56 protein-coding genes (2 of these 56 only partly in view) are annotated in these 56504 nt (G+C 65.4%); 23 read left to right on the top strand and 33 right to left on the bottom strand.

Annotated elements, in window-relative coordinates; all coding sequences use genetic code 11:
• The 5 genes from ACQP2U_RS39170 to ACQP2U_RS39150 all read left to right on the top strand — a co-directional run.
• Positions 1-517: the 3' portion of an acyl-CoA carboxylase subunit beta gene (locus tag ACQP2U_RS39170; protein ID WP_397033826.1), read on the top strand. Its footprint begins 1082 nt before the window's first position; only the last 517 of its 1599 coding nucleotides appear in the window; its start codon lies beyond the left edge, outside the window; it ends in the stop codon at positions 515-517.
• Between the two features lie 8 nt (positions 518-525).
• On the top strand, positions 526-2598 hold the full coding sequence (locus ACQP2U_RS39165; RefSeq protein ID WP_433712205.1) for an acetyl/propionyl/methylcrotonyl-CoA carboxylase subunit alpha: 2073 nt from the start codon (positions 526-528) through the stop codon (positions 2596-2598).
• Positions 2595-3755: an acyl-CoA dehydrogenase family protein gene (locus tag ACQP2U_RS39160; RefSeq protein WP_433712204.1), complete on the top strand. Its 1161-nt coding sequence runs from the start codon at positions 2595-2597 to the stop codon at positions 3753-3755. The genes ACQP2U_RS39165 and ACQP2U_RS39160 overlap by 4 nt, the downstream gene beginning before the upstream one ends.
• Positions 3756-3822: 67 nt before the next feature.
• Positions 3823-4605, top strand: coding sequence for an enoyl-CoA hydratase family protein (locus tag ACQP2U_RS39155; RefSeq protein ID WP_433712203.1), 783 nt, complete (start codon positions 3823-3825; stop codon positions 4603-4605).
• Positions 4606-4665: 60 nt separating this feature from the next.
• Complete coding sequence (locus ACQP2U_RS39150; protein WP_433712202.1) at positions 4666-5283, top strand: TetR/AcrR family transcriptional regulator; 618 nt, start codon at positions 4666-4668, stop codon at positions 5281-5283.
• A 170-nt stretch (positions 5284-5453) separates the two neighbouring features.
• Here the strand turns inward: ACQP2U_RS39150 and ACQP2U_RS39145 are convergent, their stop codons facing one another.
• Positions 5454-6485: a hypothetical protein gene (locus ACQP2U_RS39145; RefSeq protein WP_433712201.1), complete on the bottom strand. Its 1032-nt coding sequence runs from the start codon at positions 6483-6485 to the stop codon at positions 5454-5456.
• Positions 6486-6705: 220 nt separating this feature from the next.
• A complete protein-coding gene (locus tag ACQP2U_RS39140; RefSeq protein ID WP_364353815.1) occupies positions 6706-7095 on the bottom strand; it encodes a hypothetical protein in 390 nt (129 codons plus the stop codon).
• 209 nt (positions 7096-7304) lie between these two features.
• Between ACQP2U_RS39140 and ACQP2U_RS39135 the strand changes: the two genes are divergently transcribed.
• Positions 7305-8075 carry an SDR family oxidoreductase gene (locus ACQP2U_RS39135; protein ID WP_433712200.1) on the top strand — a complete coding sequence of 257 codons (771 nt, stop codon included), beginning with the start codon at positions 7305-7307 and terminating at the stop codon, positions 8073-8075.
• Positions 8076-8176: 101 nt separating this feature from the next.
• On the opposite strand, the gene ACQP2U_RS39130 is transcribed toward ACQP2U_RS39135, so the two are convergent.
• From ACQP2U_RS39130 to ACQP2U_RS39120, 3 genes are all read right to left on the bottom strand, one after another.
• Positions 8177-10234, bottom strand: coding sequence for an ArnT family glycosyltransferase (locus tag ACQP2U_RS39130; protein ID WP_433712199.1), 2058 nt, complete (start codon positions 10232-10234; stop codon positions 8177-8179).
• On the bottom strand, positions 10231-11484 hold the full coding sequence (locus tag ACQP2U_RS39125) for a glycosyltransferase (protein WP_433712198.1): 1254 nt from the start codon (positions 11482-11484) through the stop codon (positions 10231-10233). Before ACQP2U_RS39125 ends, ACQP2U_RS39130 begins: the two co-directional genes overlap by 4 nt.
• 69 nt (positions 11485-11553) lie before the next feature.
• Positions 11554-12189, bottom strand: coding sequence for a class I SAM-dependent methyltransferase (locus ACQP2U_RS39120; protein ID WP_433712197.1), 636 nt, complete (start codon positions 12187-12189; stop codon positions 11554-11556).
• A gap of 213 nt (positions 12190-12402) precedes the next feature.
• Between ACQP2U_RS39120 and ACQP2U_RS39115 the strand changes: the two genes are divergently transcribed.
• Positions 12403-13047, top strand: a complete 645-nt coding sequence (locus ACQP2U_RS39115; RefSeq protein WP_433712196.1) for a TetR family transcriptional regulator — start codon at positions 12403-12405, stop codon at positions 13045-13047.
• Between the two features lie 266 nt (positions 13048-13313).
• On the opposite strand, the gene thiD is transcribed toward ACQP2U_RS39115, so the two are convergent.
• Positions 13314-14156: a bifunctional hydroxymethylpyrimidine kinase/phosphomethylpyrimidine kinase gene (gene thiD, locus ACQP2U_RS39110; protein ID WP_433712195.1), complete on the bottom strand. Its 843-nt coding sequence runs from the start codon at positions 14154-14156 to the stop codon at positions 13314-13316.
• Positions 14157-14217: 61 nt separating this feature from the next.
• Here thiD and ACQP2U_RS39105 point away from each other — a divergent pair, with 61 nt between their 5' ends.
• Positions 14218-15363: a GTP-binding protein gene (locus ACQP2U_RS39105; RefSeq protein ID WP_433712194.1), complete on the top strand. Its 1146-nt coding sequence runs from the start codon at positions 14218-14220 to the stop codon at positions 15361-15363.
• Positions 15364-15425: 62 nt separating this feature from the next.
• Here the strand turns inward: ACQP2U_RS39105 and ACQP2U_RS39100 are convergent, their stop codons facing one another.
• Both ACQP2U_RS39100 and ACQP2U_RS39095 read right to left on the bottom strand, forming a co-directional pair.
• Positions 15426-16049, bottom strand: a complete 624-nt coding sequence (locus ACQP2U_RS39100) for an NAD(P)-dependent oxidoreductase (RefSeq protein ID WP_433712192.1) — start codon at positions 16047-16049, stop codon at positions 15426-15428.
• A 247-nt stretch (positions 16050-16296) separates the two neighbouring features.
• Complete coding sequence (locus ACQP2U_RS39095) at positions 16297-17433, bottom strand: epoxide hydrolase family protein (RefSeq protein WP_433712191.1); 1137 nt, start codon at positions 17431-17433, stop codon at positions 16297-16299.
• An 85-nt stretch (positions 17434-17518) separates the two neighbouring features.
• On the opposite strand from ACQP2U_RS39095, the gene ACQP2U_RS39090 reads away from it, so the two are divergent.
• Positions 17519-18166, top strand: coding sequence for a TetR/AcrR family transcriptional regulator (locus ACQP2U_RS39090; RefSeq protein WP_433712190.1), 648 nt, complete (start codon positions 17519-17521; stop codon positions 18164-18166).
• 185 nt (positions 18167-18351) lie between these two features.
• On the opposite strand, the gene ACQP2U_RS39085 is transcribed toward ACQP2U_RS39090, so the two are convergent.
• The 4 genes from ACQP2U_RS39085 to ACQP2U_RS39070 all read right to left on the bottom strand — a co-directional run bounded on the left by ACQP2U_RS39085 (position 18352) and on the right by ACQP2U_RS39070 (position 22469).
• Complete coding sequence (locus ACQP2U_RS39085; protein ID WP_433712188.1) at positions 18352-19857, bottom strand: SH3 domain-containing protein; 1506 nt, start codon at positions 19855-19857, stop codon at positions 18352-18354.
• Entirely contained in the window at positions 19851-20087 is a 237-nt protein-coding gene (locus ACQP2U_RS39080; protein ID WP_433712187.1) for a hypothetical protein, read from the bottom strand. Before ACQP2U_RS39080 ends, ACQP2U_RS39085 begins: the two co-directional genes overlap by 7 nt.
• A 264-nt stretch (positions 20088-20351) precedes the next feature.
• Positions 20352-21143, bottom strand: coding sequence for a thioesterase family protein (locus tag ACQP2U_RS39075; RefSeq protein ID WP_433712186.1), 792 nt, complete (start codon positions 21141-21143; stop codon positions 20352-20354).
• An 81-nt stretch (positions 21144-21224) separates the two neighbouring features.
• Entirely contained in the window at positions 21225-22469 is a 1245-nt protein-coding gene (locus ACQP2U_RS39070; RefSeq protein WP_433712185.1) for a KasA/KasB family beta-ketoacyl-ACP synthase, read from the bottom strand.
• A 39-nt stretch (positions 22470-22508) separates the two neighbouring features.
• Here ACQP2U_RS39070 and ACQP2U_RS39065 point away from each other — a divergent pair, with 39 nt between their 5' ends.
• A complete protein-coding gene (locus ACQP2U_RS39065) occupies positions 22509-23066 on the top strand; it encodes a TetR/AcrR family transcriptional regulator (RefSeq protein WP_433712184.1) in 558 nt (185 codons plus the stop codon).
• 128 nt (positions 23067-23194) lie between these two features.
• Here ACQP2U_RS39065 and ACQP2U_RS39060 read toward each other — a convergent pair whose 3' ends face one another.
• The gene (locus ACQP2U_RS39060; RefSeq protein WP_433712183.1) at positions 23195-23671 is read right to left on the bottom strand and encodes a DUF1772 domain-containing protein; all 477 of its coding nucleotides are present in this window, start codon (positions 23669-23671) and stop codon (positions 23195-23197) included.
• 504 nt (positions 23672-24175) lie between these two features.
• Positions 24176-24745: a TetR/AcrR family transcriptional regulator gene (locus ACQP2U_RS39055; protein WP_433712182.1), complete on the bottom strand. Its 570-nt coding sequence runs from the start codon at positions 24743-24745 to the stop codon at positions 24176-24178.
• 128 nt (positions 24746-24873) lie between these two features.
• Between ACQP2U_RS39055 and ACQP2U_RS39050 the strand changes: the two genes are divergently transcribed.
• Positions 24874-26343: an MDR family MFS transporter gene (locus tag ACQP2U_RS39050; RefSeq protein ID WP_433712181.1), complete on the top strand. Its 1470-nt coding sequence runs from the start codon at positions 24874-24876 to the stop codon at positions 26341-26343.
• A 48-nt stretch (positions 26344-26391) separates the two neighbouring features.
• On the opposite strand, the gene ACQP2U_RS39045 is transcribed toward ACQP2U_RS39050, so the two are convergent.
• Positions 26392-26853, bottom strand: a complete 462-nt coding sequence (locus ACQP2U_RS39045) for a MarR family winged helix-turn-helix transcriptional regulator (protein WP_433712180.1) — start codon at positions 26851-26853, stop codon at positions 26392-26394.
• Positions 26854-26911: 58 nt separating this feature from the next.
• On the opposite strand from ACQP2U_RS39045, the gene ACQP2U_RS39040 reads away from it, so the two are divergent.
• The 4 genes from ACQP2U_RS39040 (at position 26912) to ACQP2U_RS39025 (ending at position 30590) form a co-directional block, all read left to right on the top strand.
• Complete coding sequence (locus ACQP2U_RS39040; RefSeq protein ID WP_433712179.1) at positions 26912-27319, top strand: VOC family protein; 408 nt, start codon at positions 26912-26914, stop codon at positions 27317-27319.
• A gap of 67 nt (positions 27320-27386) precedes the next feature.
• The gene (locus ACQP2U_RS39035; RefSeq protein ID WP_433712178.1) at positions 27387-27869 is read left to right on the top strand and encodes a VOC family protein; all 483 of its coding nucleotides are present in this window, start codon (positions 27387-27389) and stop codon (positions 27867-27869) included.
• A 218-nt stretch (positions 27870-28087) separates the two neighbouring features.
• Positions 28088-29713, top strand: a complete 1626-nt coding sequence (thiC, locus tag ACQP2U_RS39030) for a phosphomethylpyrimidine synthase ThiC (protein WP_433712176.1) — start codon at positions 28088-28090, stop codon at positions 29711-29713.
• 187 nt (positions 29714-29900) lie between these two features.
• Complete coding sequence (locus ACQP2U_RS39025; RefSeq protein WP_433712175.1) at positions 29901-30590, top strand: TetR/AcrR family transcriptional regulator; 690 nt, start codon at positions 29901-29903, stop codon at positions 30588-30590.
• Positions 30591-30683: 93 nt separating this feature from the next.
• Here ACQP2U_RS39025 and fahA read toward each other — a convergent pair whose 3' ends face one another.
• The 3 genes from fahA to ACQP2U_RS39010 all read right to left on the bottom strand — a co-directional run bounded on the left by fahA (position 30684) and on the right by ACQP2U_RS39010 (position 33869).
• Positions 30684-31856 carry a fumarylacetoacetase gene (gene fahA / locus ACQP2U_RS39020; protein ID WP_433712174.1) on the bottom strand — a complete coding sequence of 391 codons (1173 nt, stop codon included), beginning with the start codon at positions 31854-31856 and terminating at the stop codon, positions 30684-30686.
• Positions 31853-33106: a homogentisate 1,2-dioxygenase gene (locus ACQP2U_RS39015; protein WP_433712173.1), complete on the bottom strand. Its 1254-nt coding sequence runs from the start codon at positions 33104-33106 to the stop codon at positions 31853-31855. The genes fahA and ACQP2U_RS39015 overlap by 4 nt, the downstream gene beginning before the upstream one ends.
• A gap of 136 nt (positions 33107-33242) precedes the next feature.
• Entirely contained in the window at positions 33243-33869 is a 627-nt protein-coding gene (locus ACQP2U_RS39010) for a TetR/AcrR family transcriptional regulator (protein ID WP_397033771.1), read from the bottom strand.
• A 159-nt stretch (positions 33870-34028) separates the two neighbouring features.
• Here ACQP2U_RS39010 and ACQP2U_RS39005 point away from each other — a divergent pair, with 159 nt between their 5' ends.
• Entirely contained in the window at positions 34029-34301 is a 273-nt protein-coding gene (locus ACQP2U_RS39005) for a type II toxin-antitoxin system Phd/YefM family antitoxin (protein ID WP_433712172.1), read from the top strand.
• Positions 34298-34555 (top strand): Txe/YoeB family addiction module toxin, encoded by a 258-nt coding sequence (locus ACQP2U_RS39000; RefSeq protein WP_433712171.1) that lies wholly within the window; start codon positions 34298-34300, stop codon positions 34553-34555. The genes ACQP2U_RS39005 and ACQP2U_RS39000 overlap by 4 nt, the downstream gene beginning before the upstream one ends.
• 15 nt (positions 34556-34570) lie before the next feature.
• Here the strand turns inward: ACQP2U_RS39000 and ACQP2U_RS38995 are convergent, their stop codons facing one another.
• The 3 genes from ACQP2U_RS38995 to ACQP2U_RS38985 are packed head-to-tail and all read right to left on the bottom strand — an operon-like array spanning position 34571 to position 37014.
• Positions 34571-35386 (bottom strand): exodeoxyribonuclease III, encoded by an 816-nt coding sequence (locus tag ACQP2U_RS38995; RefSeq protein WP_433712170.1) that lies wholly within the window; start codon positions 35384-35386, stop codon positions 34571-34573.
• Positions 35387-35441: 55 nt separating this feature from the next.
• The gene (locus tag ACQP2U_RS38990; RefSeq protein ID WP_433712169.1) at positions 35442-36431 is read right to left on the bottom strand and encodes an N-acetylglutamate synthase, CG3035 family; all 990 of its coding nucleotides are present in this window, start codon (positions 36429-36431) and stop codon (positions 35442-35444) included.
• Positions 36424-37014 carry a peptide deformylase gene (locus tag ACQP2U_RS38985; protein WP_397033764.1) on the bottom strand — a complete coding sequence of 197 codons (591 nt, stop codon included), beginning with the start codon at positions 37012-37014 and terminating at the stop codon, positions 36424-36426. Before ACQP2U_RS38985 ends, ACQP2U_RS38990 begins: the two co-directional genes overlap by 8 nt.
• 186 nt (positions 37015-37200) lie before the next feature.
• On the opposite strand from ACQP2U_RS38985, the gene ACQP2U_RS38980 reads away from it, so the two are divergent.
• The 5 genes from ACQP2U_RS38980 (at position 37201) to ACQP2U_RS38960 (ending at position 41753) form a co-directional block, all read left to right on the top strand.
• Positions 37201-37560, top strand: coding sequence for a DUF3263 domain-containing protein (locus ACQP2U_RS38980; protein WP_433712167.1), 360 nt, complete (start codon positions 37201-37203; stop codon positions 37558-37560).
• A 147-nt stretch (positions 37561-37707) separates the two neighbouring features.
• Positions 37708-38265, top strand: a complete 558-nt coding sequence (locus ACQP2U_RS38975; protein WP_433712166.1) for a LytR C-terminal domain-containing protein — start codon at positions 37708-37710, stop codon at positions 38263-38265.
• Positions 38266-38396: 131 nt separating this feature from the next.
• Entirely contained in the window at positions 38397-39083 is a 687-nt protein-coding gene (sodC, locus tag ACQP2U_RS38970) for a superoxide dismutase[Cu-Zn] (RefSeq protein ID WP_433712164.1), read from the top strand.
• 13 nt (positions 39084-39096) lie between these two features.
• Positions 39097-40242, top strand: coding sequence for a glutamate--cysteine ligase (locus tag ACQP2U_RS38965; RefSeq protein ID WP_397033757.1), 1146 nt, complete (start codon positions 39097-39099; stop codon positions 40240-40242).
• 224 nt (positions 40243-40466) lie between these two features.
• A complete protein-coding gene (locus ACQP2U_RS38960; protein ID WP_433716731.1) occupies positions 40467-41753 on the top strand; it encodes a DUF5933 domain-containing protein in 1287 nt (428 codons plus the stop codon).
• A gap of 61 nt (positions 41754-41814) precedes the next feature.
• Here the strand turns inward: ACQP2U_RS38960 and mnhG are convergent, their stop codons facing one another.
• The 8 genes from mnhG to ACQP2U_RS38920 all read right to left on the bottom strand — a co-directional run bounded on the left by mnhG (position 41815) and on the right by ACQP2U_RS38920 (position 51816).
• Entirely contained in the window at positions 41815-42147 is a 333-nt protein-coding gene (gene mnhG, locus ACQP2U_RS38955; protein WP_433712163.1) for a monovalent cation/H(+) antiporter subunit G, read from the bottom strand.
• On the bottom strand, positions 42144-42404 hold the full coding sequence (locus ACQP2U_RS38950) for a monovalent cation/H+ antiporter complex subunit F (protein ID WP_433712161.1): 261 nt from the start codon (positions 42402-42404) through the stop codon (positions 42144-42146). The genes mnhG and ACQP2U_RS38950 overlap by 4 nt, the downstream gene beginning before the upstream one ends.
• 227 nt (positions 42405-42631) lie before the next feature.
• Positions 42632-43198 carry a Na+/H+ antiporter subunit E gene (locus ACQP2U_RS38945; protein WP_433712159.1) on the bottom strand — a complete coding sequence of 189 codons (567 nt, stop codon included), beginning with the start codon at positions 43196-43198 and terminating at the stop codon, positions 42632-42634.
• Positions 43195-44793 carry a Na+/H+ antiporter subunit D gene (locus ACQP2U_RS38940; protein WP_433712158.1) on the bottom strand — a complete coding sequence of 533 codons (1599 nt, stop codon included), beginning with the start codon at positions 44791-44793 and terminating at the stop codon, positions 43195-43197. The genes ACQP2U_RS38945 and ACQP2U_RS38940 overlap by 4 nt, the downstream gene beginning before the upstream one ends.
• Positions 44790-45161: a Na(+)/H(+) antiporter subunit C gene (locus tag ACQP2U_RS38935; protein ID WP_433712156.1), complete on the bottom strand. Its 372-nt coding sequence runs from the start codon at positions 45159-45161 to the stop codon at positions 44790-44792. Before ACQP2U_RS38935 ends, ACQP2U_RS38940 begins: the two co-directional genes overlap by 4 nt.
• Positions 45158-48019, bottom strand: coding sequence for a Na+/H+ antiporter subunit A (locus ACQP2U_RS38930; RefSeq protein WP_433712154.1), 2862 nt, complete (start codon positions 48017-48019; stop codon positions 45158-45160). The genes ACQP2U_RS38935 and ACQP2U_RS38930 overlap by 4 nt, the downstream gene beginning before the upstream one ends.
• A gap of 111 nt (positions 48020-48130) precedes the next feature.
• Positions 48131-49438 carry a hypothetical protein gene (locus tag ACQP2U_RS38925; protein ID WP_433712153.1) on the bottom strand — a complete coding sequence of 436 codons (1308 nt, stop codon included), beginning with the start codon at positions 49436-49438 and terminating at the stop codon, positions 48131-48133.
• A 119-nt stretch (positions 49439-49557) separates the two neighbouring features.
• A complete protein-coding gene (locus ACQP2U_RS38920) occupies positions 49558-51816 on the bottom strand; it encodes an AAA family ATPase (RefSeq protein ID WP_433712152.1) in 2259 nt (752 codons plus the stop codon).
• A gap of 552 nt (positions 51817-52368) precedes the next feature.
• Here ACQP2U_RS38920 and ACQP2U_RS38915 point away from each other — a divergent pair.
• Complete coding sequence (locus ACQP2U_RS38915) at positions 52369-52986, top strand: hypothetical protein (protein ID WP_433712151.1); 618 nt, start codon at positions 52369-52371, stop codon at positions 52984-52986.
• Between the two features lie 88 nt (positions 52987-53074).
• Here ACQP2U_RS38915 and ACQP2U_RS38910 read toward each other — a convergent pair whose 3' ends face one another.
• The 4 genes from ACQP2U_RS38910 to ACQP2U_RS38895 all read right to left on the bottom strand — a co-directional run.
• On the bottom strand, positions 53075-53518 hold the full coding sequence (locus tag ACQP2U_RS38910; protein ID WP_433712150.1) for a hypothetical protein: 444 nt from the start codon (positions 53516-53518) through the stop codon (positions 53075-53077).
• Between the two features lie 133 nt (positions 53519-53651).
• The gene (locus tag ACQP2U_RS38905; protein ID WP_433712149.1) at positions 53652-54005 is read right to left on the bottom strand and encodes a UBP-type zinc finger domain-containing protein; all 354 of its coding nucleotides are present in this window, start codon (positions 54003-54005) and stop codon (positions 53652-53654) included.
• A complete protein-coding gene (locus ACQP2U_RS38900) occupies positions 54005-55507 on the bottom strand; it encodes an ATP-binding protein (protein WP_433712148.1) in 1503 nt (500 codons plus the stop codon). The genes ACQP2U_RS38905 and ACQP2U_RS38900 overlap by 1 nt, the downstream gene beginning before the upstream one ends.
• Positions 55508-55521: 14 nt before the next feature.
• Positions 55522-56504, bottom strand: the 3' portion of a protein-coding gene (locus tag ACQP2U_RS38895) for an FAD-dependent oxidoreductase (RefSeq protein ID WP_433712147.1). The gene runs 685 nt beyond the window's last position; 983 of the gene's 1668 nt are visible here — the last part of the coding sequence; the start codon falls outside the window, past its right edge; it ends in the stop codon at positions 55522-55524.

The raw sequence follows: 56504 nt of genomic DNA, 5'->3' as shown, positions 1-56504 counted from the left end.
GTCGAATACGCCACTGCTGTTCCTGCACAACACCACCGGCTATATGGTCGGTAAGGAGTTCGAACAGAAGGGCATCATCAAGCACGGCGCGATGATGATCAATGCGGTCTCGAATTCGAAGGTGCCGCACATCTCGCTGTTGATGGGCGCGTCCTATGGTGCCGGTCATTACGGCATGTGTGGTCGCGCATATGACCCGCGGTTCGTCTTCGCTTGGCCCAGTGCGAAATCCGCTGTCATGGGCGGTGCGCAGCTCGCCGGTGTGATCTCGATCGTGGGTCGTGCGGCCGCGGAGGCCAAGGGCCTTCCGTTCGACGAGGAGGCCGATGCCGGGATGCGCGCGATGGTGGAGGCACAGATCGAGGCCGAATCGCTGCCGATGTTCATGTCGGGGCGGCTGTACGACGACGGTGTGATCGATCCCCGTGATACCCGCACGGTATTGGGAATGGCGTTGTCGGCCATCCACAATGCCCCAGTCAAGGGCGCCGATGGCTTCGGCGTCTTCCGGATGTGAGGGCCACGATGTCGTTGACGAATGTCCTGGTTGCCAATCGCGGTGAGATCGCCCGTCGGGTTTTCGCGACCTGTCGCCGCATGGGAATCGGTACGGTCGCGGTCTACTCCGATGCGGATGCCGCGGCACCGCATGTCGCCGAAGCCGATGCGGCGGTGCGTCTTCCGGGCAGTAGCCCGGCCGAGACCTACTTGCGCGGCGAGCTGATCATCGAGGCGGCCTTGGCCACCGGGGCCGATGCCATCCATCCCGGTTACGGATTCCTTTCCGAGAATGCGGAATTCGCGCAGGCCGTACTGGCAGCCGGACTGGTGTGGATCGGCCCGCCGGTCGAGGCCATCGAACAGATGGGTTCGAAGGTCGCTTCCAAGAAGTTGATGGATGCGGCCGGAGTGCCGGTACTGGCCGAACTCGATCCCGCTGAGGTCACCACAGCGCATCTGCCGGTGCTGATCAAGGCGTCCGCCGGTGGTGGCGGGCGCGGTATGCGCGTGGTGCGCGAACTCGCCGATCTGGAACCCCAGATCGCCGCAGCCCGCAGGGAAGCCGAGTCCGCGTTCGGCGATCCGACGGTGTTCTGCGAGCGGTATCTAGAGACCGGCCGACATATCGAAGTCCAGATCATGGCCGATACCCACGGCACCATCTGGGCCGTCGGCGAGCGGGAATGCTCGATTCAGCGCCGTCACCAGAAGGTGGTCGAGGAGGCGCCCTCGCCGCTGGTCCAGCGGATCGACGGCGGGCGCGGGTCAGGCCAGGAGGCGGCGGCGAAGCGTGATCACGAAGGGTCCCCGCTTACGACCAATGGACAGAGCATGCGCGCGCGACTGTTCGAGGCGGCCAAGCTCGCGGCCGGTGCGATCGGCTACACCGGTGCCGGGACCGTGGAATTCCTCGCCGACGAGACGGGGGAGTTCTACTTCCTGGAGATGAATACCCGGCTGCAGGTGGAGCATCCGGTGACCGAATGCACCACCGGACTTGATCTGGTGCGGACTCAGCTGGAGGTCGCGGCTGGCGGCGAGTTGGCGCTCGCGCCGCCGCCGCTGCGTGGGCATTCGATCGAGGTCCGGTTGTATGCCGAAGATCCGGCGCACGAATGGCAGCCACAGAGCGGGACGGTGCATCGGCTCGATATTTCCTCGGTGGCAAACGAATTCGATGTTCTCGACCGGCCCGGCGTACGCCTGGATACCGGCGTGGTGAACGGTTCGGTTGTCGGCGCGCATTACGACCCGATGCTGGCGAAGGTCATCTCTTACGCCGAGACTCGCGGTGCAGCGGCACGCCTGTTGGCAACGGCCTTGCAGCGCGCCAAGATTCACGGCCTGGTGACCAACCGCGATCTCCTGGTGCGCGTGCTACGCCATCCGGCATTCCTGGCTGGGGACACCGACACCGCATTCTTCGCAACGCACGGGTTGGATCCGCTCTCCGCGCCTTTGGTTTCCGAAGCCGATGAGGCACTGTCCATTGTCGCCGCCGCGCTCGCCGATGCCTCGGCGAACCGGCTGGCTGCCAGAGTCGGCGGCGGGCTGCCAGCGGGCTGGCGGAATCTACCGGCACAGTCACAGCGCAAGTCGTACGAAAGTCGGACCAGCGGAATACATGACATCGGATACCGATTCACCCGAACCGGTGTCGCGGTCGATGGTTACGACGGCCTCGAATTGGTAGCGGCGGGTCCCGAGCGTGTAGTCCTCGCGGTACCCGGCGAACGCGGCGTGGTGCGTAGGCAATTCGATATCGCCCGCTACGGCGAGCTGGTCTGCGTCGACTCGCCGCTCGGACCGGTTTCGGTGCGCAGACTGCCGCGTTTCAGCGACCCGGCCGATCAGGTCGCGCACGGTTCACTGCTCGCGCCCATGCCGGGCAGCGTGATTCGTATCGGCGCGGAGGTCGGCAGCGCCGTCGAACAGGGCCAGCCGATTCTGTGGCTGGAGGCGATGAAGATGGAGCACACCATCTCCGCACCCGCCGCGGGCGTGCTCAGCGTCCTCAATGTCACTGTCGGCCAGCAGGTCGATGTCGGCGCCGTGCTCGCCGTCGTCGATCCCACCGAATCCCAGGAGAACTCATGAGTTTCATCGAAACCGACGAGCAGAAGGCGCTGCGATCCGCGGTCGCCGCGCTCGCCGCTAAGTACGGCTTCCGCGATTATGTGCTGCCGAAGGCGCGCAAGAACGAGCCGCTCACCGAATTGTGGGATGAGGCAGGCAAGCTCGGCTTCCTCGGCGTGAATCTGCCGGAGGAATACGGCGGCGGTGGCGCGGGCATGTACGAGCTCGCGCTGGTGATGGAGGAGCTGTCCGCGCAAGGTGCGGGCCTGCTGCTGATGGTGGTTTCTCCGGCGATCTGCGGCACCATCATCACCAAATACGGCACCGACGAGCAGAAGCAGCTCTGGCTGCCCAAACTTGCCGACGGTACCGCCAAGATGGTCTTCGGTATCACCGAACCCGACGCCGGTTCGAACTCGCACCAGATCACCACCACCGCGCGTCGTGACGGTGACGACTGGATCCTCAACGGCCGCAAAATCTTCATCTCCGGTGTGGACCAGGCCGAGGCCGTGCTCATCGTGTCGCGCACCGAGGACCACAAGACCGGCAAGCTCAAGCCCGCGCTGTTCATCGTGCCCACCGATGCCCCCGGCTTCATCAAGACGCCGCAGGAAATGGACATCATCGAGCCGGACCACCAGTTCACGCTGTTCCTCGATGACGTGCGCCTGCCGTCGGATGCCCTGGTGGGCAAGGAAGATGCCGCGCTCATGCAGCTGTTCGCGGGTCTCAACCCCGAGCGCATCATGGGCGCGGCGATGGCCGTCGGCATGGGCCGCTACGCCATCGACCGTGCCGTCGAATACGCCAAGGAACGCACGGTGTGGAAGACGCCGATCGGTGCGCACCAAGGCATTTCGCATCCGCTCGCCGCGGTGAAGGTCGAGGTGGAACTGGCCAGGCTGATGATGCAGAAGGCCGCAACGCTCTACGACGCGGGCGATGAGATGGGCGCGGCCGAGGCCGCGAATATGGCGAAATACGCTGCGGCCGAAGCCAGTATCAAGGCACTCGATCAGGCCATCCAGACCCACGGCGGCGCGGGCCTCACCAAGGAGTACGGACTCGCCGCGATGCTCGCGGCCGCCCGCATCGGTCGCATCGCCCCGGTCAGCCGCGAGATGGTGCTGAATTTCGTCGCCCAGTACTCGCTGGGCCTGCCGAAGTCCTACTGATATCCCGCCCTCGTCTTCCGATGCCGGGGCGACGAGGGCGGGCTCGGATGCCACGACAGGAGGCTCGATGACCGAGACATCCACCGCGCCATATGTGCGTTACGAGGTCGGCAATGGATTCGCGACGCTGACATTCGACTCGCCGCACAACCGCAATGCGCTGTCCTCTCGGCTGGTCGCCGAGTTGATGCAGGGTCTCGACGATGCCGCAGCCGACCCCGCCGTGCGCGGCATCGTGCTCGCGCACACCGGCAATACCTTCTGCGCGGGCGCCGACCTGAGTGAGGCCAGCAATGCCGATCCGGCCGTTGCCGCCGATGAGCGCACCCGGGTGATGATCGGCGTACTGCGCCGGCTCGTCGAAACACCGAAGCCGATCATCGCCCAGATCGACGGCAATGTGCGCGCCGGTGGCATGGGCATCGTCGCGGCCTGTGACATCGTCGTCGCCGGTCCCGGCAGCAGTTTCGCACTCACCGAGGTGCGAATCGGATTGGCGCCGTTCATGATTTCGCTGACCCTGTTGCCGCGGCTGAGCCCGCGCGCGGCCAGTCGCTACTACCTCACCGGCGAGAAGTTCGGCGCGGATATCGCCGAGCGGATCGGTCTTGTCACCATTACCGCCGACGATCCGGCGGCCGAGGTGGCACGACTGGGCGCTGAGCTGCGCAAGGGTTCCCCGCAGGGCCTCGCCGAGGCCAAGCGTCTGGTCAACGCGGGCATCCTGGCCGAGTTCGACAGCTCCGCCGAGGAGCTGGCGAAACGTTCCGCGAGCTGCTTCGGCACGCCAGAGGTACAGGAGGGCATGATGGCCTTCTTGCAGCGCCGTCCACCGACCTGGGCAGAATAGCGCCGTGACATCGCCGACGACCAATGCCACCACGGCCGCCAGCCTGTTCGGAGTGAACTGATGGTGACACACCACGAACCCAAGCAGGACCGCAGCCGGATCACCCGGCAGCGCCTGCTCGAGGCGACCATCGACTGCCTGGCCGAAAAGGGTTGGGCGGCGGCGACGGTCTCGGTCGTCGCGGAACGGGCCGGGGTGTCACGGGGCGCCGCCCAGCATCACTTCCCGACCAGGGAAGACCTGATCACCGCCGCACTCGAGTACATGTTCGACACCCGCACCCAGCAGTCCAAGGATGAGGCGCTGGTGATGGCCGCACTGGCCGGCGGGGTCGAGCGCACCGAGGCGGTGGTGGCTGGTCTGGTCGACTCCTACACCAGCCCGCTGTTCAAAGCGGCGCTGCAGGTGTGGACGCATGCGGCGGCCGATCCGGCACTGCGGGAGCGAATTGTGCCGCTGGAGGCCAAATTTGGGCGTATTTCGCATCGCCGGGCCGTGGCGGCGCTCGGCGTGGACGATAATGATCCGGTTACCCATCACCTCGTTCAGGCGACACTCGATATGGCACGCGGGCTCGGTCTGGCCGATGTCCTGACCGACGACTCGGCGCGCCGCAAACAGATCGTCTCGCAATGGGCGGCCACGCTGCACGCCGCATTGCACCCCCCACCGCCCTGAGCCCGGCGCCCCAGCTGGGGCCGGGCTGAGTTGCCAGGCCGGAGCTGAGCCGCCGGGTGGAGCTGATTTCTGCTCGAGCCGATGCCGGGTAGAGCTGGCGGATTCGAGTACACGGGCGGCGCTGATCGTCTGAGGGAGCTGAGTCGCCGATTGGGCTAAGGCATCAGCCGCTACTCCTCGTTGGGACCTTTCGCCGGTGAGACACGCTCGAACCAGACGGCCGTTTCATCCGGGGTGAGCACCCGTTCCAGGGTAAGGTCGCCGACCATATTCGGGAAGAACCGTCCGGCCGGCCAACTGCGTTGGTACGGAGGCGGGTCCAGCACCAGCAGACGGGTGCCGTCGACGACCGGAATATCGGAGGGCGTGCCCTCGTTCCAGATCCAGCTGCCATCCGGCGCTACCAGATTGAACGATCCGGTGGTGTGCACCATGCCGGGCACATCGCGGCACATCGCGACCGCCTCCGCTGACGGCGCCTCACCCGGAATATGCCCGCTGCCGATGAGGGCGTCGGCGAGCAGGGTGTGCAATTGGAAGTTGTCGCCGATGCCGGTCATGCGCATGGCGTAGCCGGTGTTGGTCTCGCGGTGCAGCACGATGACCGGCTCGTCGTCCAGCACGCTCAACGCGTAGCCGAGGCATTTATCCCACCGGTCCGAGATTTCGCCGAGTGCGTCGTGCCGCTCGCGGATGATCTCGCGACCGGAGTGTCCGAAATCCTGTCGAACTTCCTTGTGCGACAGCATGGCCAGCGCAGCCCGATTCCAGTCGGCGAGCGTCCACCACGACAGTGTCGGGCCGAAGCCGAAGTATTCGAACAGTTCCGGGTCCAGCTCGACATGCTCCGGGTCGGGGGCTTCGCCGACATCGGCGGTCGCCCACTGCTGCGCGAATTCGGTTGCGCTGTCGAGGGATTCGGCGAGATTGGCAAGCACGCTCGGCGCGCATACCACCGGATCCGCGCCACCTTCGACGCACGCGCCGATCAGGACCGCGATATTGGCTCGCGGTCCCGGCGGTACATCTGTCAGCACATCGGCGAGCAGTTTTCCGCCCTGCGCCATTTCCTCCGGAGTCGCCGATTGGTAGAGGCGATGCAGCTCCATGTGGGCTTGTTGCTGTGCTTCTGGGTCCTGCGCGCGCACCGCGCGTTCGAAGTCGAATACAGCGTCTATGAATCGATCAGTGGCCGAGCTCATCCCCGTACGCTAACACCTTGCCCCCCAACCACTTTCCGCACAAGCGCGTCGTCCAATAGCTTGCCTCGGTAACAACATGCGCTCCCGCGCGCCTTTTGTCACGCCGCGCACGAAATCGCGGGGGAAACCATGCGTGGCGCGCGAATCGGTGCGCGGGAACAGTATTTGTTGGCCTACCGGGGCATCGGCGATTGCCGACGCAACGCTGTCGGGCGGGTGACTAGCACAAGCCTTGCTGCTGAAGGTGCCCTTCATCGACGGCGTAGGAGGTGGAACCGATGAGGACGCCGAGGAGTCCGCCGATGATCAATCCCGGAATCGCGCCGACGAAGAAGAGGGGCAGACCCGCGATGCCGCCGATAGTGGCGCCGAGCAGACCACCGACCAGCGTCCTGACCTCGATGGTGTCGCCGGGTGCCAGGCACTGGCCGATGAGGTCGGCTTGCGGGGTCGGTTCGGTTGCCGCGGCGATCGGCTGGGTCGCGACCGGTGCGGTCGGTTCCGGTGATTCACCCGGTGCGGCTGACGCGGTCGAGGCGAAGCCGACGGTGAGCGCGATGGCGACAAGCGCACCGATGACGGTCAGGACGAATCTCGAAATGCTTCTCACGGTTTTCCTGGTGGTTCGAAGGGTTGGCGCGACTGAATCATCATTCCCGGAGTTCGCGGCGTGCGAAAGGGTTTCGGATGAATGCCGCATTAAGAGGATTTCGAGGAAGTAGGTAAAGGAATCTCGAGGAATCGGATGTCACACTCGGTCGTCCTGCGTCGTCCTCCCTGTGAAAGCGGAACAACGCAGCGAAATCAGGAGCGGGAATCATGTCGAACATCAAGGTAGCGGTGGCCGGAGCGACCGGACGGCTGGGCCGCCACGTCGTGGATGTGCTGAACGAGCAGGGGCATGAGGTCGTCGCATTCTCCCGCGCCAACGGCGTGGATATCGAGACCGGCGTCGGACTTGTCGAGGCGCTCAACGGTGTGGATGTCGTCATCGATGCATCCAGCACGCCGTCCGCGGATCAGACCATCGCGACCGAATTCTTCCGAGCCGCGGCGCGCAACCTGCACGAGGCGGGGCAGAAGGCCGGTGTCGAGCGGCTGGTGGTGGTGTCCATCATCGGCATCGATGGCTCGCTCGCCGGATACAACGCCGCGAAGCTGGCGCATGAGGCCGCGCTGCTCGAAGGGCCGTTGCCGGTGCAGATTCTGCGCGCGGCCCAGTTCCACGAGTTGGTCGAGGTGATGATGCAGTGGGGGACCCAGGGCGACATCGCCTATCTGCCGAAGATGCGCACCCAGTTGGTGGCGGCGCGGGCGGTGGCCGAGGCGCTGGTGGAACTGGCGGTGAATCCGTTGCCGGAGTCGCTCGATGCGCCGTTCCCCGAGATCGCGGGACCGCAGCCGGAGACGATGGCGGGTGCGGCCGGTTTGCTCGCCGCCAAGCTCGGTGCGCCTGCCCAGGTGATCGAGTCGAGTGACGAGGCGAACCCGGATCGTGCGCAGTACGAGAACGGTGGGTTGCTGCCCGGGGCGCACGCCGAGTTGGCCGGTCCGACGTTCGCCGAATGGGTCGAAGCTACTTACGCCTGATACACAACGCGATTCGCCCGGTGCGTGCACCGGGCGAATCGCTGTGCCGGATCCGCGCCCGTCCCGTGAGCTCGGTGCGGATCCCGGCAGCAGGATGCCGATTAGTGGGCTGCGGTCAGGTCGTAGAGCGTGATGCCGTCGACTTCTGTCGCGGTGAAGTTCTCTTCCACCCACTTGCTGATCTCGCTGCTGGTGCCGGAGCGGCCGAATCCGGAACCGCCGTCCGCACCGCCGCGATTGCCACTGCCGATGAAGTAGTGGATCTTGCCATCGGCGACGTACTGCTTGAACTGATCCAATGTCGGCGACGGATCGCTGCCGTTGAAACCGCCGACCGGCATGACCGGCAGTTCGGTGGCCAGCTGGAATCCGGCGGCGCTGTTGGAGCCGGTGGCGGCGGCGACCCAGGTGTAGTCGGAGCCGTTGTTTTCCAGCAGTGCGATGACCGTCGCGCTCGGCCTGCTCGCGCCGAGCAGACCACCGGCGGGGCCGCCCATCATCGGATTGCCCGCTTCGTTGGTGCCTTGTTCTCTCGCCTGCGCGCCATTGCGGCCAGCACCATTCGTGTTGCGGCCGTCAGCATTTCGCGCACCGGGGATGCCGCCGCCGAAGCCGCCTTCGCCACCGGGACCACCGTTGCCTTCGGCCCACGGTGGAGGTCCGAACATCCCGAACCGCCCGACATTCGGTCCCGCCGAAGGGATCCCGCCCTCGTGTCCGGTCGAAATGGTCTGGGCGGAATACGCGACGGGCCCGGCCAATCCGGCGAATGCGGCGGCCAATGCCGCGATCAGGGCCACCTTCCGCGGTGTGGGCAGCAGCACCATGATGGTCGCGAGCACACCGACCACCAGCACCGCCCAGCGCAACCACGGCACAAAGCTCGAGCTGCGCGACAACAACATCCACGACGTCGCGGTGGTCAGGCCGACCGCAAGTCCGGCGAACAACCGGACCCACAGTCGATGCCGATCTCGCCACAGCTGCACCGCGCCGATACCAACCAATGCCGCGATCGCCGGAGCCAGCGCCACCGTGTAGTACTGGTGGAAAATGCCCGCCATGAAGCTGAAGGTCAGCCCGGTGACCAGCAGCCAGCCGCCCCACAGGATCAGCGCCGCGCGCCGTCCATCGGTGCGGGCAGCCTTGCCGCGCAGGAGAATTCCCGCAACAAGCGCGACCAGTGCGGCGGGGATGAGCCAGGCGATCTGACCGCCCTGCGCCGGTTCGAACATCCGAGTGATCCCGGTGTTGCCCCACATGCTGCGGCCGCCACCGGGCGGCATATCGCCACCACCACCGGGGATGACGCTACCGCGTTCGTTGCCGTTCAGTCGGCCGAGACCGTTGTAGCCGAGGGTGAGTTCGACGATCGAATTGTGTTGCGACCCACCGATCCACGGCCGTGAAGATTCCGGCCACAGTTCGACCGTGAGCAGCCACCAGCCCGCCGCGGCGATCATCGACAAACCCGCCGCGAGCAGCTGCAGGATCCGCTTGCCGAGTTTGGGCGGACCCGCGAACAAATAGGTCAGCGCCAGTGGCGGCACCACCAGCAGCACCTGCAATTGCTTGGTGAGGAACCCGAATCCGATGAAGACGCCGGTGAGTACCAACCAGCGGGTGCGCCCGTCCTCGACCGCCCTGGTCATCGCCCAGGCCGCCGCGATCATCAGGAATACCAGCAGCGCATCCGGGTTGTTGAATCGGAACATCAGTGCGGCAACGGGCGTCACCGCGAGTGCCAGTCCGGCGATGAGACCGGCCGCCGGGCCGAATGGCCTGCGTACCGTGGCCCACACCAGCGCCACCGAGGCGACGCCGAGCAGCACCTCCGGCACCAGGATGGTCCAGGAATTCAGTCCGAACGTCCGCACCGACAGTTCCATCAACCACAGCGAGGCCGGTGGCTTGTCGACGGTGATCGAGTTCGCCGCATCCGAGGAACCGAAGAAGAAGGCCTTCCAGGACTTCGAACCTGCCTGTACCGCGGCGGAATAGAAGGAATTCGACCACCCGCTGGCGCTGAGGTTGCACAGGTAGGCGATTGCGGTGCTGAGCAGCAGTACCGCCAATGCCGGGTATTCCCAGCGGCTCTCGCGTTCGGGGCGCGAGTGCGGCGGTACCGCTGTCGACGGTGGCGTGAGCGTAGCGGTCACTGGTGTCCGCCCTCGGTGACCATCGTGCGGATGGCGGTCGGGTTACGGAAGACCCAGCGCAGGCCGACGAATCGGATCAGCGTGGCAATGAGATTGGCAACCACGAGTACGAACAATTCCAGATGAACGGCGGCGTCGGGGGCCCATCGGTGCAAGGCGAACAACGAGCCGCTGGTGACCAATAAGCCGAAACCGAAGATCAAGAGACCTTGGAATTGATGTGACACAACGCCATTCGATCCACGCACCCCGAAGGTGAAGGCGCGGTTGGCGGCGGTATTGCCGACCGCGGTGATCAGCAGCGCGACGAAGTTCGCGACCTGCGCGCCGGTCATCGGCTGCAACACCAGGTACAGCAGCATATAGGCGAGCGTGGAGATGACGCCGACGATGGCGAACCGCACCACCTGCCCGACCATCCCCAACGGCACACCGGGCACCAGCGGTTCTCGTCCGACCGAGCGGCGCAGCTCGTCCAACGGCAGCGCACCGGTTGTCAGGCCGCGCAGCAGTCGCCACACGCCGAGCAGATCTTTGCGCGCGGTATCGATGATGTCGACCCGGCTGTCCGGATCGTCGATCCAGTCGACCGGCACCTCGTGGATGCGCAACCCGGCGCGCTCGGCGAGCACCAGGAGTTCGGTGTCGAAGAACCATTCCCCGTCTTGCACCAGCGGCAGCAGCCGCCGCGCCACATCGGTGCGCATCGCCTTGAAACCGCACTGCGCATCCGAAAAACGCGCCTGCAGTGAGGCTTTCAAGATCAGGTTGTAGCAACGGGAGATGAACTCGCGCTTGGGTCCGCGCACGACTCGCGACGCCGCGTCGAGCCGGGTGCCGATGGCCAGATCGGAGTGCCCCGAGATCAGCGGAGCGACCAAGGGCAGCAGCGCGTTGAGGTCGGTGGACAGATCCACGTCCATGTAGGCGACGACCTGGGCGTCGGAGTGCTCCCACACCGCGCGCAGCGCGCGGCCGCGGCCCTTGGCGTCGAGGTGCACGACGCGCACGTCATCGAGTTCGTCCGCGAGCAACTCGGCGACCTGCATGGTGTCATCGGTGCTCGCGTTGTCGGCTACGGTGATCCGCGCCGGGAACGGGAACCCGTCGCGCAGGTAGGCGTGCAGCCGCCGCACGCAGATGCCCAGATCGGCTTCTTCGTTGTAGACGGGGATCACGACGTCCAGCACGGGCGTGATCACCGTTTCGGTCATTTCCGCCCGGTGCGCGGCGGTCGTCGATTCGGTCATGCTGACTACCCTCGCGAACCGCGCTGGCCCCTAGCTGGGCCCTACCTGTGAGGTTCCTGGGGACCGTGGCTAGCGCATCCGCCGAATACGCAACACGGTGTCGGTACGCAGACCGACCTGTCCCTCCGGTCCCGTTATTTCCCGCTCGACCGCATCCTTGGTCTCCACGCTCCAGTCCGCCCCGAGCGCCAACCCGTCGAGCACTTCGTCCATCGTCGGAAAGTGCACGTCATGTCGGTCTTCGATAAACGAAGGCCACCCCGCATGCCCCGCGATCAACAAAACCCCACCGATCCCGACCGCCTCCGCGGCTCGCCGCAAAACCGTCGTCCGCTCGTCGTCCTGTGCGACCGGTGAATGAAAGAATTGCGCCGAGACCAAATCGAACTCCCCGTCCGGAAATGATTGCGCCAGATCATGTTCGGCAAACACGATGCGCTCGCCGACACCCGCCTGCTCGGCATGTACGGCCGCCCGGCGCAGCGCTGTCGACGACACATCGACGGCGGTAACCCGCCAGCCCAGCCCCGCCAGCCAAACAGCGTCCGCACCCTCACCACAGCCGAGGTCCAATGCGGTTCCCGGCGCGAGCGATGCGGCCTCGCGCACCAACAACGGATTCGGCTTCCCGGTCCAAATCTGATCCCGATCCTGATAGAACCCCTCCCAGAACTCCTCGGTGCCGGTTGTGGTGCCCTCGCTCATGCGCCGCTCTCCCATCGCGTATTTCGGCTGTTTTCGCATGATGTATGCCGCGCCCGCGAAAACGCCAACCTTCTTGCCGTTTCGGCAACAGCGTCCAGCGAGGTCGGGTGTAGGGATTGGTACGGTCGGATTGTGATGCGCAGTGGGCGGGGAGTGGATGCGGGGACGCCCAGGCGGGTCGATGCTCGGACCGAGCGGTGGCGGGAGCATCGGGTGAAGGTTCGGGCGGAGTTCGTGGATGCGGCGTTGCGGGCGCTGGACAAGTTCGGGCCCGAGGTGAGTATGGGAGATATCGCGAAGGAGGCCGGGGCGGCCAAGCCCAAGCTTTATCGGCACTTCGAGGATAAGACCGACCTGTACAACGCGATTGTCGACCGGGTTCGCGACATGCTGTGGGAGCGGATCGTTTCCAGTGCTGATCTGACGAATGATTCGGCGCGCGAGTTGATTCGGCGGGGCGCGGCCGAATATGTGCTCGTGGTGTCCGAGCATCCCAATGTTTTCCGGTTCATGCTGCACAGCCACTTCGCCCAGCGGGCCGATGAATCCGAGCGGGCACTGCAGTCGGCTCGGCAATCGGCCAAGCGGGCCGCGGATCTGTTCGCCGGACTGCTCGCGGATAAATCCGTCGAAGTATCCAGCGTCGAACTCGTCAACTATTCGGTATTCGGTGCGGTGGCCTCGGCCACCGACTGGTGGCTCGGCGCGAACCGGCTACAGGCACACACCATGCCGACCGAGAAATTCGTCGCCTACCTGGCCGAGATCATCTGCGCACTGGTCGAGGCGAACGCACGGCTCAACGGCATCCGCGTCAATGCGGATCTACCGCTGCACCTCGCCTTCGCCGGCGACTGACGTGTGGCACCGACCGCGAGCGCGCCATTAGCGGTCGGCTCCCGCAGCCACTTCGAACCACATCGTTCTCGCCAACCGCATCATCGAGGCCAACGGTGGCTGCGATGCCCACAGTATGCCCCGACCCACCGACAAGTTTCGGTACCCGTCGCGGCATTAGAAGCCGATGTAGTTTTTGTGCGGCACGGTCGGCTCGACGGTCTCGCGCAGCGTCATCGGCACGATCATGCTGTCGCCGGGATGGAGGTACACCCCACGCCAATCGGTCAGGAGTGGGACAGGCGCCAGAGCGGGGAGACGGGGCCGTGGCCTGCGCCGAGATCGTAGGAGGCGGCTAGGCAGCGGTAGGTCCATTCCTTGGCGAATTCGACGGCATCGGGAACCGAGTAACCGTTGGCGAGGGCGCATGCGATGGCCGCGGCCAGGGTGTCGCCGCCGCCGTGGTCGTTGCCGGTGGTGATTCGCGGTGCGGTGAATTCCAGAAAACGATCGCCGTCGAAGAGCAGATCGGTGCTCACCGCCGAGGAGCGCAGGTGCCCGCCCTTGACGATCGCCCACTGCGCGCCGAGCTTGTGCAGCGCCTGCGCCGCCCGCCGCGCCGAGGCGTCATCGATGACCTCGATTCCGGTGATCAACCGCACCTCGTCGAGATTCGGCGTCACCACCGTGGCGAGCGGAATCAGCGTGTGCCGCACCGCGTCCAGCGCCTCCGCGTGCAGCAATGGATCGCCGTGCATGGATGCCGCGACCGGATCGACCACCAATGGCGTCCGATCCCGTCCGATCCCGACTTCCTGACACACCTGTGCCACCGACTCGATGATCGCGGTCGAAGCCAGCATCCCGGTCTTTGCCGCGCCGACCCCGATATCTCCGACCACCGCACGCACCTGGTCGGCCACGACCTGCGGAGGAATCTCGTGGAACCCGCTCACTCCGACCGAGTTCTGCACCGTCACCGCCGCCACCGCCACGCATGCGTGCACCCCGCACAAGGCCATGGTTCGCGAATCGGCCTGAACACCAGCGCCGCCGCCGGAGTCGGTCCCGGCGATAGTGAGGACACGAACCGGGGTCTGCCCGTCGGGCACAAGCGGCAGGAATTTCACAACCCAGACCCTACTCAGCGTTGACCCAACGGAAATAAATGAAAACCATTATCATTAACGTGTGACCACCTCATCGACCCCTGACCTGCTGCCCGTTACCGTGCTCTCCGGCTTCCTCGGCGCTGGCAAGACGACCCTGCTCAACCACATCCTCGCCAATCGAGACGGTCGCCGTGTCGCGGTCATCGTCAACGACATGAGCGAGGTCAATATCGATGCCGCGCTCGTCGCCGGGCAGGGCCACCTCGACCGCACCGAGGAGAAGCTGGTCGAACTGACCAATGGCTGCATCTGCTGCACGCTGCGCGAGGATCTGATCGAGGCGGTCGGCAGGCTCGCCCGCGAAGGCCGCTTCGATCAGTTGGTCATCGAATCCACCGGCATCTCCGAGCCGATGCCGGTCGCCGCGACCTTCGACTGGGAATTCGAGGACGGCTTCGAACTCGGCGATATCGCTCGCCTCGACACCATGGTCACCGTGGTGGACGCCTCCACCTTCCTCGCCGAAATCGCTCGCGGGCAGGCCCTCGCGGAGCGGAATCTGGAAGCGGGCGAAGGCGATACGCGCACGATCGCCGACTTGCTCGTCGACCAGGTCGAATTCGCCGATGTCCTGCTGATCAATAAGACCGACCTGGTCAGCGACAATGCCGCCGGAACCGTGGAAGCCACTGTGCGACGGCTCAATCCGCGCGCGCATGTGCTGCGCACCGAGAAGGGAGCGGTAGATCTCGCGGAGGTCCTCGCGACCGGTCGCTACAACCCCGTCGTGGCCGCCGAATCCGATGGCTGGGCCGAGGAACTCGCGGGCGGCCACACCCCGGAAACCGAGGAATACGGCATCCGCAGCCTCACCTACACCGCCGAGCGACCCTTCCACCCCCACCGTCTCGGCGAGGTCCTCACCCAACTGCGAGGCATGTTGCGCAGCAAGGGTTTCTGCTGGCTCGCGACTCGCCCCGACCTCGCCGTAATCTGGTCCCAAGCCGGTCCGAACCTCACCTTCGAACCCGCCGCCTGGTGGTCCGCCCTCGAAGTCCCCGCGGGCCAAGAAATCGTCTTCATCGGCATAAAACTCGACGCCGCCCACATCCGTGCCCTCCTCGACGGCGCCCTGCTCACCGACGACGAATTCGACGCGGGCCCCACCACCTGGACCACCTATCCCGACCCATTCCCCACCTGGGGCGCTCTCCACCAGCACTGACCTGGACAACCGATCACCAGGCAAACGTCGAGAGCGCCCCACCACCGCCGCATTCTCGACCGCTAGTTGGAGATGCCGGGAGCCTGGTGAGTGTAGGTGGGATCGGTGAGTTGGGTGAGCATGAAGGCGGCGATGTCGGCTCGGGCGATTTTGAGCGACAGGCCCTTGGCGTCGGCGGGAAACCCTTGGCGGTAGGTGTCGGTGCGGGGGCCGTCGGTGAAGGCGCTTGGGCGGACGATGGTCCAGTCGAGGTTGCTGGCGCGGACGTACTCTTCCTGCTCGACGTGGTCGGCGTAGGCCTCGCGCAGCAGCATCCCGAACATGACGTACTTCCAGAGGAAGTTCAGGTTGCCGCGGCTGTCGCCGACGCCAAGGGTGGTCTGGCAGATCAGGCGTTTCACACCGGTCCGGTCCATCGCCTCGAGCACCGCGCGGGTGCCCTCGGCCCGGATGACGCCCTTGCGGCCCGCACCGAGCGAGATCAGCACCGCATCCTGCCCGACCACCGCCCGCTCCACTGAATTCGTATCGAGCACATCGCCCTCGACAATGTGCAGCCGCTCGTGCCGCTGCCGCACGTTCGCGGCATCGCGAGTGAATGCGGTGACCTCGTGCCCCTGTTCGAGCGCCTGCTCGACGACCAGCCGACCGACGGTGCTGGTGGCTCCGAATACTGCGATACGCATGATGTTCTCCTGTGTCGAATTTGCGGTGCGCCCGGGCCCTACGTGGTTACGCAGGCTGCCGCCTTCGGGCCGGACACTCGCACCGCGGGTGTTGGAAGCTGTTGAGCTGTTGGTGAATCCAGTACATCAACGGAGAACGAGACGAACCATGGCCGCGCGTCTCAGGACCATACGAGAGGGTCTACGCCGGAAACCGCGGAGCGGCTGGCGTCCGGAAGCGGGATGCCAGCCGTCGCGCAGCGTTCAGTCAGCCGAGCTTGGCGAAGAATTGCCGGATATCAGCGACGATCACCTGCGGTGCCTCATGTGCGGCGTAATGCCCGGCGGCATCGTTCGGGCCGCCTTGGGCGGAGCCGACGTTGTAGGAATTCCAGCTGACGATGTTGCTGTGATCGCGCTCGGCGAACCGGCGGATCGACTGGAAATCGCCCTTGAACATCGCCAAGCCGGTCGGCACCGTGGTCGGCCCACTCGGCTGCTGCGCGGTGTGCGCATTCTCGTAGTAGAACCGCAACGACGACCCGGCCGTACCGGTCAGCCAGTAGATGGCCACATTGCCGATCACGAATTCCTCGTCGAGGCTCTCGCCGAACAACTGCGCGTTCCAGCCGAGCAACCCGACCGGCGAATCGGCCAGCGCGAACGCCAGCGTCTGCGGCTGCTGGCTGTGCAAGGTATTGAAGGCCATCTTGTTCTCGTGGAACCACTGCAGGTGCTGCAGCGCCGCCATATCGTCCTCGGACAGCCCGTCGAACTCCGCTGGATCGCCGGATGGGAACGAAAAGAGCTGCGTCACATGGACTCCGACCACGTGATCGCAATCCAGCCGCCCGATCTCCGGTGACACCATCGAGCCACCGTCGTTGCCGATGGCGCCGTAGCGCTCGTAGCCCAAGCGGCTCATCAGCTCCGCCCAAGCCGCGGCGGTGCGGACTGTGCCCCATCCGGTGCTGCGGGTCGGACCGGAGAATCCGAATCCCGGCAGCGATGGGATGACCAGGTGGAAGGCGGGATCGTCGGCCGATTCCGGTTCGGTCAGTGGCGCGATGACATCGAGGTATTCGAGCACCGAACCCGGCCAGCCGTGGGTGAGGATCACTGGCAGCGCATCCGGCCGGGAGGACCTGACGTGCAGGAAGTGGATATCTTCGCCATCGATCTCGGTGGTGAACTGCGGGTAGGAGTTCAGCTTCGCCTCCAGAGTGCGCCAGTCGAAGTGTTCCAGCCAGTACGCGGCGAGATTGCGCACCCGCTCGTTCGGAACGCCATACGCGTCGCCGACGCCGGGCAACTCGTTCGGGTAGAGGGCTCGGGACAGCCGGTCGGTCAAGTCATCGAGCTGAGCTTGCGGAACGTCGATGGTGAAGGGGGTGATGGCGTTCATTTCGACTCCTTGTGAAACGGAATGCTTCGTTCTGTTTGAACAGTATCAGAACGGATCATTCCGTTTCAAGTGCTAATCTGAACTCATGCCGAAGACATCCGATGCCCCAGCTCAGAAGGGTCTGCCCGGGCGCAAGGCGCAGGCCGCCCGCAATGACGGGCTCATCCTCGAGGCCGCCCGCGCGGTCTTCCTCGCCGATGCCAATGCCCCCATCGCCGCCGTCGCCGAGCGCGCGGGAGTAGGGATCAGCGCCCTCTATCGCCGCTATCCGAGCAAGGAGGTGCTGCTGCGTACCCTCTGCCACCAGGGCCTGCGCCGCTACAACGCCGAAGCCGATGCCGCACTGGAGGATTCGGATGGCTGGCGTGGTCTGGTCGGATTCCTGGAGCGGGTAGTCGACGCGGATGTGCACTCACTGACCGTGCATCTGGCAGGCACGTTCACGCCGGACGATTCGATGCTGCCGGACGTCACGCATTCGGGTGAAGTCACCGAGGAACTGGTGCGGCGCGCACACGCCTCCGGTCGGCTGCGCGCGGATGCCAATGCCAACGACCTCGGTCTCGTGCTGGAATCCTGCGCGGCAATCGCCATGCCGGACCAAGTCCGAACCGCGGAACTGCGGAGGCGAGTGCTCGCCATGCTGATCGCGGGGCTCTCGGGAAAAGGTGAACTGCCGGGCCCGCCGCCCGAGTTGGGCGAATTCGCATGGCGGTGGAAACCGCGCAAGTAGGCCGATGCGTGGGGTCGTCGCGTGCGGTCCGCACAGTGATCGGTGCGAATCTCAGGCTTGTGACCGGCCCGCTCGCCAATGTCGGGTTCTGCTTCTTTACCGATCCGGGCGGCAATGGCGGGGCCATGCAAGAGATTTCGACGGCTCTGGTTCCCGAGAGCTATGCCATGCTCGTGACCGGGACCTCAGTCGCGCTTGTTGCCGGTGGATGTCCGGGCTGCGTCGGGCCGTGCGAGAGGTTGGATCGCGCGGCCGTCCACCCATGCGGTCCAGCCGTTATTGCAGGCGATATGCGCCCAGTCCCCGGCGCGGCCGAGGATCTGGAGTTCGACGCCCGGATCGATGCTGGTGAGCGGGCCGAGGCTCGGATCGGGCGCGGCCCACGCGTCCAATCCGCCGTCGGGTACCAGGTGGGTCGGATACCAGGGGGCGGCGAGAGGTTCGATGGCGCGGCCGTCGACCCATGCGGTCCAGCCGTTGTTGCAGGCGATATGCGCCCAGTCGCCGGAGCGCTCGAGGATCTGGAGTTCGACGCGCGGATCGATGCGGGCGACGGGCGGCCGGGTCGAGTCGGGAGTGGCCCATGCGGGCATGCCGTGGTCGGGTACCTGATGGGTCGGATGAAATGCCGGTGTGCCGCCGCGCTCGACCACCGGCACGACTTCCGTGGGTACGGCGGAGGCGTCTAATGCCGGTATGCCACCGGTGAATGGCTTGACCACGGCGGGATCCAGCACATCGCGCACCAGACGGAGCGCGACTTCCGTTGTGGTCTCGAACAATTCGGCACGTGGGTTGCGCGCCGTCAGCTCGCGCCAGCAGGCGAACCGGGTCGAGAACGTGGAACGGAACACCGTGAAATCGGCGAGTGCGTCCTGTTTCCTTGCCGCACCTGTCATTACGGCGATTCTTCCGGTCGTCAACAGTTGACCGAACGACCGCGCCGCCGCGGTCCCGGCGTCGGTGAATCGGTAGCTACCGAGCGCCGCCAGTCGAACAAGGCCCAGCGACGCCAGCCGTGCCAGTCCCTCCGGCATCCGACCGGCCGCCGCCGCGAGTGATACCGGTGTGGTGCGCTGGGCTGCGGACAAGGCCCACCGAGTGTCGCCGGCGGCCAGCCCCTTGGCGAGTTGCTCCTCCAGTTCGAGCGCCCGCAGCTCGAGCGGTCCGGGCGCGACGTTTCGACGCAGGACTCCGGCCAGGCGGGCCTCCTGTGCCGCATCGGCGGCGGCGAGCAGTGCGGCGAATGTGATGAGATCGAGGTCGATCGGCGGTGATGCGAATCCGGGGCCGTATGAGCTGAGATCGAGGAGTTGGTCGATCAGCATGGTGGCCTGGGTGAGCGTGGGCACGACGGTGAAATCGAAGCCCTCGTCGCCGCTCCCGGCCTGCATGACGAAGGTGTCGTCTTCATCCCCGCGCAGCACCAGCGCCGCTGTCCAGTCGTCCTGCCCGACGTGGTTGGCGGTGATGGCGGTGGTGTGGGCGGGATCGGCGGCGATCCGCAGTGCTCCCGTCGCGGGTCCGGTGAGTCGGCCGTCCGCTTCGAGCAGTCCGGTGTCCCGCAGCGCCGCCACCGGGTCCTCCGGCGGGGTGGTCAGCGGCAGTCCGGACCGCGGTCCCGGCGTCAGCCCAGCGATGGACAAGGCCGCGGCGAGTTGGTCCGGGGCCAGTCGGAAGCGCATCAACATCGTCGACTCCTTCCCGCGCCCGAGCCGCTGCGCGAAAGCGGCTCGGTGGGCGTGCACACCGCACCGACCTGGATGCGCCGGATGCCGCGGCGGCCGAAGAAGCCCAGGCACGGGCCGTCGCGCACATCCGTCTGTAGCCGCAACGCCCGGTCGCTCCAGGCCAGCAGCGGCGCGACCGGAACCAGGCCGAGCAGGGCGCAAAATTCAGCAAGACCCGGACCGCGAACCATTGCGCGAGTGGTATCGGTCGCCGGGCCCGGTGTCCGCGGTGCGCGGCCTGCTGCCGGGTGTCCAGTCATCAGAGTTTTCGGGTCGACCGAATCACATTCATGGTTTCACATGCGGCGATTGCTCAGCAACAGGCCGACCGATGGTCTCGACCCGCGAAGTTCGGACCGTGTTTTCCGTTTCGATCCGGAATGTCGCGCAACTCGGTCCGACCGCCAGGCGTCCGGCCGGTGCGGCAATTTTCGATCGCGTGGGTGGAAGCCGAGCTAGCGCGGTCCCAGGAACAGCGTTTGGGTGCTTCGGCCGAGCGGGCCCTTTTCATCGAAGAGCGACGACTCCGCCAGGCCGATGCCGTGCGGTTGGGGATAGGTGGCGGCATCCAGGCAGACCCATTCACCGACCGGCTGCCGGTGCAGCGTGACCGTGAGATCGGTATTGATGAACAGGTATTGATTCCAATCCAGCACCCGGCTGACACCATTGCCCGAATCCGCCGCGGCGAGGGTGCGTTCCAGCGGACTCGGCGTGGTACCTGCGACGATTGGATATTTCAGACGGATCCAGCAGATCGCCGGGCCGGGATCTTCGAAAGATCCGGAAACGAAGCTGTAGTCGATACCGGTGTGAAATCCGATGGACTGGGTCGACGGAAAGTGGGACGGCGTCGCCTGATCCGGGCCGGGACGGATACCGCTCGGCAGGAACTGTTCGGGGAGTTCGAGCTCCGGCTCGGCGAGTTTGAAGCGCCAGGCATTCGCTCGCATGACGGGTCCGCGATCGGTGGACAGGGTCGCTTCGATCAGCTCCACACTGCGTCCGGGACGGGCTACCCGTGTCGTCGCCATCAGCGGCTCCAACGGAACCGGGCCGAGGATTTCCACCGCGACCCGCCCGATCTGAAATCCGGCCCGTGGCTCACAGCGTTCGATCGCGTGCCCGAGCAGCGCCGATGGGGGTCCGGCATGCTGTGCGTCGGGTGACCACGGACCGCGGGTCAGTTCGGTCGAGACGAACCGATTCGGATTCGCCGGATCTGGGGTGTAGAAGGCATCGGCCACGTCGTTGTCCCGTTCCGCTGGATTGTTCGTACGGTTAACGATTCTGCTACGACGCTACTCGGCGCGGCGATCGGCCGCCCGCTATGCCCGGCCGAAGGCGAGGGCGACATTGTGGCCGCCGAAACCGAACGAGTTGTTGAGTGCGAAATCGATGCGCTGCTCGCGGGGCGCACCCGTTACGATATCGAGGTCGATCTCCAGGTCCCGATTGTCGAGATTCAATGTGGGCGGGACGATTTGGTCACGCAGCGTCAGCATGGTGAGGATCGATTCGAGCGCACCGACCGCCCCGATCGAATGGCCGAGTGCGGATTTGGGTGCGTAGACCGATGCCTGTGGGGTGACCGCGGTGATGGCATTGGCTTCCGATGCGTCCCCGATAGAGGTCGAGGTGGCGTGCGCATTGACGTGCTGAATATCCGAAACCTCCAGTCCGGCAGTGCATATCGCCTTGCGCATCGCGCGCGCCGCACCGATGCCCTCCGGCTCCGACGCGACGATGTGATAGGCGTCCGAAGTGATCCCCGCGCCCAGCACGCGGCCGTGAATTCGCGCCCCGCGCGCCCGCGCATGCCGCTCGGATTCCAGTACCAGCAGTGCTCCCGCCTCACCGAAAACAAACCCGTCGCGATCCCGATCGAATGGCCGCGATGCCCGCTCCGGCTCGTCATTGCGCGTACTCATCGCCCGCATCATGGCGAAACTCGCGATCGGCACCGCATCGATATGCCCCTCGACGCCACCGGCCACCACCACATCCGCCTCACCGGTAGTGATCAACCGCCAGGCGTGCGCGATCGCCTCCGAACCCGATGAACAAGCGGAGACGGGCGCGAAAACTCCTGCCTTGGCCCCGATTTCGAGTCCAACCGTCGCGGCCGGACCATTCGGCATCACCATCGGCACCGACATCGGCGAGACCTTGCGGTAGCCGCCGTCGCGCATCGAATCGACCGCATTGATCAGCGCATCGCCGCCGCCAAGCCCGGTGCCGATGACAACCGCGAGCCGCTCGCCCTCGACCTCGGGTGCGCCCGCATTGCGCCAGACCTGGCGGCCGAGCACCAGCGCCATCTGCTCGACATAGGAGTGGCGGCGCTGTTCGACGCGGGTGAGCTGATCACCCGGCCGTGACTTCAACTTGCCGCCGATGCGGACCGGTAGATCGTATTCGGCCACGAAATCGTCGGCGAGCATGCCGATACCGCTGCACCCGGCGAGCAGTCCGGACCAGGTCGCGTCGATGTCATCGGCGATCGATGTGGTCGCGGCGACCGCGGTGACCACGACGGCCGGGCGAATTTCTGAAGCGATTGTTACAGTCACGATGTCATGAATACCTGTACCAATCGCTACAGTCAACTTATGGCTCGCCCACTCGACCACGCGAAACGCGCCGACCTGCTGGCCGGTGTCGTCGAATACATCGCCGCCCACGGTCTCGGTGACCTATCGCTGCGTCCGCTCGCCGCGGAACTCGGCACCAGTTCGCGCATGCTGATCCACTACTTCAACACCAAGGAAGAACTGCTGGTGCAGGCGCTCACCACGCAGCGCCCGGATATCGCCGCGGTCTTCGCGGGGGTCTGCGATGCGGCTTCGCTGCGCGAAAGGCTCAGCGAATTCTGTGCGGTGAATATCGCCGGGGAGGCCACGACGAGTGTGCGGGTGCTGCTGCAGGTACTGGGGGCCGCTTGTGCGCCGGGTAGTCCCTACGGCGACTATGCGAATGCCGCGATCGCGACGTTCATCGGGACGTTGGCCGATGCGCTGCGTCGGATCGAATCCATCGATGACCCGGAAGCCGTTGCTACGCTGTTGGTTTCGGGTCTGCGCGGCATTATTCAGGATCGGCTGATCACCGGTGATGTCGAGCGCACGGATCGGGCCGCGCGTCGGCTGATCGACCAAATCATCCGATAGGGACCCGTATTTCGGAGCGGCGGGTCGATTCGCTGCTTTGGTAGATCGTATTGATCGGGCAAACGAAAAACCCTGTGTCGGCGGCACATGCGAGGTGTGGCCGACACAGGGTTGTTGATGCCAGCGCGTCAGGCGAGGGCGATCGCGGCGCAGAGTGCGGCGACGGCGATGAACTGCAGCGCCACCCGGCCATTGATCACACTGTTCCACTTGTCTTGCAGCGCACGGGCATTCGCGGGAATGACACCGCTGTGCGCGGCCGCGGTCTGTTGGGTGTTCACCGGCTTCGCGACCCGAACGTAGATTCCGAGCCAGGTCACCAGCGCCAAGACGGCGATGCCCGCCGCGATCGCTGCCGCCGCGTGTCCGCCGATGGCCGCGAGAGCCGTTGCCACGACCGCGGTCACCACACCGCTGATGCCGACGATCGGCATCCGGCGGTCACCGTAGTAGTGACCCCAGCCCGCCGACATGGTCACGGTCCGGTCGTCCAGCTTGTCGTACACCGACCGCGTGATCAGTGCGAAGCAGGCATCGGTGCCGTAGACGACGGCGTTCGCGAGGACCGAGACGATGGCGACGAGCTGGATGAGGGTGGTGATCATGAGCTGTTCCGTTCTCTGATTTAGCGTTGTTAGAGAATCTAGCGACGCTAGAAGACTTAGTCAACCCGTATCGGCATTCCATACGCCGCCGAACCATTCGACTCATTTGCTCGATATTGGCTGAAAGGCTGAGATCAGCGTGCGGCGGCGTTCTCGATGGTGGCGGCGACTTCGCGCAGGGCCCGGCACTTGATTGCGGGTGGGATGCTGCTCGCCCATCGGCGGCGCCGTAGTGATGCCGTGCACGCTCTCGCTGATCCGCAAGGCCGTCATCGACGCCAGAGAATGCGGCCTCGCCATCGGCATCCGGGCGGCGGTCGCCAGCGCGACGTGAGCCCCGAGTCGACCATCTATCCCGTCGTCGCCCTTATGCTCGCGACCTCCGGCCTCGAGACGGTTCGGCGATCATCGCCGCCGCAGCGGTACTGGTCCCCCCGGAAAGCTCCGTACCGGCGGGGCTTCCGAGTGTGGTTGGTGCCCAGGAGATTTCGGGTGGGCTGGAAGTTACTGACCCCAGCCGTTTTCGAGCAGATCGAACAACTCGCGGAACGCGCTCGCCGGATCTTGCCTGGTGCTCGCGACTTTGGCGCTTTCCAGTGCGAAGTGGGCGAGTCCCGCGGCCGCGAGATCGCCCTCCGGTGCGCCGGTCGCCTCGGCGATCGCGGCCGCCAATGCGGATTCGTGCCGCAACAGCATCTGGTGGGCGTACTCGCGCAGCGCGGGCGTGGAGTCTACGAGCTGGTGGAAGGCTACGATTCCGGGATCGTGGTTGCGCGCGGTGCGGGTGCGCATCAGATAGTCGCGCAGCCCGTGGATGACCGATTGTCCAGCGGGCCGGTCACGGACGGCTGCGACCAGATCGGCCTCGATATCCGCGTCCAGGTCGAAGACCAGTGATTCCTTGCTGGGGAAATGCTTGAACAGCGTGCTCAGCGATACATCCGCCGCCTCGGCGACCTCGCGGACGCCGACATTGTCATAGCCGCGTTCGGTGAACAGCTGCATCGCGGCGTCGGCCAGCGCCTGCCGCGTCTGTGCCTTCTTGCGCTCCCTGCGCCCGATCGTCGCGGTCATGCCGCAACTCTACCGGATTAGGCTATCGACACTAAAATCGGAGCAGTTGTACTTTTGTATCGACTATGGTTTTCTGAGGTCCGTCGGCCGCTCCCGAAGCTGCCGAGACTCGAAGGAGGTGAGCGGCGATGTCCGCCGATATGACCGAGACGAACAGCGCGCGACAGATCCGATTGGTACTGGCCGGGGTGCTATTGGCGATGCTGCTGGCAATGTTGGACAACGCGATCGTCGGCACCGCGATGCCGACGATCGTGCGCGAACTGGGCGGACTGTCCCAGGTCGCCTGGGTGGTGACCGCCTACACCCTGCTGTCGGCGATCTCGACGCCGGTGTGGGCGAAACTCGGCGATCTGTACAGTCGAAAAGCCATATTCCTCAGTGCGATTGGCGTATTCCTGATCGGCTCGGTACTGGCGGGCGCATCCTGGTCGATGCCCGCGCTGATCGGATTCCGCGCAGTGCAGGGCCTCGGCGCGGGCGGCATAGCCGTCACGGCATTCGCCGTCATAGGTGCGCTGGTCCCGCCGCGCGAACGCGGAAAATACCAGGGCATGACCGCAACCACGATGGCCGTCGGCACCATCGGCGGACCGCTGCTCGGCGGCGTGATCACCGACGGACTCGACTGGCGCTGGGCCTTCTACATCAATATTCCGCTGGGCCTGGTGGCCTTCGCTTGGTCGTGGTGGCGGCTCGAACTGCCCGTCGTGCGCAGGAAGGTGACCATCGACTACGCGGGCATTCTCGCGCTGACGACCGCGATCGCCGCACTGGTGCTGATCGCGACCTGGGGCGGTGTCGACTACGCCTGGCTCTCGGCGCGGATCATCGGACTGGCCGTGCTCGCGGTCGCCGCCTTGGTCGCATTCCTGGTCATCGAACGTCGGGCTGTCGACCCGGTCATTCCGCTCGGGATCTTCCGCACCCGCAATCTCACTCTGGCGGCGCTGACCGCACTGGTCGGCGGCGTGATCATGTTCGGCTCGGTGCTGTATCTGCCGCTGTTCCAGCAGACGGTGCAGGGCGCCTCGGCCGCGAACTCCGGACTGCTTCTGCTGCCGATGATGATGCCGCTACTGGTGGTCTCGCAGATCGTCGGGAAGCGGATGACCGCGACCGGTAAGTACAAGCTCTTCTTCATCCTCGGCGGGCTGTTCCTCACCGCGGGCGCGCTACTGCTGGCCACCATAGACGCGGAAACTAGTCGGCTGACAACGGGTTTCGCCATGGCGCTGATGGGTACCGGACTCGGCTTCTCGATGCAGTTGTCCACCGCCGTCGCACAGAACAGTGTGGCGATGGCGAATATCGGTGCGGCATCCGGTGCGGTCACGCTGTTCCGTACTCTGGGCGGATCAATCGGGGTCGCGGCATTCGGATCCCTGTTCACCAGGGCGCTCCTGGGGCATGTACCGGCCGAGGGACACGGCTACCTCGCGGCCTTCGCCGCCGGCACTGGATACATCTTCCTGGCTGCCGCCGCGATCTGTGCACTCGGCTTCCTGATCTCCTGGTTCATCGAAGAAGTTCCGTTGCGCGGCAAGGCTCCTGAGTCGGTTGCGATCGACAAGCCCGAAACCAGGGCCGCGGCCTGAAATGATCACCGCGCCTGCCCGATCACGCTGTGATCGGGCAGGCGTGATTCATTCCGACACGGTATCCGGATGTGTGTGCTCGAACAGTCGAAGCAACATGTCCCCCAGCATAATTCGCTCTTCCGGACGGAGCGGGGCGAGAATCTCATCGCGTATTCGTCCCGCCTCTTTGTCGAGGGCTCGCAGCAAAGCCCGACCGGTCTTGGTGATCCGCACCGACATTCGACGACGATCCTCCGGATCGCGTGTGCGCTCGACCTGACCGGCGCTGGCCAATTCGTCGACGATCTTCGCCACATCGCTCGGATGAATATCGAGCCGGATACCCAGATCGCGCTGCGCATGCGGCCCGAAATCGACGAGCGCGGCGAGGACGGCCATATGCCACAGCCGAAGTCCGCGCGCCGCGAGGCATTCGGCGAACCGTCCACGTGCGACCTTGCCCACCTGGGAAAGCAGGTAGGTCTCGAGCCCGAGCAGGCTCGGCGGAAGTGCGCGCGCGGAATCCATGCGACAAATTATAGGCCTGAACCTATGATAGGTCTGCACCTACTAATAAGGAGACAGCATGGACGCCCTGCACCCAAGACTGCTCGTCACCCATTTCGCTGAGTGCTTCGACTTCTACAACGCCGCCCTCCCTGAGCTCATCGGCGCCAAGCTGATCAAAGGCACCTCGTCGGGTCCCTACGCGAACTGGGATGTCGACGACCAAGCGGCACTGGTGCTCTTCGACCGCAGCGCGATGTCCGAAGTCGTCGGCACCACCGACCTGCCCGTCACCGCCGCACCCGCGCAAGATGTCGTGATGTTCGTCTTCCGAGTGCCCGACGTCGACGCGGGCCTGGACCTGTGCCTGCGCAACGGCGCGACCCTCGCCGCGGCCGCGGCCGATCGACCGAACTGGGGTCCCAACCTGCGCTCAGCCCACCTGCGCGATCCGGCAGGTACCCTGATCGAGCTCCAGTCCTACTGACGGGCGATGAATTCCGTCCGCCAGCACCGTCGGCACTAATACAGGCACACCGATCGGGAGGACCACCATGCAGAAGATCGTGACCAACCTCTGGTACGACACCCAGGCCGAGGAGGCCGCCGAGTTCTACTGTTCGCTGTTCGAGGATTCGAAGATCACCAATGTCGTGCCCTACTCCGAGGTGGGTCCGCGCGAAGCCGGGCTCACCATGCTCGTGGATTTCGAACTCAACGGACAGAAGTTCACCGCCATCAACGGCGGCGGCGACTATCACTACACCCACGCCATGTCGCTGCTGGTCAACTGTGACAGCCAGGACGAGGTCGACCGACTCTGGACGGCACTGCTCGCCGACGGCGGCCAGCCGATCGAATGTGGTTGGCTCAACGATAAGTACGGCATTCCCTGGCAGATCTGGCCCGTCGAAGCCGACGCTCTGCTGACCGGTACCGACCGCGCGGCAGCGAACCGCGCCATGCAGGCGATGCTCGGTATGCAGAAGATCGACCTGCAAGGCATGCGCGACGCCCACGAGGGCAAGCTCAGCTGATCTGCGAGGAGCCGACCTCGCGGTATCCGGAGTTGTCGATCGCCTCATCCGATCGCCCGGCGCGGTGCGGACATGGAAAGGTATCGTCGGGCAGGAAAAATTCATACACCAACGGGGGCTCGCACCAGCGGGCTGAGAGGACGGCTAGCCCATTCGGGCGTTCAGGGCTGTCGACCGTATGAACCTGACCGGGTAATGCCGGCGTAGGGAGGATATTCATGGCCACACCTGTCGACTCCGTGACCACTGGTCCGATCGAAGGCAGCGTCAAGCATTACCAACAGGTCGATGACCTGCGCATTCCGGTGCGTCGGATCAATCTGACCAATGGCGAGCACTTCGATGTCTACGACACGTCGGGCCCGTACACCGACGACACGGCGACCATTGATCTGGAGGCCGGTCTACCGAAGCTGCGCGACGGCTGGACCAAGCCCGAGGTCGACGGTCCGCCGACCCAGCTGGCCTGGGCACGCCAGGGCATCATCACCCCCGAGATGCGCTTCATCGCGGCACGCGAGGGCGTGACCCCCGAGCTGGTACGCGACGAGGTCGCCGCGGGGCGCGCGGTCATCCCGGCCAATCACAAGCATCCGGAGCTGGAGCCGACCATTATCGGCAAGAAGTTCCTGGTCAAGATCAATGCCAATATCGGCAACTCGGCTGTGTCCTCCTCGATCGCGGAGGAGGTGGAGAAGATGGTGTGGGCCACCCGCTGGGGTGCGGACACCATCATGGATCTGTCCACCGGCAAGAACATTCACGAGACGCGCGAATGGATCCTGCGCAATTCGCCCGTCCCGGTCGGCACCGTGCCCATCTATCAGGCGCTGGAGAAGGTGAACGGCGATCCGACCGCGCTCACCTGGGAGATCTACCGCGACACCGTAATCGAGCAGTGCGAGCAGGGCGTCGACTATATGACCGTGCACGCCGGTGTGTTGCTGCGCTACGTGCCGTTGACCGCCAAGCGCGTCACCGGCATCGTCTCGCGTGGTGGATCCATCATGGCCGCATGGTGTCTGGCGCATCACCAGGAGTCGTTCCTGTACACCAACTTCGCCGAACTCTGCGAAATCCTGGCGCGCTACGACGTGACCTTCTCCCTCGGCGACGGCCTGCGGCCCGGCTCCATCGCCGATGCCAATGACGAGGCCCAGTTCGCCGAGCTGCGCACTCTCGGTGAGCTGACCAAGATCGCGAAATCGCATGGTGTGCAGGTCATGATCGAGGGTCCGGGTCACGTGCCGATGCACAAGATCGTGGAGAACGTGCGGCTGGAAGAGGAGCTGTGCGAGGAGGCGCCGTTCTATACCCTCGGCCCGCTCGCCACCGATATCGCACCGGCCTACGACCACATCACCTCGGCCATCGGCGCGGCCATCATCGCCCAGGCGGGCACCGCGATGCTCTGCTATGTCACCCCCAAGGAGCACCTGGGTCTGCCCAACCGCGACGACGTCAAGGTCGGAGTGATCACCTACAAGATCGCCGCGCACGCCGCTGACCTTGCCAAGGGCCATCCGCACGCCCAGGACCGCGATAACGAACTGTCCAAGGCGCGGTTCGAATTCCGCTGGCGCGACCAGTTCGCCCTCTCGCTCGATCCGGACACCGCCCGCGAGTACCACGACGAAACCCTCCCCGCCGAACCCGCCAAGACCGCCCACTTCTGCTCGATGTGCGGACCGAAGTTCTGCTCCATGCGCATCTCCGCCGATGTGCGGGAATACGCCGCACGCCAAGGGCTCACCGAGACCGAAGCGCTGCAAGCCGGTATGTCGGAGAAGTCCGCCGAATTCGCCGACCACGGCGCACAGGTGTACCTGCCGGTCGTGTCGTAAAAATGGCGATAGCCCCGGACCAAGGGGTGGTCCGGGGCTTCATTCAGGAAGATACACGAAGAATCCGCCGCTCAGGAGTGGATTCGCACAAATTGATGCCGAGGCAGTGGTGGATCAGCGTCCACGCGGTCCGATCGGGAAACCGAGCGCGCCGAAGGTGGCGTTGAGATCCGACTAAGGTCGAGGTATGACCCGCAGCAAATCCGCCGCGCGGCCCGATCCGACTCCGGCGCGGCGCCGCATCCGTGGCCTCGATGCCGAGCAGCGCAGCGCGCAACGCCGCAGCCAATTGCTCGACGCGGCCACCGAACTATTTGCCGAGCAAAGCTTTTCGGGTACATCGATCGAACAGATCTGTCAGCGCGCGTTCGTCGGGACCAAGGGTTTCTACGACCATTTCGACAGCAAGGAAGCGTGCTACGTCGCGCTGCTCACCCAGATCACCGAGCAGATTCAGCAGCGTGCCATCGAGGCCGCAATCGCGTCCGCCGAACTGCCATGGCCGGAGCGCGCGCAGGCCATTATCGCGGCCTTCGTGCACGCCATTGCCGACGATCCGCGGCTGGCCAAGGTGACATTCGGTGAGGCGGGCGGCATCTCACCGGCGGTCGAGAAGCAACGGCGCAGTAATCGGCGTTGGGCGGCGGCCTTCCTCGATCAGCAGTGGTCGGGCGTGGAGTCGACGGATCCGCAGGCGCAGCGCAGGCGAATTACTGTGGCGCTGGCTACCATTGGGGGCATATTCGAACTCGTCGCCGACTGGCTGCACCATCACGACGATGGCGGCGCTCCCGATCTGGTCGATACGCTCACCGAGGATCTGCAGCGATTCATCGCCGTCGTCGATGCGGGTGTCCGAACGGCCGCCGCGCGCTGAGCCCGCCCGATCCGGCTGTTCGCCGAGCGCAGTCATATGGCGGTCGAATGGGGCGGTGTCCGAAACCTCTGCGAACCAAGGCTCGGCGCGGCGCTAGCGGGCATGCCAGATGCGTCCGCGGACCTCGCCCAGGCCGATGCGTCGCCTATCCGGGCCCGGTGCCGATGCGGTGATGACTACCTCGTCGCCGTCCTCCAGGAAGGTTCGGCGCAGTCCGTTCACCGTGACCGGTTCGGCTCCGCCCCAGGACAATTCGATGAATGAACCGCGCTGGCCCGGCTCCGGTCCGGAGATGGTGCCGGAGGCGTAGAGATCACCTGTGCGAGTGGCGGCGCCATTCGCGGTGAGATGCGCCAGCATCTGCGCCGGTGACCAGTACATCGCGGAATACGGTGGATGCGAGACGGTTTGGCCGTTCCAGTGCACGGCCAGGTCGATATCGAGGCCCCACTTCTGGCCGCTCCGCAGATAGGGCAGTGGTTCGGGTTCTTGCTTCGGCAGCGGTATGCGGGCGTTTTCCAGTGCGACCAGCGGTGTTACCCAGGGTGAGATCGAGGTGGCGAACGACTTGCCGAGAAACGGTCCGAGTGGCTGATACTCCCACGCCTGGATATCGCGCGCGGACCAATCGTTCACCAGCGCGACGCCGAAGACGTGCTCGGCGAACTGGTCGATATCGATGGGTGTGCCGAGTTCGGAGCCGACTCCGACCACGAATCCGAGCTCGGCCTCGACATCGAGGCGTTGCGACGGTCCGAAATCCGGTGTGCCGGAAGGTGTTCGGCGTTGCCCGTGCGGACGCACGATATCGGTGCCGGAGACGACGACCGTGCCAGCACGTCCGTGATATCCGACCGGCAGATGTCGCCAATTCGGCAGCAACGGTTCGGCATCGGGACGGAACATCCTGCCGAGGTTCGTCGCGTGGTCGACACTGGCGTAGAAATCGACGTAATCGCCGATCGTCATCGGTAGCTTGGTGCGCACGTCGTGCAGCGGATGCACTGCCTCCCCGAGAATTTCATCATCGACCAGCTCGCGGATCCGGTCGCGTACCTCCCGCCACCGACGTGGCCCCGCCGCCATGTGTGCATTGAGACTCGGCTCGGCGAATGTCGGATCCGCCAATGCCGCAGCCAGATCGATGACAAGATCGCCGATCCGCACACCGACCCGGAAGTCCTGTCCCTCCGGCGCGAAGACGCCGTAGGGGAGATTGTCCGCACCGAAGAGGGTGTTGTCGGGAACTTCGATGCGGGTCTTCATGCGGGTCCACGCTGGTTCGCGTGCGGGCGCTGATCCGGTTGCCGGTGCGTGTCGGATTGCGGTCCGCGACCGGACCAGGTCCACGCATATCCGGGATCCTCGCAGGCCAGCGCGCCTTCACCGAGTTCGAGCGGTCGGAAGGTGTCGACCATGACCGCGAGTTCATCGAAGAAATCGATGCCGATACTGTGCTCGTACGCGCCCGGCTGCGGGCCGTGCGCATAACCGCCGGGATGTACCGATACCGAACCCTGTCCGATACCGGAACCCCGACGTGCCTCGTAGTTTCCGCCGCAGTAGAACATGATCTCGTCGCTGTCCACATTGGAGTGGTAGTACGGCACCGGAATCGAGAGCGGGTGGTAGTCGACCTTGCGTGGTACGAAATTGCACACCACGAAATTGATCCCCTCGAATGCCTGATGGGCGGGCGGTGGCTGGTGCACTCGGCCGGTGAGCGGTTCGAAATCGGCGATATTGAAGGTGAGCGGATACAGGCAGCCGTCCCAGCCGACCACATCGAACGGATGCGTCGCGTAGATCATCCGCGTGCCGACCACCTGACCGCCCGGGCGATGCTTCACCAGCACTTCGATATCGGTTCCGGTGGCGATCAGCGGTTCCCCCGGGCCGTGTAGATCTCGCTCGCAGTACGGCGAATGTTCCAGCAGCTGACCGAATTTCGAGAGATACCGCTTCGGCGGGGTGATGTGGCTGGACGCTTCGAGCACATACGCGCGCAAGGGTTCCGGGCCGCTCGGTAGCCAGCGGTGGGTGGTCGCGCGCGGAATCAAAACCTGGTCGCCCTGCCGGGCCGGGATGGTGCCGAAGACCGTTTCGACCACGGCCGCACCGGATTCCACGTACACCAGTTCGTCGCCGATGGCATTGCGGTACAGCGGTGCCGCGCCCTTGGCCACCACATAGGAGATCCGCACATCCGCATTGCCGAGCAACAGCCGACGGCCGGTGACGGGATCGGTTCCGGCCGGGGTGTCGCCGGGGAAGAGTTGGTGTAGACGCAGATGTCGATGGCGCAGTGGATGATTCGGGGTGAGGGCCTGGTCCGGTAACTCCCATACCGTCGAATCGACAATGGCGGGCGGTAGACCGCGGTGATACAGCAGGGAGGAATCGCCGGAGAAGCCCTCCTCGCCCATCAGCTCTTCGTAATAGAGCCGTCCCTGATCGTCGCGATGCTGGGTGTGCCGCTTCGGCGGCACCGCTCCCACCTGCCGATAGAACGCCATGACCGCACCTCCGGCTGGACCGCTGGATTCACCTCCATCGTAGTGCCGCCGGTGCCGCTACGGTGGACATTTTGTCGGCCTATCGGCAACTTCTGCGGCATTTCGCCTAGCGATAGGGTGAAGTCCTGAACAATTGTCAGGCGTGACGTAATGCGCGGTACACGGCCGCCCCGACAAAGGCCCCGAGGCTCTGCGCATCCCAACCGCCCTCGTCGGCAAGCAGTGTGCGCACCGCACCCTCACCTGCGGACACCCACAACTCGACAAGCACCGGCAACTTACGCTCGGCATCTTCGGTACCCCAGGCGCGCAGCGTCGGTCGCAGCAGCGTGGTGCAACGCTCGATGGCGAGCCGGCGACCGCGCCCGAACGAATCCGCAACGGCCGGATCGGGATTGCCGTACAGCAGCCGCCAGGCATCCGGTCGCTCGGCCGCCTTCTCCAGCAGTGCGCGGAAACCATCGACGAAAACGGTCTCGCCCGCGTCGACAGCGCGGGGTGGCAGCACTTCGAGCACGCCGCCGACCAGGAAGCTCTCCTCGCGCTGGATGAGCGCCTCGATCAGTTCGACGCGATCCGGGAAACAGGCGTAGACCACCGGCCTGGTCACATTCATCCGCTCGGCGATCGCGGCCATGGTGACCGCCGCGACGCCGTGCTCGACGGCAATCGCCAGTGCGGTATCGAGCACCTGGGGGCGGCGACGCTCCGGACCCAGATGCTGGGCCCGCTGCCGTGGCCGCACCGCCGTCTCGCTAGCCATGCGCACCAAGATATCAGCGTTGCTCGCCAGGTTTGCCCTGGTACCGCGTGTCTTCCCGCCGGGTATTGCCCCGCCGAGGGAACGGTGCGGCCGGTCTACGGTGCACTCTATGTACGTGATGGCGTACATTGATACATACGAACGTTCGAGAGGACCGTCATGCGACCCATCTCCATCACCGAAGCTCGCGCCAATCTGGCTTCTGTCCTGGATTCGGCTACCGAAGATCTGGAAGAGGTCGTCATCACCCGCGCGGGACGAGAGTCTGCGGTCGTGATTTCGCTGCGTGAGTACCAGTCGCTGAAGGAAACCGCGTACCTGCTCGGATCACCAGCTAATGCTCGCCATCTGGAGCGATCGATCGAGCAGTTACGGGCCGGCGAGACCGAACACCATGAACTCGTCGAAACAGACGACGAGGGCATGGAGTGAAGATCTTGTTCACGGCGGATGCCTGGGCCGACTATCTCTGGTGGCAAGCCAACGACAAGGCAACCCTGAGGCGAATCAACAGACTCATCGAGGACATCACCCGCAACGGCTACGACGGTATAGGCAAGCCGGAACCACTGCGGCAGAACCTCGCTGGGTTCTGGTCGCGTCGCATCACATCCGAGCACCGCATTGTGTATGTGATCGAGGATGATACGGCCAAGATTGTCGCCTGCCGCTTCCACTATGAATGAGATCGGTATCAGCGATCAGTCGGTGAATTCGGCGATTACCGGGGCGTGGTCGCTGGGGCCTTTGCCTTTTCGTTCCTCGCGGTCGACCATCGCGTCCTTGGTGCGGGCGGCCAGGGTGGGGGAGGCGAGGATGAAATCGATGCGCATGCCTTCTTTTCGGGGGAAGCGCAGTTGGGTGTAGTCCCAGTAGGTGTAGACGCCGGGGCCGGGGGCGTAGGGGCGCATTACGTCGGCGAAGCCGGTTTCGACGATGGCGTTGAAGGCGTCGCGTTCGGGTTGGGAGACGTGGGTTTTATTGGCGAAGAATTCGACGGACCACACATCGTCGTCGGTCGGAGCGATATTCCAGTCGCCGACCAGGGCGATCTGCGCCTCCGGATGCTCGGCCAGCCATTGGGCGCCGTTGGCGCGCAGGGCGGCAAGCCATTCCAGTTTGTAGGTGTAGTGCGGATCGAGCAGGGTTCGGCCATTGGGGACGTACAGGCTCCAGACCCGGACCCCGCCGCAGGTCGCGCCGAGTGCACGCGATTCCACGATCGGGGCGCTGATCAGCGAGTCGGCCGCATCCTTGTCGAAGCCGGGCTGGTTCGGGAACGCGGCTTCCACATCGTCGAGGCCGATGCGGGAGGCGATGGCGACACCGTTCCACTGGTTCAGCCCGATATGGGCGACCTCATAGCCGAGTTCGTCGAAGCGCTCGAACGGGAACTGGTCGTCGCGACATTTGGTTTCCTGCATCGCGAGCACATCGATGTCCTGGCGGTCGAGGAAGTCCGCGACCCGGTCGAGGCGGGAGCGGATCGAATTGACGTTCCAGGTCGCGAGACGCACGGATGACTTCCTTCGCAATGGGCTATAGGTCTGTTGTACCGCAGCAGGAGTGGGTTCAGCGAGAGCTGTCCGGAGCGGCATAGCGGTAGGTGTGGTGGTCGAGGAAGCCCAGTTCGTGGTACATCGCGATGGCCCCGGTGTTCTCGGCCTCGACTTGGAGATAGGCGTGGGTGGCGCCGCGGTCGAAACCCCAGCGGATCAGTTCCGCGCAGATCAGCGAACCCAGTCCGTGCCTGCGGTGTTCGGCGGCCACCGCGACGCAGCTCAACCCGATCCAGCGACGCCCGTCCGGTGCGGTGGTGAGTGCACCACGACCGATCGCGATGGGCTGCGGCAATCCGAGCGATGCGAAACCCACTTCGCCGTCGTGCACAGCCATCAGCACGTCAACCACCGGTGGCGGCGAAACCGACTGTGTCACAGGGTCTTCGCCACTGTAGCGATGCATCGTCAACCAGGCTTCATCGGGTGCGGGCACAATGCGCACCATCCGCGGGCCCTGGGGCAGTACGAAATTCTCGATATCGATCGCCAACAGCTGAGTTTCGCGCCAACTCCGCCAGCCCGGCGGCAACGTCGCGAGCCGGTCCGGCAGCGCGATCTGCACCGGCAGTCCATGTGCGGTGTACCACTCGCCGATCCGCCGCAGCGTATCCGCGCCCAAGGCCGCCGGGCCATCCGAACTGCCGAGCGGCACAGCGGAATTGGCGCGGTTGGTGTAGCCGTTTCCGGCCCGCAACAGCCAGCCTTCGATCCAACCCTGCTCGATGCCGGGCCACCCGTACGCCGCCGCGGCTTCGAGCGCTCGGATCTCCTTGGTGCGAATCGGCCTCGGCCCCAATGCCTTCATCGCGACCACACGATCCACCGCGACCGCGATGACTTGCCCGTCCGCGGCCCGCACGGTCGGCGGATCCAGCGAAATCAGTTCGCCGATCACATCTGTGAGCGATTGTGGATAACCCGCTGGCAATCGATACCGCAGCACCACACGCCGACCCAGCTGGATATCGGGCAGTGGCGAATCACCCGCAGGATCAGTCATCGTGTCCGAACGGGTCGGGCACGGTACCCGGAATCCAGCTGAGCCCCGGTGTGCCCCAACCGTTTCGCTTGATCGCCTTCTTGGCCGCGCGAGCGTTGCGGCCGATCAGCACATCCACATAGAGGAAACCGTCGAGATGTCCGACCTCGTGCTGCAGCATGCGGGCGAAGAAGCCCTTGCCCTCGATTTCGACCGGTTCGCCGTGCTCATCGGTTCCGGTGACGCGCGCCCATTCGGCCCGGCCGGTGGGGAACTGCTCACCGGGCACCGACAGACAGCCCTCGTCATTGTCATCGGGATCCGGCATGGTCTCCGGAATCTCGGAGGTCTCCAGCACCGGATTGATCACGGCGCCCTTGCGGCGCACGGCCGAACCCTTGGCATCGATATCGGGGCAGTCGTAGACGAACAGCCGCAGGGGCACGCCGACCTGGTTCGCGGCCAGGCCGACGCCGTTGGCGGCATCGAGTGTCTCGTACATATCCGCGATCAGCCCGGCCAGTTCCTCCGGCGTCTTGGTGACCTGCTCGGTCGGATTGTGCAGAACGGGGTCACCGACGATCACGATGGGGAGGATTGCCATGGGGGCAATTATTGCCGATGGGCTCGCACGGGTCGCAGCCGCCGCGATCGCGGGTGGTCACGACGCGCTACCGACCGGTAGCGAACACGCCGTGACGGTGCTGGGGCAATGCCGCGGCCCATGGTTGAATGATCCGCGACCTACAAGCATCATTTTCGTCTGGTGGTTACTCGGCGAGGGAGCAAGATGGACGGCGCAGCGGCTCGGAGTCTTTCCGTGACCCAGGACGGCCCTTCTGCGAGCGAAGATGTCACAGCAGCCCCGCAGGTCGAAGGTGACGGTGACGGTGACGGTGACGGTCTCAGCCGTCGCGAACACGACATCTTGGCCTTCGAACGGCAATGGTGGAAGTACGCCGGGGCTAAAGAAGAGGCCATTCGTGAACTGTTCGGCATGTCGCCGACCAGGTACTACCAGGTTCTCAATGCGGTGGTGGATCGGCCGGAGGCATTGGCCGCAGATCCCATGCTGGTGAAACGGTTGCGCCGACTGCGGGCGAGTAGGCAGAAGGCGCGAGCCGCTCGGAGGCTCGGCTTCCAGGTATGAGGCGCCGCAGTAGAAGCGGAGCCAGCGCAACGACCATAGGGCTCGGATTGCGGATAGGGTCATTGTCGTGAGCGAGCGTCAGCGAGTGAACCGTCAACACAGCGCGCCGTGGCGCACGGCGGAGCCGAGCGCCAGCGAGGCGCGGCCGTGAGCGACCCGAATCCCACCCCCGGTGGGCCGCCGTTGCGCGCGCTGGCGATGGTGTTGATCGCGCTGGCCATCGTTTTCGCCGGGCTCGGCGCTATGTCGTTATCGAGTTCGGACTCCGATACCTCGGGGGCCGGTGATACCTCGAGCACAACGAGTCGGGCCGCCGCCACCACGGCGGTCGCGACGACCAACGCGCCGGTGCAGACCACGAGTTCGGCACTGACCAGTTCGGCGTCGGCCACCACGAAGCCGTCGACCACGCCGGCGACGACCACGGCGAATCGCGCTGTGCCGGTCCATGTTCTGAACAACAGCACCGTAGCTGGACTGGCCGCGCGCACCGCGAGCGAGCTCACCGCCGATGGCTGGAACGTTGCCGAGGTCGGCAACTATCCCGGCCCTAATATCACCAATACGACTGTGTATTACGGCAATAACCCCGGCGAGAAGGAAGCCGCACTGGCCATAGCCGATGAACTGGGCGCGACCGCCGAGCCGCGCCCGGGTGGTTCGGGTTCGGGTTCGGGTGTGACCGTGGTTGTCACGGGTAACTGATCAGTGCGGGGTGCTCGCGACACGGCCCGGTCACGGGTGCGACACGGCGGGCGTGGCATCATCTTGTCCGGTAACGAACGTGTCCACCCAGCTTCACTCGTAAACTCGGTACTCGTAAAGGAGTTCCCCCGATGGCCCCGTCCACAACTCGTCGCCCGTCCTGGCGGACTGTGACCCCGGTGCTCGCTGTCGCGGTCTTCGGCCTCGCCGCCTGCACGAACAGCCAGGAGTCGAGCGACGTCCAGGGAACTACGCCGCCCGTGTGGACCGGTGCGTCCGCCCCGCCGGCCGGCGAATCCGGCACCGAGACCGGTGCCCCGAATGCCAACACGGGAGTGAAGGTCGACCTGAAGGACCCCGCCGGTTCCTCGGTCGCCGTCGCGAATATCACCAAGGACGGCAACCACCTGCAGGTCAGCATCGAGGCGCACGGCCTGCGTCCTGGCTTCCACGGCCTGCACATCCACCAGGTCGGCAAGTGCGAGCCCAATTCGGTCGCACCCACCGGTGGTCCGGCGGGCGACTTCCTGTCGGCCGGTGGTCACCTGCAGGTCGGCAGCGCCAATGCCCATCCGGCCAGCGGTGATCTGACATCGCTCGAGGTCCGTTCCGACGGTACCGCCAAACTGGTCACCACCACCGATGCGGTGACGCTGGACGACATCAAGGGCAAGGCCCTGATGATCCACGCCGATGCCGATAACTTCGGCAATATCCCCAACCGTTATGTCCGCGCCGACGGCGTTGCCGGCCCGGACGACACCACATTGGCGACGGGCGACGCGGGTGGTCGCATCGCCTGCGGTGTAATCCAGTAGCAAGGTCACCGATATGGCCGGACCAGCAATCGCGCGGGTTCCCTTCCCCGGGTCGCCCCGGCCTACCATCGGGATCGAATGGGAGATCGCGCTCGTCGACAAGGTGACTCGCGATCTGTCGAATACCGCTGCGGCCGTATTCGATTCGCTCGGCGAACTACACTCCTACGACGGAACCCAGCAGGTCACCAAGGAGTTGCTGCGCAATACGGTCGAACTCGTCACCGGTGTGCACAACACTGTCGGCGAAGCGGTCGATGAGCTGCGCGGCACCATGGATACCGTGCGCCGCGCCGCCGATCCGCTCGGCGTCGATCTGTTCTGCGCTGGCACCCACCCGTTCGCCCAGTGGTCTGCCCAACAGCTCACGCGCTCACCGCATTACGACGAATTGATCGATCGAACCCAGTGGTGGGGCCGCCAGATGATGATCTGGGGCGTGCACGTGCATGTCGGAGTTTCGCACGCCGAGAAGGTTTTTCCGATCCTCAACTCGCTGCTGCTGTCGTATCCGCACCTGCTCGCGCTATCCGCGTCCTCACCGATGTGGGCGGGTTCCGATACCGGGTATGCCAGCAACCGGACGTTGATGTTCCAGCAGCTGCCCACTGCCGGTCTGCCGTTCCAATTCGAAAACTGGACCCAGTTCGAGCATTTCGTGCACGACGAAATGAAGACCGGAGTCTTCGAGCAACTCGGCGGCATGCACTGGGATATCCGCCCCGCGCCGAAATGGGGCACCATCGAGGTGCGCGTCTGCGATGGGATCTCGACCCGCGCAGAGCTGGCGGCCATGGCCGCGCTCATTCACTGTCTGATCGTCGATCTGGACCAGCGCCTCGAAAACGGTGAGACGCTGCCGACCATCCCGCCGTGGCATGCCCAGGAGAACAAGTGGCGTGCGGCCCGCTACGGCCTCGACGCGATCGTCGTCGTGGACGATGACAGCAATGAGCGGTTGGTCACCGATGATCTGATGGAACTGCTGGGGCGGCTGGAGCCGACCGCCAAGCGGCTCGGCTGTGCGGATGAACTCGCGTTCGTGGCGGAGATCCCGCAGCGCGGCGCGTCCTATCAGCGGCAGCGCAAAGTGGCCGCGAGCACCCAGGGTGATCTGGTCGCGGTGGTCGATGCCCTGGTCAAGGAGTTGAACCAGTAGTTCTGCCTGCTCGAAAGATCGACTGACGTTCAGCTGGTCAGGGGGATGGCGTTCATCCGCCGTTTACTATGGTCGACGTGCTTGTCGAAGATCCGAGTCAAAGAGGTGGCAGCGTCCCCGCGGCGCGAGCGACGGGCCCGGAGGCGGTAGCGGAGGGTAACCACGGAGGGACCCGGGAGCGCCGCGAATCGAATACCGAGCGGGCGCGCGTGCCGCGCTCGCGGATCTGGACGGCGGCCGCGATCGCGGCGGTGCCGGTACTGCTCATCGCCCTACAGGCGGGATCGATCGGGCACGATTTCGAGGGGCCGCTCGGCAGTCTGTGGCACGACTACGTCGGCACGCCCAAGTCCATGTCGGTGCCGTGGGCCGGACTCATCCTCGCGCTGGTCGGAATCTCCAAGCGCCGCAGGATAATCACGGTCGGCATTGCGGCGGGTATCGACGTGGTATGGGCGAGTGTTCGACTGCTGAGCGGCGAGTCGTTCGCCATCGGCAACGGGCCGACGCTCGTGCTCACCGGTCTGGCGCTGGTCGCCGGATTCCGCTGGAGCGGGGTGGAGCGCCGCAATGCGCTGCACGCCGCCGCGCTGGGGGCATTGCTGGTGCTGGCCACCAAGGTCGGCGATGTGTGGCTGCACATTACGGTCGTCAGTCGGCCGCAGGTCTACGACGTCTATGTAGCACTGGCCGATCATGCGCTCGGTGATCCGTCCTGGGTGATGGGGCGCGTGGTGGATGCGCTCGGACCGGCCGTCTACGCGGTGCTGCACTGGGTTTACATCGAACTGCCGGTGGCGGCGATCGTCGTCGCGGTGTGGCAGCTGCGTCGGGTGGTATCGACCGGTGTTTGGCCCACGCACTATCTGGTGCGCACCTTCCTGGTGCTCGGACTGATCGGTCCGGTCATCTACGTCATCTTCCCGGTAGTGGGCCCGATGTTCGGCTACGGCGCGGATGGCCATGGCATGCAGGTGGGCAACTTCTGGCCCGGTGTCGTCCCGCCGATCGATCGCAATCCCGCACCGCTGCCATTCGATTCCTTCACGCCACGCAACTGCGTGCCTTCCATGCATACCGCTTGGGCGCTGTCGGTCTTTCTGCACACTCGCAGGGACACCGATGGTTCGCGTGCTCCGCTGTGGCTGCGCTGCCTCGGCGCGTTCTGGTTGGCCGCCACGCTGACGGCGACGCTGGGCTTCGGCTACCACTACGGCGTCGATCTGGTCGCCGGTGCGGTGCTGTGCCTGACGATCGAGTCCGCGCTGCGCGATCCCGAGCGCGGCTGTGGACGGTTCCGGGTGCGGCTGGTGCTGTTCGGTGCGGTGATCCTCGGCGCGCTGTTGCTCTCGTTCCGCTATCTCGCGGTTTCGATGGCCGAATATCCGGTGCTGGCAGGGACTGTGGTGCTCGCGCTGCTGGCCGCGATGGCTGCGGCGTTCCATGCGACGTGGTTCGCCGGGGCTGCGGTGGTTGCGGCGGAAGAGACTCCCGTCGGCGCGCCTCGATAGCCTGAGCATCCGCGGATTCGGCGCGAGAATGGGTGCTGGACCACGCCCGAGGTCCATCGGCTCACAACCTATCGTCGCGAAACTCGTTCACCCGTGATAGCCCGTCACGGTAGCGCTGCTCCCGATACGCCGTTCGGCCGATCAGATGCGCGATTACCGGAGCGGTGAGCAGGGTGAACAGCCCGACCAGCACCAGCAGCCCGATATTGCCGTGGCCGCGCAATTGGATCGCCGCACCCTCCAGAACCAGGATCAGGCCCACCACCTGGGGCTTGGTGGCGGCGTGCATGCGCGAGAGCGTGTCAGGAAAGCGCACGATGGCAATCGATGCGGTCAGCGCGAGTGTCGCGCCGCTCAGGATGAGGACCCCGGAGGCCACGTGCCACAGATTCATATGTCGTCCCGGATGTGGAATCGGGAGACCGCGGCGGAGCCGAGGAAGCCGACCAGTGCCAGCGCGACGATCGCGGGTACGACCGTGGTGTCGTCGCTGTAGGCGGCCCAGACCGCCAAGCCGGAGGCGGCAATGGCCATCAGCGAGTCGATGCCGACGACGCGGTCCTGGATGCTCGGCCCGGCCAGGATGCGATAGCTGACGATCACGGCGGCGGCCATCAGCATGATGCCCGCCACAATCGCGACAACGGTCACGACTCCACCTCGCTGACGCTCGGTTCCGCCGTGACCGGCGGTGCTGTGTTATTGGTTCCCTCGCTTCGCTCGGTCACGACTCCACCTCGCTGACGCTCGGTTCCGCCGTGACCGGCGGTGCTGTGTTATTGGTTCCCTCGCTTCGCTCGGTCACGACTCCACCTCGCTGACGCTCGGTTCCGCCGTGACCGGCGGTGCTGTGTTATTGGTTCCCTCGCTACGCTCGGTCACGGCTCCACCTCCGGAGTTGTTCGGGCCGAACGCCATTCGGTGGGGCGTTCGAACGATGAGATGAGCAGCCGTTCCAGCCGCCGCGTGGTCCGGTAGAACGCGTCGACCGCTTTATCACTGCTCACGTCCAGGACATGCACGTAGAAGACACAGCGCCGCCGGTCGATCTCCAACACCATCGTGCCGGGAATCAGATTGAGCACATCGGCGCACAGCACCAGCACCAGATCCGATCGCATACTCAGATTCACCCGCAGCACACCGGAGACCGGCGGCGGCGCCGGACGGATCGCGAACCAGGCCACCTGCAGACTCGATTCCAGCGCGTAATACGCACTGACGACGATCAATTCGATCAGCGACAGCGGATGTAAGCGCCCCGATACCGGGACGCGCGGCAGCGGCAAGGTCAGCATGATCAGCGCGCCGACGACGAGACCGGCCAGCAGATTGCCCACACTGACTTCGCCCCAGAGCGTCAGCCACACTGCCGTCAGCCACAACAGCACGCCGATGCGCACGGCGGTCGATCGATTCGGGACAAGCCGACGGGGGGCCCTCATCGGCCCTTCGCCTCGGCATGCGAATCGCCCAGCACCGCGCCGACATATACCGCCGGATTGCTCAGATCGTCGGCGGCCCGGTCGGTAATGCGCAGAATCGGACCGGCGAATACGGTCAAGCACAGACCGACCACCACGAGCGCCGCCGTCGAGCCGACCATCAGCACTGGCATGCGGCCCGGATCGGTGCGTTCGTCATAGCGCACATCGGTCGAATCCTCCACCAGCGTTGGTGGTTTCGCCGCAGTGAGATGCCCCTCCGGCGCCTCGACGCGCGGCCGCCAGAATGCCTTGCTCCACACTCGCGCCATGGCATATAGCGTCAGCAGACTGGTTACCACCGAGCCCGCGACCAGCACCCAGGCCAGCACGCTGCCAGCCGCCGCACCCGCCTGCAGCAGTGCGACCTTGCCGATGAATCCCGAGAAGGGCGGTATGCCACCGAGATTCAAGGCGGGCACCAGGAACAGGATCGCAAGCAGCGGACTGGCCGCTGCCAAACCGCCAAGCCGTCGCAGCGATACCGAGCCCGCCTGCCGCTCGATCAATCCGACCACCAGGAACAGCGCCGTCTGCACCAGAATGTGGTGTGCCACATAGAAAACCGCGCCGGAAAGTCCGGCGGCGGTGGAGAGTCCGATGCCGAACACCATGTAGCCGATATGGCTCACCAAGGTGAACGACAGCAGGCGTCGGATATCGCTTTGCGCGATCGCACCGAAGATCCCGACCACCATGGTGAGCAGACCACACACCAGTAGCACATCGTCGAATCCGCCGTCCGGGAACAGCAGCGAGTGCGTCCGGATGATCGCGTACACGCCGACTTTCGTCAGCAGGCCTGCGAAAACCGCGGTTACGGGCGCGGGTGCCGTGGGGTAGGAATCGGGCAACCAGTTCGAGAGCGGAAAGACAGCGGCCTTGATGCCGAAGGCCACCAGCAGCACCGCGTAGACCGACATCCGAATACCATCGGGCACCTGGCCCATCCGCACCGCGAGCTGAGCCAGGTTCAGTGTTCCGGTGGCCGCGTAGGCCAGCGCGATGCCGGTCAAAAAGATGAGCGACGACACCATCGAGACCATCACATACGCGATACCGGCGCGGATCCGGTCCGCGGTCGCGCCGACGGTGAGCAGTACGAACGATGCGGCGAGCAGAACTTCGAAGCCGACGAACAGGTTGAACAGATCACCGGCCAGGAATGCGGCCGAAACACCGGCGGTGAGAACAAGATACGTCGGTCGATAGATCGAGGTCGGCTGGCGATCGTCACCGTCGCGAATATTCTGGCCCGCACCGTAGACCGAGACCGCGAGCAGCACGATCGCCGAGATGAGCAGCATGGCCGCGGATAGCCGGTCGACGACCAGCGTGATGCCGATCGGCGTATTCCAGCCGCCGACCTGTAGCGCGGTGGTTCCGTCGCGATCGACCAGATACAGCAGCGCGGCGCAGATGACCACCACGACCGACAGCACCGCCAGCATGATGAAGCGCTGGATGCGCGGCTGCCGCCCGAACACCAGCGTGCCCGCCGCCCCGAGCAGGGGCACCAGGACCGGTAGCGGCGCGAGCGCGGTCAGCGGAATCAATCCTCGGGATCCTCTCCCTCGCGCCGGGCGGCAACCTCGGCATCCTCGGGATCGTTGTGCACGGTGTCAGTGGTCGTGAGGATGTAGGAGCGATAGGCGAGGGCGAGCACGAAGGCCGCCAGACCCATGGTGATCACGATCGCGGTGAGCACCATGGCCTGGGCGAGCGGATCGGCCATATCCTCACCCTCACCCCGGATGGGTGGTCGACCGCCCCGCCCGCCCGCCGTCAGGATCAGCAGATTGACCGCATTGCCGAACAGAATCATGCCGAGCAGCATTTTCGAGACCGCGCGTTCCAGGATCAGATAGACGCCGCACGCGACGTGAATCCCGATCAGGATCAGCAGGGTCAGATTCGCGCTCACCGGGAACCTCCTCGCACCGAGGCGGATTCGTCTTCGTCGGTGGCCAGCTCGCTGTCCAGGCGCGCGCCCAGGCTGCGCAGCACGTCCAGGACCAACCCGACCACGATGAGATAGACACCGAGATCGAAGAACAATGCGGTGACCACCTTGATATGCCCGATCAGCGGCAGCGTCACTTCCACAATCGCCGATGACAGCGGCGGTGCGCCGAGCAGCAGTGAGGTGCTCGCGGTTCCTGCCGCCAGCGCCAGCCCGCCACCGAGCAGATGCCCCGCGTCGACGGGCAGTGCCTCGCCGAGTTCGTAGGGGCCGCCCGCCAGATAGCGCAACGTCAGCGCGAGTCCGGCGGTCAGCCCACCCGCGAAACCGCCGCCCGGCGCATTGTGGCCGGAGAAGAAGAAGTACACCGACAGCACCATGATGGTCGGGAAGACCAGTCGGGTGGTGACCTGCAGGACCATCGATCTGTCCCGCCGATCCACCAGCCGCCCCGCGGGCAACCAGCTGATCAGTTCCGGATCGTAGTTCGGGGCGTCCGCTGCCCGCGGGGCGCTGCCGAAACGGCGGCTGCGGAATACCAGCGATGCCACACCGGTCGCGGCCACGACGAGTACCGAGATCTCGCCGAGAGTGTCCCAGGCCCGGATATCGACCAGCAGAACGTTGACGGCGTTCTTACCGCCGCCGAATGTGTATGCGGCCTCGGGGATCAGGTGCCAGATGGGTTCGGTGGAGCGGGCGGCGACGGCGAAGGCGGCCAGCGCCGCGACCGTCGCGCCGACCAGTGCGGACAGGATCGCCCGCCGCACTTTGAATGCGGCCGTGCGGCTTTCCTCGATTTCGGCGGGGAAGGCACGCAGCACCAGCATGAAGATCACCAAAGTCAGTGTCTCGACGAGGAATTGGGTCAGCGCAAGATCGGGCGCACCGTGTAGTGCGAAGATCACACCGCAGCCGTAACCGGAGACACCGACGACGAGCACACTGGCCAATCGGTTGCGCAGCACCGTCGCGGCCAGTGCCATGACGGCCATGATCGCGCCGATGACGACCTGAAACGGCGAATCCCACAGGCGCAGGCGAACTCCGGTGCGGGTGCCGATCGCGAGCAGCACTGTCGGCAGCAGGATCAATGTCACCAGGATCGCCGCCTGACTCAGCGGCAGCGAGCCGCGCTGCACCGCACCCGTCATTCGCAGTGACAGCCGGTCCATGGCCCGCAGGGTGGCGTCGTAGGCGCGGTCGGCATTGCCGAGCATGGTCGCGGATTCGCCGATGTGACCGCGCAGCTGGAAAATCACGATGCCAGCGACGATGATCAGGATGGTCAGCGCCAGCGGGAAAGTGAAGCCGTGCCAGAGCGCGAGATGCGAATCGAGCACGCCGGGAAGGGTTTTCGCATAGGGGTTCAGCAGGTCGTCCAGCCATGGCGTGCCGAGACCCGCAACCAAGCTTCCCACCGCGAGCACGGCGGGCGCAGCTGTGAACAGCGCTCCTGGCGCGTGCCACTGGCCGTTTTCCGAACAACCGTGTTCCGCGAGGCGCACCTGCTCGCTACCGGATAGCACCTCTCTATCCGCGAAGGCGCCCCAAATGAACCGAATGCTGTACGCAACGGTCAGCATGGACCCGAGCAGCACACCGACGGCCAACGCGGCCTTGGCCGGTATGGCAAGGACATCGGCATCCAACACCGCGCCCAGCGCACTTTCCTTGCCCACGAACCCGAATAGCGGCGCAATCCCGGCCATGCTGAGCGCCGCCAACACCGCGACCCCGCACAGCACCGGTGCCCGCCGCCCCAGCCCCGACAACTCCCGCAAATCCCGCGTACCGGCCCCGTGGTCGATGATCCCGACCACCATGAACAAACACGCCTTGAACAGCGCATGCGCCACGATCAACGCCGAACCGGCCAGCGCCGCATCCGGCGTACCCAGCCCGACCAGCATGATCAGCAACCCCAGCTGGCTCACCGTCCCGAAGGCGAGCACCAGCTTCAGATCCGTCACCTGCAACGACCGCAACCCGGCGAGCACCATCGACGCCACACCCAGCGTGAGGATCAACGGATGCCAGGCCGGGCTTTCCGCGAATACCGGCGCCAATCGCGCCACCAGATAGACGCCCGCCTTCACCATGGCCGCCGCGTGCAGGTACGCGCTCACCGGTGTCGGCGCCGCCATCGCGCCCGGCAGCCAGAAGTGCAGCGGCACGATCGCCGATTTGCTCAATGCCCCGGCCAGCAGCAGCACCACGGCGACATCCACCGCGATGCCGGATGGGGCCCCGGCGAGTAGATCCGACAGCAGGTAGCTGCCGCTGACCTGACCGAGGATGACGATCCCGACGAGCATCGCCAGCCCGCCCGCCCCGGTCACCAAGAGCGCCTGGATCGCCGCCCGCCTGCTCACCGCCTGTTCGGCATGGTGACCGACCAGCAGGAACGACAACACCGTCGTCATTTCCCAGAACACATAGAGCAGCAACATGTTATCGCTGACGACCAGGCCGAACATGGCCGCGGCGAAGGCGACCAACTGGGCCGCGAACACCAGCAGCGGCGGTTCGTCGTCCTCGAAATACCGTGCGCAATAAGTCAGGATCACCGCACCGACGCCGAGCACCAGCGCGGACATGATCGCGGCGAGCGAATCGAAGCGCAGCTCGATATTCATGTCGATGCTCGACGCCCACCGGACTCGAACCCGCTGTGTGCTACTCCAATTCGCGATCACCCAGCCGAGACAGCCGAACGGGACGAGCGCTAGTACGTAGAAACCGTTGCGCCCCAATGCCCGCACGCACAGCGGTGCCGCGAGTGCGGCTATCACGAGCGCAAGCAGGATTCCGAGCAAACTGCACTCCGTCGGGTAGTTGCGGCGGGGTGATTACCCATGACCTTACTCGGAGCCTGCGACTTTCGTCAGCCGAGCGAATATGGCATATGCCATCTCCAAGCGTATGGGCTATATGTCCGCTAACGATTGGTCGTCGACGGATTGCCCCGGCTTGGGTCGGCTGCGCGGCCGGACTCGGCGCAGCACTATCAACCCGATGGCCGAGCCGCAGGCTATCGCGAGCGCGGTTCGACCGGCCAGGGCTTGATGATCGGCGCCCCCGTTCGGCGGCCATTCGGCGGTGTCGTGCGGCAGTGCGGTGATGATCGATGGCAGATACAGCGCCGAGAGGGCGAGCACCCCACTCGGTGCGTATCGGGGACGCGCGGTGCCACAGCAGTATCCGGCCGTCAGCGCCAGGGCCGCGCTGCCGGCCGCGGTCACGTAGCGATGCTCGTGCGGGGGCTGCACCAGGGCGAATACCACTAGCGCGGTGATCAGCAGGATGGCGATGAAGGTCGAGGGCAGGCGTACCCCGATGAGCAGCCCGACCGCGGTGACCGCGAGCAGCGCGGCGATGCTCCACCCAGGCCGCGGATCCCCGCCGACCGCCTCGGCAGCGGCGACCAGACCGACCGCCAAATACACGCCGGTGCCGTCGCGCCCAGGTAGCAGCATGGCCGCGGCGGTGGCGGCGATGACCGTCGCGGCGACCGCCATCCCGATTTCGACCGCATGACTGACGTTCGGCGCGTGTTGATACTGGCGCGCCAGCCATTCGGTAATGGCCAGGATCACCAGTGCCAGCACCATCGAGGCCAGGATCGGCGTGACCGGAAGTTCGACGGCGATCCCCGGCGGCCGCGATTGCTCGGGCTGGGACCGGTTGCGCAGCGTGCTGATGATCAGCAGTATCACCGCCACGCTGACGAGCCAGCGCGGGGGTGTTTCGAGTGCCGCGTACGGATTGTCGTAGGCGATATCCAACAGTTCCGCGAGATCACCGAAGACGAAGAACCCCGCGGTGCCGATCGCGAATCCGGCCGCCGGACCCGATCGGCGTCGCACCGCCGCGCCCAACGCGCCGAGCAGTACGCCAGCCAGAATCGAATCCAGATAGTTCTGGGTGGTCAGCAGGTCGGCCGAGGAGACATGGCGCCCGGCAATGTGATTGATGTCCATGGCGATCGCACCGAACAGCGCCGCTGTCCACGCCACCAGCGGCTTGTGGAAGGTGATCACCAGCACCGCGACGGCCACCGCCACGATCACCCCGATCGCGGCCCCGCGTGGGACGCTGTTGTTCAGGCTGGCCAACCGATACGGCGAGCTGTCGGCGGTCCATCGGAAGGTGATCGGCAGGAACAGGGCGACGCCGGCGATCACGGCCCCGAAGAAGGCCGTGATCGTATCGATCGCATCGCCGATCTTGCGCACCTCGTCGAACTTACTCGGGCTCGACGCGGGATCCGATGATTGCGCCTATATTGCCCGAATATGTCGGACATGCAGAAAGTCCAGGAAACTCGCAATAGCTGGACGATTGCCGTAAACGGCTATCGGCGACTGTCCGCGTACCGGCGCAGCGACTCGATCTGCTCGGCATCCAGCGACGGACGCACCACCGCCATGGCCGCCGCGACATCCCCGGCGGTGACATCGGCGGCGTCCATATCCCGGCGCATCGCGGTCAATGCGGCCTCGCGCAGCAAGGCACTGCAATCGGCCGCGGAATAGCCGTCCAGGTCGGCGGCGAGCGCGGCCAGGTCGACATCGGCGGCCAGCGGCACCGACTTCCCTGCCGCGCGCAGTATTTCCAGTCGAGCCTGGCCATCCGGCGGCGGCACGAAGATCAGCCGTTCCAATCTGCCGGGGCGAAGCAGTGCGGGATCGATCAGTTCCGGACGGTTCGTCGCCCCGAGCACCACCACGTCACGCAGCGGTTCCACGCCGTCGAGTTCGGTCAGCAGTGCGGCGACTACGCGGTCACCGACGCCGGAGTCGCTGTTGCGTCCGCGTCGCGGCGCGAGCGCGTCCACCTCGTCCAGGAAGATCAGCGAGGGAGCGGAATCGCGTGCGCGCTGGAATAATTCGCGCACCGCGCGCTCGGAGGCGCCAACCCATTTGTCCATCAATTCGGCGCCTTTGACCGCGTGCACGCTGAGCTGACCGGTCCCGGCCAGCGCCCGGATCAGGAAGGTCTTACCGCAGCCCGGCGGACCGTAGAGCAGTACACCGCGCGGCGGGCGAATACCGAGGCGGGCGAACGAATCCGGGTGGCGCAGCGGCCAGAGCACGGTTTCGGTGAGTGCCTCTTTGGTTTCGACCATGTCGCCGACGTCATCGAGGCTGAGGCTGCCGATCGCGAGTTCCTCGGTGCCGGAACGTGATAGCGGCCGGATCACCTCGGTGGCGCCGAGCAGGTCCGGTTGGGTCAACTCCGGTTCCGACTGTTGTTTACTGGCCCGCGAAGCCGCGCGCAACGCCGCCTCGCGGCACAGCGCGGCCAGATCCGAGACCACGAATCCAGGTGTGCGCGAAGCGATCTCGTCTATCTTCAGATCCTTGGTCGGTACCTTGCGCAACAGCTGCTCCAGCAGTGCCTTGCGCACGGCGGCGGTGGGCAGCGCGAGTGCGAGTTCGCGATCGCAGAGATCGGGCGCGCGCAGCCGCGGATCGATACCGGCCGGATGCGCCGTGGTCGCCAGGAGCGCCACGCAGGGTTCGGCGATCGCGGCGCGCAACTGGTCCAGGATCAGCGTGGCGACCGGTTCGGCCGGTGCGGGCAGCAGCGCGTCGATATCGGTGACGAGCAGGATTCCACCTCGCCCGCAACCGATTTCGGATACCGCGGCCGCGACCTCGCGCAACCGCGCACCGCTCTCGGCCGCGCCGACCGTCGGGCCGTCCAATTCGACAATGCGCCGCGGCGCCGCCACCGAACGCGCCAGCGTGGCCTTGCCGACTCCGGCCGGGCCGGTGATCAATACCCCGAGGTGTGGTGTGGCGCCGAGGGCCTTCAGCAGTTCCGGTTCGTCGAGTGCCAGGCTGAGCCACTCCTGGAGTTTCGCGGCCTGACCGTGCGCACCCGCCAGATCCTCGACCGGAATGGCCGACTCGCCGACGGTCGCGGTCCAGCCCGCGCCCGTCCCATTGGTCGCGGACAGCGCCGCTGCCTCGGTGGCCCCGCGCGCGGCCTCACCCGCCGCTGCCGGTAGCCCGGCCGCCGCCCGATCGGCGGAATCCCGGGCCGCCACCGCACTCGCACCCCAGACCACCGCGGTATTCGGCTGCACGCTCACCGGAGCGCGGGCGGGATCGGTCGCGGTTACGGTCAGCAACTCGGTGGTCCAGGCAATACCGAAGGTGCGTGAAAGGGCCTGGGTGGCAGCCGAAGAGCTGATATCCGGGCCGAGATCTCGGGGCAGCAGCGATACCGTGTCACCGACCGTGACCACCTTGCCCAGCAGCGCCTGGCGCAGCGTTGCCGCGGGAATGGTCCTGGTGGCATGTACCGAACCGCTCAGCGAGATCTGTTTGGCGCCGTACACGGTCGCGGGGGAGACCACGACATTCGCGTCCTCGCGCAGTCCCGCATTGGACAATGTCACGTCATCGAGCAGTGCCACCCCCGCCGGTGTGCCCGACGGGGCCTTCCCGACCACCGCGGCGGTGCGCCGTGCCCCGATCAGCGCGATACCGTCCCATTCCCGCAGGCCGAGCGCGGTGAGTGCCTCCGGATGTAACCGGACCACCCCGCGCCTGGCATCCGCGGCGGAGGGATTCAGTCGAGCGGTAAGCGCGAGTTCTGCCACTGTGTCATTCTGCCCGCGTCCGACCCTCGTTGGTCGGCTGACCGTCGGATAGATCGCGGATACGCGGAAAAATCCTCGATGGCGAGTGCCGCCATCCGCCATTTCCGGCCGGCAATCCAAATTGTGAATGTACTCACGGAACCGAAAACGGCCTCGGATCGTCGTCGATTCGCCGATTGGACGTGCAATGCGGCAGGGCACTGTTGACCAGTAATTTCGCATCGGAGACTGGTACGCCTGTCCGAGTCGATTTCAGCAGCCAACGGTCAATCGTGCCGCCGCACCACGGTGACCAGGACCTACGGCTAGGCTGCGATATGACGTGCAACTGTTTCAGAGTTATCAGCTCAGCTCGAGCAAATGCTGGGCGTCTCTCATGTGTCCCGACCGTATCGCAAATCGATCCGCGTAGCTGTGGATAGCTAAACTTCGGCAATTGTTTCGACGATTTCATGACTGACGAACCCCGATGTGCGACAACGAATTCCGCACGCTAACGTTCTGTTCCCGCCCCTGGTCGGGCGGGACAACAAAGTGGAGGGAATTCAAGGAATGAAGTTCGGAAAGATCACTACTGCTGTCTTCATGGCTGTCACCGCGGTGGGGATTACCGCGGCTACCGCCAATGGGCAGCCCGCTGTGGCGACTGAGCAGCCGGCGGCAGTGACCCAGGGGGGCGTGACTTCTGGTGTTGCACACGGAATCAACTACCACACAACGGTTTCCCCAACTGATAAGACCATCACCTGGGCGGTTGACAGCGGCCGCTTCGAGCTGGCCTCGGACGGTGCCGCAGTGCTGCTGAAGTCCGACGACGGCGCGACGGTGGACCAGGTGCCGCTGCACTCCGAGGTCGCGGGACTTCCGATCGCGGTAAGCCAGCAGATCAGCGCGGACGGCCACACTCTCGCGCTGACTTCGACGATGACCCCGGCGGACACCGCGAAGGTGAAGGACATTGCGGGCCTGAAGGACATCAGCTCCTACGACCGGCTCATGGAGCAGGTCAACAAGAACCTGCCCGGCATCGTCATCGGTGCCGTCATCGGGGCTTTCATCCCCTTCCTGTGGATCATCAGCATCCCGGCCGGTGCGCTGATCGGCGGATACGTCATGGGCGGCCAGGAGTTCCTCGACGCCGTGATCGCGTTCGCCACCGGTCAGCCCTGATCATCGCGCCATGAGTAGAACGCGCGTACACAGCGCCTGCCCGCTGTGTACGCGCGTTCTGGGTATGTGCCGTTGATGTCGCGGGCGCCTATTTGTCCTTCTCGACGATCCCGGCGGCCACCGCGACGGGGGTATCGGTGTAGGTGGGGGCCAGGCAGACGAGTTTGGCGGTACCGAGTGCGACATTCGGGCTGCCCTCGAACTCGCTGCCCGGATTCTCCGCGAGCACCTTCTCGATCAGCGACTTCTCCTCGGTGCTGTCCAATTTCTTGAATTCACCGCAGGTGGTGCTCGACGCCGGGCCGAGCGAGGGGTAGTTCGCCGTGGTCTTGGTGGTGGTGGTCGGTGCGTCTGCGGCCGTGGTCGGCGCTGCGCCGGTCGCGGAAGTGGTGCTAACGGGCGTACTGGTGCCCGTCGCGCCCTTGCGCAGACCGTTCGCGTCGGAGCTGGAATCGTCCGAACTGCCACATCCGGCCAGCGCGACGGCCACCGCCCCGGTGGCCAGGGCGATGGCGGTAACTCGCTTGATCACGTGCGTTCCCCGGTAACTCGCGGCGCCGGAGTCTCCGGCGCGTCCGGAGCAGGGTACCGGGTGGGATCGTTCGGTTGTCATGGAGCCCACAGTGCGGGGCGGCCCTTGCGCTTTTCCAAACGATCCCTGATGGTCAGTGGATGTGGCTCTGCCAATCGGCGGGCACCCGGTCCCGCGGTCCTGGCACCGGCTGGTCCACCGGATGATGCGTCGGCGGTGCGAGTTCCGGTCCGCCGCTGTACATCTCCTCGGAGCGGAAGTCGAAGAACCAATCCTCGCCCGGCTCATAGCTCTGAATGAACGGATGTCCGGTGTCCTTGGCGTGTTTGGAGGCGTGCTGCTCCGGCGAAGTGTCGCAGCAGCCGATATGGCCGCACTGTGCGCAGCGCCGCAGATGCACCCACCAGCCCTGGGCCGCTTCACATTCCATACAGCCCGGACCGCTGGGCGCGACCGCGGGATCGATACCCTCCAACTCCTGCGTCATCACTGACCTCCTGCTTTGGCTTCGGATCGCTCGCCGGTTTCCGGCACTTCCTCGGGACGGTGCAGCGGGAGCCAGACCGTGAATCGGGTATTGCCCGGCTCGGAATCGAGTTGGATATCGCCGTGGTGTTTATTCACCACGATTCGGAACGAAATATCCAGGCCCAGACCGGTTCCCTCGCCCACCGGCTTGGTGGTGAAGAACGGTTCGAAGATGCGGCTGCGCACCTCGGCCGGTACCCCTGGCCCGGTATCGCCGATTTCGATGACGGCGCAATCGTTTTCGTGCCTGGTGCCGATGGTGAGGGTGCCTTGGCCGTTCATCGCGTACACCGCGTTATCGATCAGGTTGGTCCACACCTGATTCAATTCCGCCGCGTAGCAGGGCACTTCGGGCAATGTCCGGTCGTACTCCTTGACCACCTTGACGCCGTCGCCGATCTTGCGGCTCAGCATCACCAGCGTGCTGTCGAGCAGTTCGTGGATGTCGACCACCTGGAACGGCGCCCGATCCATCTGCGAATACTGTTTGGCCGCACCGATCAGGGTGGAGATGCGGGTGGTCGAATCGGCGATCTCGTTCATCAGCAACTCGGTCTCGATGGTGTAGTTCAGCCATCGGATCGCGCCCTGGACTACCAGGTCCGGACAGCCCTCCAGGGTGGCCGAAACCCGTTCCAGCCAGTCCACATCGAAACCGGCCTGCACGAAATTCGGGGCCAGGTTCCAGGCGTCCTCGATGCCGTGGTCCTCCAGCCATTCGCTGAGGATGTCCTCGCGCTCGGAGGCCTCCAAGGTGGTCAGCTCCGGCGCCTTGGCGACCTGGGCGGCGGCCTCCTCCTGCAAGCGCACCAGCGCTTCCAGGGATTCGGTATCGAATTTGCCCTGGGCCATCATGGCCAATTTGTGCCGCATGCCCGCGACCCGATCGCGCAGGCCGGAAGTGGCGCGCACCGCGGCGGCGGCCGGATTGTTCAGCTCATGGGTCAGACCCGCCGACAAGGAGCCCAATGCGAGCAGGCGTTCGCGCTGGGCGATCCGCTCGATGTTGCTGCGGTTACCGAAGAATGCGCCCTCGAGCAGGTGCACGGCCATCGGGAACCAGTCGTGCATCATCCGCGCGAAGGCGCCCGCATCCAGTACGAAGAACCGGGACCGACGGGTCACGTACATCGAACCGGTGTAGGTCTGGTCGACCTTGTCGCCGAGATAGGCGGTCCACGCACCCGCGTACGCGCCGCGATAGTCGGTGCGCGACATCTCGATCTCGGTGCCGCCGGAGAGCTTGGTGAGCTGCACCTCGCCCTCGATCATCACGTAGAAGCAGGTGGCCGGATCACCCTCCCGGAAGACCAGTCCCGTTTCGATGATCTCGATGCGGCCATGGGCGCACAGCAACTCCAGCTGTTGGTCGGTGAGCTTCTCGAACAGAAAGAGGCTACGCAGCTCCTCTGGATCGCAGACCAGATGACTGCTGCGCTCCGCTGTCTCCTTCGAATTCATGGTCCAGCCTCCTATCACGCCAGGTACCGATGCACGAGCATGACCGCCATCGCACCCTCGCCGACCGCCGAGGCGACCCGCTTCGCCGAGTCGGCGTGCACGTCACCGGCGACGAAAACGCCGGGGACGCTGGTCTCCAGGTGATGTGGCGGTCTGGGTAGCTCCCAGCCCGCGGGTCTGGTTCCGTCGACGAGCAGATCGGGACCGGCGAGCACATAGCCCGCCTCGTCCCGTTTGACCACGCCATCGAGCCAGTCGGTCTGTGGTGCGGCACCGATGAACAGGAACAACCGTTCGGCCTCGGCTTTTTCTTCCGCACCGGTCCGGTTGTTGCGCAGCACGATCTGCTGCAGGTGATCGTCGCCGTCGGCGGCGATCACCTCGGTATCGGTATGCACCTGGATATTCGGTATCTGCGCGATCTGCTGGATCAGGTAGTGCGACATGGACTTGTCCAGCGAGTCCGCGCGGACCATCAGATGTACCGTGCGCGCGTTGCGGGACAGGAATACCGCCGCCTGGCCCGCGGAATTCGCCCCGCCGACAATGTAGACGTCGTGGTCGGCGCATTCGGAGGCCTCGGTCATGGCCGAGCCGTAATAGACACCGCGCCCGGTGAAGTCGTCTACGCCGGGGGCCGGGTGCCGCCGGTAATCCACACCCGTCGCGATGATCACCGTGTGCGCGCAGAGCCGTCCGCCATCGGCGAACCGCACGGTTCGCGCGGAACCGTTCACCTCGAGCCCGACCACCTCGCGTGTGGTGATCACCTCGGCACCGAACTTCGCGGCCTGCCGCCGCGCCCGATCTGCCAGTTGTGCACCGGACAGCCCGTCCGGGAAGCCCAAATAGTTCTCGATGCGCGAACTCTGGCCCGCCTGGCCGCCGGTCGCCGTGCGCTCGACCAGCACCGTGCGCAGGCCCTCGGAGGCGCCGTAGACGGCCGCGCCGAGTCCGGCGGGTCCACCGCCGACCACGATCAGGTCGTAGAAATCAC

The organism is Nocardia sp. CA-084685 (assembly GCF_050955785.1).
Taxonomy (GTDB): domain Bacteria; phylum Actinomycetota; class Actinomycetes; order Mycobacteriales; family Mycobacteriaceae; genus Nocardia.
Note: the sequence above shows the minus strand (reverse complement) of the source record. Positions and strands in the feature narration are given on the sequence as shown.

Excerpts from the sequence above, each read along its gene's own strand:
- ACQP2U_RS39165 (WP_433712205.1), top strand. The coding sequence starts at position 526 with ATGTCGTTGACGAATGTCCTGGTTGCCAATCGCGGTGAGATCGCCCGT.
- ACQP2U_RS39160 (WP_433712204.1), top strand. The coding sequence starts at position 2,595 with ATGAGTTTCATCGAAACCGACGAGCAGAAGGCGCTGCGATCCGCGGTC.
- ACQP2U_RS39155 (WP_433712203.1), top strand. The coding sequence starts at position 3,823 with ATGACCGAGACATCCACCGCGCCATATGTGCGTTACGAGGTCGGCAAT.
- ACQP2U_RS39150 (WP_433712202.1), top strand. The coding sequence starts at position 4,666 with ATGGTGACACACCACGAACCCAAGCAGGACCGCAGCCGGATCACCCGG.
- ACQP2U_RS39145 (WP_433712201.1), bottom strand. The coding sequence starts at position 6,485 with ATGAGCTCGGCCACTGATCGATTCATAGACGCTGTATTCGACTTCGAA.
- ACQP2U_RS39135 (WP_433712200.1), top strand. The coding sequence starts at position 7,305 with ATGTCGAACATCAAGGTAGCGGTGGCCGGAGCGACCGGACGGCTGGGC.
- ACQP2U_RS39125 (WP_433712198.1), bottom strand. The coding sequence starts at position 11,484 with ATGACCGAATCGACGACCGCCGCGCACCGGGCGGAAATGACCGAAACG.
- ACQP2U_RS39120 (WP_433712197.1), bottom strand. The coding sequence starts at position 12,189 with ATGAGCGAGGGCACCACAACCGGCACCGAGGAGTTCTGGGAGGGGTTC.
- ACQP2U_RS39100 (WP_433712192.1), bottom strand. The coding sequence starts at position 16,049 with ATGCGTATCGCAGTATTCGGAGCCACCAGCACCGTCGGTCGGCTGGTC.
- ACQP2U_RS39095 (WP_433712191.1), bottom strand. The coding sequence starts at position 17,433 with ATGAACGCCATCACCCCCTTCACCATCGACGTTCCGCAAGCTCAGCTC.
- ACQP2U_RS39090 (WP_433712190.1), top strand. The coding sequence starts at position 17,519 with ATGCCGAAGACATCCGATGCCCCAGCTCAGAAGGGTCTGCCCGGGCGC.
- ACQP2U_RS39085 (WP_433712188.1), bottom strand. The coding sequence starts at position 19,857 with ATGTTGATGCGCTTCCGACTGGCCCCGGACCAACTCGCCGCGGCCTTG.
- ACQP2U_RS39080 (WP_433712187.1), bottom strand. The coding sequence starts at position 20,087 with ATGGTTCGCGGTCCGGGTCTTGCTGAATTTTGCGCCCTGCTCGGCCTG.
- ACQP2U_RS39065 (WP_433712184.1), top strand. The coding sequence starts at position 22,509 with ATGGCTCGCCCACTCGACCACGCGAAACGCGCCGACCTGCTGGCCGGT.
- ACQP2U_RS39060 (WP_433712183.1), bottom strand. The coding sequence starts at position 23,671 with ATGATCACCACCCTCATCCAGCTCGTCGCCATCGTCTCGGTCCTCGCG.
- ACQP2U_RS39055 (WP_433712182.1), bottom strand. The coding sequence starts at position 24,745 with ATGACCGCGACGATCGGGCGCAGGGAGCGCAAGAAGGCACAGACGCGG.
- ACQP2U_RS39050 (WP_433712181.1), top strand. The coding sequence starts at position 24,874 with ATGTCCGCCGATATGACCGAGACGAACAGCGCGCGACAGATCCGATTG.
- ACQP2U_RS39045 (WP_433712180.1), bottom strand. The coding sequence starts at position 26,853 with ATGGATTCCGCGCGCGCACTTCCGCCGAGCCTGCTCGGGCTCGAGACC.
- ACQP2U_RS39040 (WP_433712179.1), top strand. The coding sequence starts at position 26,912 with ATGGACGCCCTGCACCCAAGACTGCTCGTCACCCATTTCGCTGAGTGC.
- ACQP2U_RS39035 (WP_433712178.1), top strand. The coding sequence starts at position 27,387 with ATGCAGAAGATCGTGACCAACCTCTGGTACGACACCCAGGCCGAGGAG.
- thiC (WP_433712176.1), top strand. The coding sequence starts at position 28,088 with ATGGCCACACCTGTCGACTCCGTGACCACTGGTCCGATCGAAGGCAGC.
- ACQP2U_RS39025 (WP_433712175.1), top strand. The coding sequence starts at position 29,901 with ATGACCCGCAGCAAATCCGCCGCGCGGCCCGATCCGACTCCGGCGCGG.
- fahA (WP_433712174.1), bottom strand. The coding sequence starts at position 31,856 with ATGAAGACCCGCATCGAAGTTCCCGACAACACCCTCTTCGGTGCGGAC.
- ACQP2U_RS39015 (WP_433712173.1), bottom strand. The coding sequence starts at position 33,106 with ATGGCGTTCTATCGGCAGGTGGGAGCGGTGCCGCCGAAGCGGCACACC.
- ACQP2U_RS39010 (WP_397033771.1), bottom strand. The coding sequence starts at position 33,869 with ATGGCTAGCGAGACGGCGGTGCGGCCACGGCAGCGGGCCCAGCATCTG.
- ACQP2U_RS39005 (WP_433712172.1), top strand. The coding sequence starts at position 34,029 with ATGCGACCCATCTCCATCACCGAAGCTCGCGCCAATCTGGCTTCTGTC.
- ACQP2U_RS38990 (WP_433712169.1), bottom strand. The coding sequence starts at position 36,431 with ATGACTGATCCTGCGGGTGATTCGCCACTGCCCGATATCCAGCTGGGT.
- ACQP2U_RS38985 (WP_397033764.1), bottom strand. The coding sequence starts at position 37,014 with ATGGCAATCCTCCCCATCGTGATCGTCGGTGACCCCGTTCTGCACAAT.
- ACQP2U_RS38980 (WP_433712167.1), top strand. The coding sequence starts at position 37,201 with ATGGACGGCGCAGCGGCTCGGAGTCTTTCCGTGACCCAGGACGGCCCT.
- sodC (WP_433712164.1), top strand. The coding sequence starts at position 38,397 with ATGGCCCCGTCCACAACTCGTCGCCCGTCCTGGCGGACTGTGACCCCG.
- ACQP2U_RS38965 (WP_397033757.1), top strand. The coding sequence starts at position 39,097 with ATGGCCGGACCAGCAATCGCGCGGGTTCCCTTCCCCGGGTCGCCCCGG.
- mnhG (WP_433712163.1), bottom strand. The coding sequence starts at position 42,147 with ATGAATCTGTGGCACGTGGCCTCCGGGGTCCTCATCCTGAGCGGCGCG.
- ACQP2U_RS38945 (WP_433712159.1), bottom strand. The coding sequence starts at position 43,198 with ATGAGGGCCCCCCGTCGGCTTGTCCCGAATCGATCGACCGCCGTGCGC.
- ACQP2U_RS38915 (WP_433712151.1), top strand. The coding sequence starts at position 52,369 with ATGAAGTTCGGAAAGATCACTACTGCTGTCTTCATGGCTGTCACCGCG.
- ACQP2U_RS38905 (WP_433712149.1), bottom strand. The coding sequence starts at position 54,005 with ATGACGCAGGAGTTGGAGGGTATCGATCCCGCGGTCGCGCCCAGCGGT.
- ACQP2U_RS38900 (WP_433712148.1), bottom strand. The coding sequence starts at position 55,507 with ATGAATTCGAAGGAGACAGCGGAGCGCAGCAGTCATCTGGTCTGCGAT.